This is a genomic window from Thermobacillus sp. ZCTH02-B1 (genome assembly GCF_002159085.1).
Classification (GTDB): domain Bacteria; phylum Bacillota; class Bacilli; order Paenibacillales; family Paenibacillaceae; genus Thermobacillus.
Genome location: NZ_LZRU01000046.1, coordinates 1 through 45,488, shown reverse-complemented (window position 1 = coordinate 45,488; position 45,488 = coordinate 1). Strand labels below are relative to the sequence as shown.

Below are 45,488 nucleotides of genomic sequence, written 5' to 3'. Positions count from 1 at the left end.
TTCGATTTTCCGCACCAGATGATCTTCCGGGACGAGTTCATCGAGCGACACGAGGGAAAGTTGGGTGCGTCCTTCATAGCCCGTTTTCCTGAGCAACAGCAATCACTCCAACGCAGAGAATCCTTGCCATTATTATAACATATTACCGCGGTGAATGGGTAAAGTTTTATTGTATAAAAAAGACTATCGACAGGGACTTTGTCGACAGTCTGAAACGGCCGACCCTTGCGGGTCGGTCGTTCTTCATATGGCCGCGGGCAGCGCAATCAGTGCAGCGATCCCCCCGGCAACGACCGACGAAAGACAATTGACCGCATCGTTCGTCATCCAGCGGCGCCCCTGGGCGTGAAGCGCCGGCTCGCCGCAATGGACGGTCCGTTCCGTCAGCTCACCGCACACCAGACAGCGGTACAGCCCCTGCTGCCAGGCGCCGAGCAGCGAGTCGGCCATCGCGCCGGCGAGTCCGCTCGCCGCGGCGAGGGCGACCAGCGCACCCGCCGGAAGGCCCGTGGCGGCGCCGCCGCCAAGCAGCGCGGCCGCGGCGCCGATGAGCGCCGCTCCCGCCAGCGCGGCGGCCGTGCCGAGCGGGGTCACCCCGCCGCTCGTTCCTGCCGGCACCGCGCGGCCGGTCAGCACGGAACGCGGCTCCGCCCGGCTGAGCGCGCCGATCTCCGTCGCCCACGTGTCCGCGTTCACGGACGCCATGACGCCGACGAAGGCGGCGGCGATCAGCGGTTCCGGACGGATCGCATAGGCCGCAAGAAGCGCCAGGCCGACGCCGCCGTTCGCCCACACCTGGCCGGCATCACGCCGGCCGGTCTTCGCGTAGCGCTTCTCCGCTTCCCTTTTGCTCCGGGCATGACGCTTCCAGCGGGACCAGAAGACGGAGGTCATGAAAAAAGCAAGCAGCAGGCCGTACCAGAAAGGCCCGCCGAGCGCGAAGTAGCCCCCGCCCATCGCCGCGGCGGACCAGGCGCCGGACGCGGTGAGCGCCCGTCCGCGCCACGCGATCCAGGCGATCAGCCCGGCGCCCGCAAGCCCCGCCGCCCACCGCAGCGGCAACGGGGCGTTCCATGCTTCCACCATCCGCAGTACTCCCTTTCGGAATCGCTCCCGCCGAACGGAGAAGATGCTGCCGCAAACGGCAGGAGTTGTGCGATTTGTGTCGAATTTTTTCATGCAAGTTCCATTTTTTTGCGGAAGACGAGGTTTGCCGCCTGCAAGGAGTGTCGCGGTTTGCCCGATGATCCGACCGAATTCGAACGGGAGCCCCGGCTGAAGGAGGCGCACACCCCCGGGCAGCTCCTTCGCATCATTTCCGATTATACCGCAAAGATCGCGAACGAACGCAATCTGCACCATGTGCTTGTCCTGATGGCGAACATGGGGCGGGAGATGATCCTGTCCGACCGCTGCACCGTCTGGCTGATCGACCACAAACGGGGCGAGCTGTTCACGATATTCGCCCACGGGGTCGTCGAGATCCGCGTCCCGATCTGCTCGGGATTCGTCGGCTATTCGATCGCGACCGGCCAGCCGCTGCTGATCGAGGACGCGTACAAGGACCCGCGCCACAACGCGGAGAACGACCGCAAGACGGGCTACCGGACGAAGTCCGTCATCACCGTGCCGTTCGTCGGCAGCGACGGCAACGTCATCGGCGCCTACCAGGCCATCAACAAGATGACGAAGGAAGGCGTCTTCACGCAGCGCGATCTCGAATATCTGTCGCTCGCCGCCTCCTATGCGGGCAAGTCGCTCGAATCGGTCATGCTGCACGAGGAGATCGTCGCCACGCAGAAGGAGATCATTTTCCGGATGGGAGAGGTCGGCGAGAGCCGGTCGAAGGAGACGGGCAACCACGTCAAGGTACGAGCACCACGAGAAGTGGGACGGCACCGGCTATCCGCGCGGCCTGAAGGGCGAGGAGATCCACCTGTACGGACGAATCACGGCGGTGGCCGACGTGTTCGACGCGCTCGGCAGCGACCGGGTCTACAAGAAGGCCTGGGAGCTCGACCGCATCCTCACCCTGTTCCGCGAGGAGCGCGGACGGCATTTCGATCCGCAGCTCGTGGATGTCTTCATGGAAGAGCTGCCGCGCATCCTCGAAGTGCGTGACCGTTACAGGGACGAACTGCAGGAATGAGAAAACAACGGCCGGACGGGCGCCGCAGGCGCCTGCCGGCCGTTGTCATTCCGCCGTCGGTGAATCCGTCTTCTCCGATTCCAATGTCCAGGGAATCCGTCGCCACGCGATTCCATCGCGTCAAGGGAATCCGTCTTCGGGCGCTTCCGCCGTCAAACGGCCGTCGCCCGGCTTCCGCCGTCATGCGGTGCGCGCCGGACGAATCCGCCGTCATCCGAACCACGCCAAACGGCGTCCTTCCCGCAGCTCTCCGTACCGGTCGGGCCGGTTCGTGCAGATGATGATGTCTTCGCCCATCGCGGCGATTTTCCGCATCGAGGCTTTCCGGTCCACCGTCCAGGCCATGACGGTGAGTCCGGCTCGGCGGAACGACGCCATCCGCTTCGCCGTCAGCCTCGTCCAGCCGATCGACAGGAACGTCGCGCCGATCCGCGCGAGCGCCTGCTCAAGCCCGGGCGGAGCGGCGTCGATGATGAGCCCCGTTCGGATCCCGCTCTCCGCCTCCTTCACGCGCCTGAGCGCGAGAGGATCGAACGACGTGATGACGGCGTCCCGGATCAGGCCGCGTCGCCGGAGCAGGCCGGCGACCGCGGCCTCCAGCCCGGGATAGCGGCCGCCGTACGTCTTCAGCTCGATGTTGAGCTTGCACCGGCCCGCAATCAGATCCAGCACCTGCTCCAGCGTCGGCACGGGCTCTCCGCGGAACTCCGGCGAGAACCAGCTTCCCGCGTCCATCGCCTGAAGCTCCTTCGCCGTGAAATCGGCCACGCGCCCCTTTCGGTCGGTGGTCCGGTCCACCGTGTCGTCGTGGATGACGACCGGCACACCGTCCTTCGAAAGCTGCACGTCCAGTTCGATCCATTCCACGAACGGAAAATCGAGCGCCCGCTTCATTGCGGCAAGCGTGTTCTCGGGCGCAAGACCGGAAGCCCCCCGGTGTGCGCAGCACGGATTGGCCATTCCCATCGTCGCCTGTTCTCCTTCCATATCGCTAGCCGCGCCGGCCGTACCGCTCAAGGCGTCCCGGCTTCTACGGCTTCTCCGGCTTCCTCCGTCTCCCCGCCGGAACGCACCGGAGCCGGACGAAGCCGGCCGTCTTCATCGATCGCGACGCCGAACGAGAGCTGCTCGAGGCGTTCGAACATCGCCCGCCGTTCTTCGCCTTCCAGCGGTTCCGGGCGCGCCGGCTCGACCGCCCGCATCGGCACGAACGCCAGCCCGCAGCTTCCGTCCTTCGGGCATACCGCGTTCAGCACGCCGGTGTCGCGCGTTTCCGTGTTCTTCGTCGGGTTGAACACGAAATTGCCGAGGCTGTAGGCAATCCACCCGCCATTATAATATTCGAAGCCCTGCAGCACGTGCGGATGCGAGCCGACGACAATATCCGCTCCGGCGTCGATGTATTCCCGGGCCAGCTTCTTCTCGATGTCGCGCGGCGTGTAGCTGAGCTCCTCGCCCCAGTGGGCGTATACGATGACAAGATCGTGCGCTTCCTTCGCCCGACTGATCGCCGCCACCGCCCGGCGCGAATCATACGTCTCCGCGACGCCGGGATGGTTCCGGTCCGCCTTCCAGGACACCTCCGGCACGACGCGGCTGAAGCTGAAGATCGCGATCGATCTTCCCTTCACTTCGAAAACGGCCGGCCTGAACGCCTCTTCGTCGTTTCTCCCGGCTCCCGCGTGCGCGATGCCCGCTTCGTTCAGATGATCGATCGTATCCAGCAGCCCTTCGACGCCCTGGTCGAGCGTATGGTTGTTCGCGAGCGCGACGAAGTCGAATCCCGCCTCGCGGAGCGAAGGCAGCAGGTCCGGGCTGCCCTTGAACACGTACTGCTTGTTCTCGGCCGGCGTGCCGCGCGTCGTAACCGGATGTTCAAGGTTGCCGACCGTAAGATCCGGTTCGGACAGATACGGTTTCGCCTTGGCGAACGGATAATCCAGACCTTCGCGGCGCATCAGCTTCTCGACGGATGACGCGAGCAGAAGATCGCCGACGAACGCGATCCGGATCGTCCCGTCGGCCCGTTCCGGAGCATTCCCTTCCGGCGGGGCGGGCTCGCCGCCCCCGCTGCCGGGCGGCCCGGCGGCCTCATCCTCCGCCGGATGACCGTCATCCGTGTATCCGTTCCCGCCGGAAGGCCGGACGCCATCACCGGGTTCCGGCGCCGTCTCTTCAAGGTTTGCCACCGCCGGACTCGGCGCGCCGGCGCCGCCTTCTCCGCCTCCGATCCGATCTCCCCGGGCAAGCCCGTACACCATGGCGGCAATGGCGATCAGCATGATGATGTTCAACGCCGCGAGCCGGCGCATCCGCCGCCTGCGCTTCCTCCGTTCCCGCGCGCGCGATTCTGTCCGCGATAGCACCATTCCGTGCGATTCCCCTCGGGCAAATATTTCCCATCCATTATAACAGGAAAAGGCGCCGGTGCGACGCGCAGCCGGAACATTTTCCGGACCGCCGCATCCGGCGCCGTTACCGACCGATCGCCGCGCTCAGGCTTATCGCCCGCGGTAAACCGTACGGCCCGCCACCACGGTTTCCCGGACCGAGACGATTCCGCTTTCCGGATCGAAATCGAACAGCGTCAGGTTCGCCGGATTGCCGGCAGCCAGCGCACCCAGGGCTTCGCGGCCGATCGCGCGGGCCGGGCGCAGCGTCACGGCCTGCACCGCCTCCGCCAGCGTCAAGTCCGTATGCCGCACGGCGATCCCGATTCCGGTATCCAGGAGCAACGCGGAACCGGCGAAAATTTCGGGGTTCTCCGCCATATGCAGCCGTCCTTCCGCCGTCAGCTCCACCATACCGCCGATCGGGCTTTCGTATCTCCCGGGAGGCATGCCCGCAAACCGGGTGCAATCGCTGATGAAAATGGCCTTGTCCCGTTTGGCCCGCAACATCGCCTTCAGCACCGACGGAGCGAGATGATGCCCGTCCGGAATGAACGTCGCCCACAGCCGGTCTTCGGCGAGCTGATCCCAGATATAATTGGGATGGCGCGGAAGCATGGTCTGGGAGCCGTTGCCCAGGTGGGTGGAGACGGTCGCTCCGGCCGCCACCGCCTGCCCGATCTGCTCGCCGCTTGCCGCCGTATGGCCGATGGCCGCGACGATCCCGTTTTCCGTAAGCTTGCGGATGAACGGCACCGCGCCGTCGCGTTCCGGCGCCAGCGTCACCATCGTGATCAGTCCGTCTGCGGCCTCCTGCAGCTTCATGAAATGCTCCCAGTCGGGATCGCGCATGTATTGCGCCGGATGCGCGCCCCGGCTGCCGGGAAGTTCGGACAAATACGGGCCTTCCAGATGGATGCCCACGATCGATTCATGGGCGTATTGCCCGGAGCGTACGTAGGCGGCGATCGCCTGAAGTCCGCGCCGCATCCGGTCGAAATCCCCCGTGATGATCGTCGGCAGGTACGCCGCGACGCCGTGCCGGTGAAGCGTCCGCGTCACCCCTTCCACCTCTTCATGGGTAACCGCATCGGCGTTCAGATCAAACCCGCCGCATCCGTTCACCTGCAGATCGAGCCAGCCCGGTGATATCCAGGGCAGGCCGGACACGTCTGCCCCTTCCGGCCTGCCGATGCCCTTGATGATTCCACCCTCTGCTTCAATGACGACCGCTTCTCCGGTATCCGTCAATCTCCCGATCCATCGCATTCAACAAGCCACCGCCTTCCGCAACGCGCCGTACTCCCGCGGCATCAGGCCCATCGGTACACCTTCGCCGCCGATTCCTTGTCCAGGAACAGCCGCCAGCTCCGGTGGGTTTTCAGAATGGTCGCCGGCACCTTCGGATCAACCGGATTCATGAACGTGTTGTAAACGGCATCCGCCTTGGACGCACGCGGCACGACGGATACGATTTGGCGGCAGCGCAGGATCTGCCGGACGGACATGGAGATGGCCCGCGGAGGCACGTCGTCCACTGACGGAAACCAGCCTTCCCTGACCTGCTGCCGCTTGCAGGCGTCATTGAGTGTCACGATCCGGTAAGGCTCTTCCGCCTCGAAGTCGGCGGGCGGATCGTTGAACGCGATATGGGCGTTCTCGCCGATTCCGATCAGCCCCACATCCACGGGCTTCTCGCGGATCGCCCCGTTCAGCAGGTTCAGCGTTCGCTCCAAATCACCCTCGCCGCTGATGAGCCAGGCCTTCCGCACCGGGACATGTTGCAGGAAACGCTCCTTCAGGTATTTGCGGAAGCTGGCCGGATGGGATTCCGGCAGACCGACGTATTCGTCCAGGTGAAACATCTCCACCTTGTCCCATTCAATATCCTGTTTCACGAAATGACTCAGAAACTCGAACTGCGAAGCGCCCGTCGACAGCACGATGCGCGCTTCCCCCTGCCGTTCGATCGCCTCCTGCAGGAGATTGCGGCATTCCCTCGCCGCCGCCAATCCGAGCTCGTCCGCCGTCTCGCAAATCGTCAGTTTCATGGCTGATCCTCTCCCGAGCTGAAGTGGTCGCATTCGTCGCAATAATTTTTTCTGTCAATTGGGAATATTTTTTCAGTAATCGATTTCTGTCAGCATGATTGTAGCATGTTCTTTCCCTTTTGACCACCATGAAACCGGCAAAAAAAACGGCAGCGGCCCGCTCACCGTCCGGAGGTTTCCGAATGCCCCCCGCGTGACACGACCGACTGCCGTTCGATCAGCTTCGGCTGCAGAATGATTTCGAACTGGTGGTTGTTTTCGTTGTTCATCATATTCAGCAACATCGTGCACGCCATTTTGCCCATTTCGTAATCGGGCTGCTTGATCGTCGTAAGCGGCGGATGGATCATCTGGCCGACGTCGATTCCGTCGAATCCCATCACGGAGATCTCTTCCGGCACCCGGATGTTCCGGCTCGACAACTCGTTGATCACGCCGATGGCCAGCATGTCGTTGCAGGTGAAAACCGCCGTGGCCTGAACCTTCGCGGCCAGCAGCTTGCGGGCCAAAGCCCGGCCGGTATCGAAATCGGACAGCGGATTGTGATCGTCGTCCGCGTTCGCCTCCACGAGGATCGGCTCCAGTCCGGCTTCCTTCATGGCCTCCTGATAACCCCGGAAAATGCTCCTCCGGCTGGGGCGGTCCATCCGAGCCGTCAAGTAGGCGATGCGGCGATGTCCTTTGTCGATCAGATGCCGGGTCGCCATTTGTCCACCCTTGACAAAGTCGAAATCGATCTTCGATATGCCTTCCGCATCCACCCTCTGATCGATCGCGATGACGTGGATGCCCATGTCGGCCAACTGTTTGAACATCCCGCCGTCGTTCGCAATGGACGCGATGATCAGACCCTTCACCTGCTTCTCCATCAGCATCCGGATGTATTCGCTTTCCAGCTCCGGATCATGCATGGAATTGCAGGTGATGACCGTGTATTTCCGCTGTCTGGCCGTTTGTTCGATTCCCAGAATGACCGAGGAATAGAAAGGGTTGACAATGGAGGGAACGACGACTCCGATCGTCGTGCTCGTGTTCTTCTTCAGCTGTTTCCCGAGCAGGTTCGGTACGTAGTTGGTTTCGGCGGCGATTTTGAGGATTTTTTCCCGAAGGCTTTGGCTGACCGGATAATCGCTGTTGCTCAGAACCCGCGATACGGTCGCGGCGGAGACATTGGCCATGCGCGCGATGTCGTGAATGGTGACCTTTTTCTTCATTCTTTTCAATCCCAGCCTCCTTCAGCAATCGATTACTCGTCCTGTTGCGAAAAAAAAAAGATTCCGTTTCTCCGAACATGCTTCATTCTCTCATCGGATATTACCATACCTGTTTTGCAGAAGGCAAGTTGCTCCCGGAAAAGGCAGCAATGATCATATTGACAAGCGGCAAGGAGGAATGATTATAATTGGCATATACAGTAATCGATTTCTGTCACATCAGACACAAGAGGGAGTGGAGGAAAATGGCCGGTTCCTCCGTCAATCCGGGCAAGCGACACGGCATCATTGCGCTGAATCGCAGAAGGCAATGGTACGGATTCCTGTTCGTCCTGCCCGCGTTTCTCTTTATTTTTGCTTTCATGCTGTATCCCGTCGTCTACTCGCTCTATATGAGCCTTCATCAATACAATTACGTGTTCGATCCGTCTCCCGTGTTTGCGGGGTTCGACAATTACGTGAAGGCTCTGAAAGACCCGACTTTCCGCAGGGCGCTCGAGAACACGATCGTATTCAGTTTCTTCTATTTCGTTCTCGTGATGGCGGTATCGCTGGTCATCGCGCTGATGCTCTTTCACGTCAGGCGATTCCAAAGTTTTTTCCGTACCGCCATCTTCATGCCGATCGTCGTTCCGGTATCGCTGTCGGCGCTTGTCTTTCTCTGGATTTTGCAGGAGAATTACGGCCTTCTCAACTACCTGCTGCGGGACGTGCTCGGATGGACCGCGCTCGCCAGACCGTGGTTGAACGAGGGGCCGACCGCAATGGCCAGCATCATCGGCGTCAGCCTGTGGGCGACCATCGGCTTTGAAACGATCCTGTTTTTGGGTGGAATGCAAGCGCTATCACGCGAAATGCTCGAGGCCGCGGTGGTGGACGGAGCGGACGGCATCAGGCGCATTTTCTACGTCATCCTGCCCAACCTGAAAGAAACCTATGTGATAACGGGCATCTGGGCCATCCTCCATGGCCTGAAGGTGTTCGTCGAACCGAACGTCATGACCAACGGAGGACCCGGAAACGCGACGCTGGTCGTGTACCAGGAAGTGTATTACAACGCTTTCAACCGGTTTGAAATGGGATACGCCTCGGCGGAGGCGTACATCCTCGCGATACTCGCGCTGGCGTTCTCGCTGCTCAACATGTACGTCAACCGGGCGAAGGACTAGGAGGCGGAGCGCGTGAAAAGCAAATGGATCGACGGCTTCATGTATACGGTATTGGGGTTCGCTTCGCTCTTTTTCATCACGCCGCTATTGTATGTGGTGCTCACTTCCTTCAAGACGGAAAACGAAATCTTCCGGGTTCCCCAATCGCTGTTGCCGGACGCGCTCTATACGGGCAATTACGAAGCCATATTCAAGGCAAGCAACAGTTTCCTCCGATACTTCGCCAACAGCACGATCATCACCGTCACGGGGGTGTTCATCGTGCTGGTGTTGAGCGCGCTGGCGGGATACGGCTTTGCCAGACTTCCGTTCAGGGGCAGCGGCGTGATGCTGGCCGCCATCCTGATGACGATCACGATCCCGCTGGCCGTGTTCCTCGTCCCGATCTATCTGATGGAGGACGCCTGGGGCATCCTGAACACCAATCTCGGTCTCATCCTGCCGAACGTGGCCGTCGTTCTGCCGTTTGCGATCTTCATCATGCGAGCCAATTACATCGGCATTCCGAAAGAGCTCGAAGAAGCGGCGCTCATCGACGGCTGCGGCATATTCCGGACCTGGTGGAACATCATGCTTCCGCTGGTCAAGAACGGCTCCGTCATCGTGATCATTCACGCCTTCTACAACATCTGGGGCGAATACACGCTGGCCAAGTCGCTTGCGACCAAGCCGGACGCCATGCCGCTGACGGTCGGACTGACGCTGTTCAAGGGTGAGGTTTGGGCTTTCGGCATGCTGTCTTCCGTCATCGTGCTCTCGATGCTGCCCCCGATCATCATCTTTCTGATTTTTCAGAAACAGTTGATCGAAGGCATCTCCCAGGGCGCGGTTAAGGGCTGACGCCTGCCGTTGTCCATACATAAACTTCACGCAGTCAAAGGGGAGGATGTAAAAGATGCAGAGAATCTGGAGAAAAGCGAGCCTCGTTCTTTTGACCTGCATGCTGGTGTTCCTTGCCGCGTGCGGGAGCAGCAACAGCAAATCCGAAAACAACGCGTCTACCGGATCCGCCAACACATCAACCGGATCCGGCGCAAGTCAGGAGAACGCCTCCGGATCGGGCGGCGGTCCGAACGCCGGTTCTTCCGGGGCAACGAAATTGACGGTAGCCGCCGAATCCTGGATGGTGGAAAAGCTGTTTGTCCAGCAAGCGGTGGACAAGTTCAACGCCGCGCATCCGGAATACACGGTCGAGCTGGTGCCGTACGCGGACCCGACGGTGCTGTCCTCGTTTGCCCTGCAATGGGCCAAGGGCGAAACGGATGCGGACGTCGTCATCATCGACGGTACTTCCAACGCGGTTCAGTTCATGGCCCGCGATCTGATCATCAATTTCAATGAAACGAACTTCTTCGAGGGCAAGACGGCAAAGGAAAACTTCGTCGGCAACGTGCTGAGTTTCGGGGCGTACAACGACTTCCAGTTCGCCATTCCGTTCGCGCTGGAAGCGTATGCATTCAACGCGAACAAGGCCATGTTCGCCGATGCCGGACTGACGGACGCGAACGGCAACATCATTCCCCCGGCCAACTGGGAAGAAGTGCTCGAATATGCGAGGAAGATGCATAAAGACGGCAAGACCGGCATGACGCTCCAATGGGGACCGAATGCCCTGTATACGATGATCGCCACCGAACAGGCCGCACGGGGCAGCTTCTACGACGACGAAGGCGTCCTGACCTTCGATACGCCGGAAATGCGGCAAATTCTCGAGATTTGGAAGAAGGGCAGGGACGAGGGGGTCTTCTCCATCGATACCTACACGAACAAGGATGCCGGACGCAACAACTACAAGGCCGGTCAGGTCGGCATCCTGTTCGAGAGCGGATCACGGGCTCCCGAGGCCGCTCCGACGATCGGCGCGGAAAACGCGACGGTGTTCGGCGCGCCCGGCATGGAGACGAACGGTTCCTTCGCTTTCTCCGCCGGCATCATCGTGCCGCGGGCCAGCAAGGCGCAGGACCTGGCCATCAAGTTCATCCAGGAAGCGCTGATGGATGAAGAAGTCCAGGCGAACGCCGCGTCCGTGTGGGGCAAACTGCCGGTGATCGCCGAATACTTCGACAAGATCGACGCGGAATGGAAGACGACGCTGTACAACATCATCGAGAAGTCCGTCACGTCGCCGTTCTACCGCGATTTCCCGGTCATTTACAAAGAAACGCCGGTGCTGCTGCAGTTCTACCTGAACGGCGAACTCTCGCTGGATGACTTCATCAAGCAAATGGAAGACATGATTGCGAACGCCGGGAAAGAAATTTCCTGAATCAAAGGAGCTCCCGTTGCGGGGCTTCCCGGCCGAAAACCGACTCCCGCGTGCGCCGGCGCCGCGGGAGTTTTTTCTTGTCACTTGCTGCGTTCCGCCGCATGGTTTTCCCTCTCCGCCGCCAAACGAATTCCCGGCAGCCTGCGGGTGGACAAAAAAGGCCGGCCGGAATCCCCGGCCGGCGTCCCGTCGTCAGGGCGCGATGTCCCGCCATTCGCGGATCGCGGCTTCCGCCGTCTCCCTTGCCTGCCGCACGCAGTCCGGCAGGCCGATGCCGTCGAACGCCGCGCCGGCCGCCCAGACGCCCGGCAGCGCTTCGGCGAGCCTTCGCCGGAAATCGCGCATCGCCTCGACGTGGCCGACCGGATATTGCGGCATGGAGCGATGGAGCCGCGTGATCTCCGTCATCTCCGGCGCGGCCGTCACGCCGATGAGCTCTTCGAGATCCCGCCGCACGAGCCGCACGAGCTGGTCGTCCGGCAGCGACACCGCATCCTCGTCGCCCGCGCGCCCGACGTAGCAGCGCAGCAGCACCTTGTCCGGCGGGCTCGTGTGGAGCCATTTCGACGACGTCCAGGTGCAGGCCGTGATCTGGCGGCCTTCCGCGCGCGGCACGAGGAAGCCGGAGCCGTGGAACTCGCGGCCGAAGGACGCCTTGTCGAACGCGAGTACGACGTTGGCGACGGACGCGTACCGGACGTTCCGCAGCATGCCGCAATCCACGTGATCGCCGAGCAGCTTCTCCGCTTCCCAGGCCGGCGCCGTCACGATGACCGCGTCGGCCGCCAACTCCTCCCCGTCTTCGAGGACGACCGCGTATCGGGCGCCGGAATCGCCCGCGCCGCCCTTCCGCAGCGCGACCGCCCGCCGGCCGAGCCGCCAATCGGCACCGGCCAGTTCCCGCTCCAGCGCTTCGACGATCGTCGCCAGCCCGCGGCGGAAGTTCAGGAACGGCGCGCCCCTGAACCGGGCGAGGATCGCGTCCGCCGGGGACGGGGCATGCGGCTCCGCCCCGGACCGCTCCGCGCCGTTCCCCGACGCGGCGGACCGCGCCTCCGCCTCCGCGCCCGCGCGCGCCGCCGGCGATCCGTCCGCTCCCGCCGCCGGACGGCGCCGCATCGCGCGGCGCATGCCGAGGATCAGGCTGCCGTGCCTGAGCTCCGCCTCGCGGAACTGCGGAAACGTCGCCATGAGACTCAGCCTGTCCAGGTCGCCCGCGTAGATGCCGGCGAGCAGCGGCTCGGCGATCCGCTCGACGACCTCCCGTCCGAGCCGGCGCGTGAGGAACGCGCCGATCGACTCGTCGCCGCCGCCCTTCCGCGCGGGCAGGACGAAATCGAGCCCGGCGCGCAGCTTCCCCAGGGGCGACAGCAGGCCGGTGCGGAGCATCGGCGCGATCTCGGTCGGAATGCCGAGCATCAGGCCGTCCGGCATCGGATGCAGCTTGCCGCGGAAGACGATGTACGACTTCTTCCCCGACGGATTGATCGGCACGAGTTCATCCTCGATGCCGAGATCGGCGGCGAGCTCGAGGATCGCCTTCTTGCGCGCGAGGAACGAGTCCGGTCCTTTCTCGATGACGAACCCGTCCTTCCGCAGCGTCTCGATCTTGCCGCCAAGCCGGTTCGACGCCTCGACGATGGTTACGCGCGCGGGGATCCCCGCGTCGCCGGCGAATTTCCGCAAATAGTAAGCGGCGGCGAGCCCGGTCATCCCGCCGCCGACCACGACGATCGGCTTTCCGGTTGCCGCCATGCCGTCAGCCCCGCTTTCCGTCGGCGAGGCCGGCGGCGGCCTCCGTCACCCGTTCGGCCAGCGCCCCGATGTAGAGCGGATCGTCGTTCAGCATGTCGATCCGCTCGAACCGGATGCCCCGCTCCGCCGCAAATTGTTTCGCTTCGATATCGAGATCGTACAGCACCTCGAGATGGTCGCTGACGAAACCGATCGGCGCCGACAGCACCGCCTTCACGCCTTCGCCCGCGAGGCGCTCCAGCGTCTCGAGGATGTCCGGGCCGAGCCACGGCTCGTTCGTCCGGCCGGCGCTCTGCCACGTGAACTCCCAATCCGTAACGCCCGCCGCCTCCGCCGCTGCGCGCGACGTCGCCATCAGCTGATCCACATAGGGGTCGCCCATGGACAGAATCCGCTCCGGCAGGCTGTGGGCGCTGAACAGCACCTTCACGCGCCGCTGTTCCTCCGGACCTCCGAACCGGGCGAGCGCCTCGCGCAGCCGGACCGCAATCGCCTCGATCAGCTTCGGATGGAGGTGATACGACTCGACGAACGCCATCCGGATGCCTTCGGCCTCGGCCGCTTTCCGCGCCCGATCGATGTAGGAGCCCACGCTCATGACCGAATAGTGCGGCGCGAGCACGATGCCGACCGCCTCGCGGATGCCGTCCGCCGCCATCGCCCTGACGCCGTCCTCGATGAACGGCTCCGCGTGCTTCAGCCCCTGGTAGATCCGGTACGCGCCGGGATGTTCCCGGTCGAGCCGCGCCTGCAGTCCCGCCGCCTGCCGGTCCGTATGCTCCCGGAGCGGGAAGACGCCGCCGATCGCCCGATACCGCTCGGTCAGCTCGGCCAGCTGCTCCGGCGTCGGCGGACGGCCCCGCCGGATATGGGTGTAATACGCTTCGATGTGATCCATCGACTTTGGCGTGCCGTACGACATGACCAGCACCCCGATCGGACGGTCCGTCATGCGCGCTTCTCCTCCTTCGCCGCGGGCACGGGCCCGAATTCCCGCAGACGGCGTTCCGAATAGCGATGGATGAATTCCGTAAGCGCCGCGATCTTGTCGAGGGACGCCTCCGGGAACAGGCCGTGGCCGAGATTGAACACGAAGCCCGGCTCCTCGATCCCCTGGTCGATGATCTCCGCCGCCTGCTCTTCGATGACCGCCATCGGCGCCGTGAGCACGGCCGGATCGAGATTGCCCTGCACGGCGTAGCCGCCGCCGAGCCGGCGACGCGCTTCGCGGATCGTCACGCGCCAGTCGAGGCCGATGACGTCCGCCTTCAAGCCCCTGAGCGAAGGGAGCAGCTCGCCGGAACTTACGCCCGGATAATAAATCTTCGGCATGTCGAGATCGGCCAGTCCGTCGAAGATCCGGCGGATGGCCGGCAGCACGTACCGCTCGAAATCGCGCGGCGACAGCGCCCCGACCCAGCTGTCGAAAAGCTGGAACGCCCGGCCGCCCGCGGCGAACTGCGCGCGGGCGTAGGCGATCACCATGTCGCCGAGCCTGTCCATCAGCTCGCGCCAAAGTCCGGGGTCCTCGTACATGAGCGCCTTCGTGCGGAGATACCGGCGCGACGGCCGCCCCTCGATCAGGTAGCTCGCGATCGTGAACGGCGCCCCCGCGAAGGTGATGAGCGGAACGTCAAGCTCCCGGGCGAGGATGCGGATCGTCTCGAGCACGTGCCCGAGATCGCCCTCGACGTCGATCGGCCGGAGCCGTTCGACGTCCCGCCTCGAACGGATCGGCTCGTCGACGACCGGCCCGACGTTCGGCACGATGTCGAATTGGACGCCGAGCGACATGACGGGATTCATGATGTCCGAATAAAGGATCGCCGCATCCACCCCGAGCTTCCGCACGGGCATCATCGTCACCTCGGCGGCGAGCTCGGGATTGCGGCAAATGTCGAGCAGCGAATATTTCTCCTTGATCTTCCGGTATTCCGGGTCGTAGCGCCCGGCCTGCCGCATGTACCAGACGGGCACGCGGTCCGTGCGTTCGCCGCGGCAGGCGCGCAGGAAGCGGTCATTGAAACGCATCGCCGCACTCCGTTCCGATGGCTTTTCTTCTCATTATGCCCTTTTCATCCCGGGACAACAACCGGACCGGCGGCGGCAACGATGACAATTCGATGACATTTGATCCGGTTCATCAGACCGGCTCCGCCGCCGGCGCCGCGGACGGCGAAGCGGGCTTCTTCCGCATCGAACGCCACTTCATGACAATCCAGAGCTGGGAGGCGATATAGATCGACGAGTAGATGCCGATCGCCGTGCCGAGCGTCATCGCGAGCGAGAACAGGCGGATCGACTCGCTGCCGAAGAGCAGCAGGAGCAGCGCCGCGACGAGCACCTGCAGCCCGGTGTTGACCGAGCGGACGAGCGTCTGCGACAGGCTCACGTTCACGAGCCGGCACAGATCGTCAAACGTGCGCAGTTTCGCGAACCGCATGTTCTCGCGGATCCGGTCGAAGATGACGATCGTGTCGTTGATCGAATAGCCGATGATCGTAAGGATCGCCGCGATGAACGGCAGGTTGACCTCAAGCCTGAGCAGCGAGAACACGGTGACGACGAAGAACGCGTCGTGCAGCAGCGCGATGATGCCGGCCAGCGCGAACCGCCATTCGAAGCGCAGCATGATGAGCGCGATGATGCCGACGCTCGCGCACAGAACCGCGATGATCGCCCGGATGCCGAGCTCCTGCGCGATGACCGGGTCGACCGTGTTCTCCTCCGCCGACACCTGGTCGCCGAACTTCTCGCGGAACGCGGCGAGCAGCCGGTTCGACTCGCCGGCCTCGGCATCCAGCACCCGGTCGAAGCGGATCGAGACGCGCTCGCCGCCCCCGCCGACGACGACCGACTCCGCCTCGAAGCCGGCCTCGCGGATCACCGCTTCGGCCTCCTCCTGCGTCACCGCCTTGCCGACGAAAACGTCCATGCTCGTGCCCGCCTTGAAGTCGACGCCGTAGTTGAGGCCGAAGACGAGCAGCGACACGATGCCGATGACCGTGAGCGCCCCCGAGATCGAGAAGAAGACGCGGCGGTGCTTGACGAAGTCGAAGATGCGGTAGTAATGCTCGTCGTCAAACGATCGTTTTTCGGAGAGCGGACGGATGTCCTTCTCCCTGACGTTGTAGTATCCCGGCTTCCTGAACACGTTGCTGCGCACGAGCAGATTCAGCATGAAGCGCGAGAACGCGACGTTCGTCACCATGCTGAACACGTTGCTCAGCATGAGCATGATCGCGAAGCCCTGAATGGCCCCGGTGCCGACGAAATAGAGCACGGCGCCGGCCAGCGTCGTCGTCGCGTTCGCGTCGATGATCGTCCGGAGCGAGTTGCGCGAGCCGGACTTGAGCGCCGCGATCAGCGACTTGCCGGAGCGCATCTCCTCGCGGATCCGCTCCGCCGTGATGATGTTCGCGTCGACGGCCATGCCGACCCCGAGCACGAACGCCGCGATGCCGGGCAGCGTCAGCGTCGCGTTCATCCAGTAATAAATGAGCAGAATGCCCCAGTTGTAAACGATGAGCGAGACGCTCGCGATGACGCCGGGAAGCCGGTAGACGATCATCATGAACAGCAGGATGAAGATCGTCGCGAGAATGCCGGCGTAGACGGTCTGCTCGAGCGACCGCTTGCCGAGCGTCGCGCCGACGGACTGCGTGTATTTCTCCGTCAGCTTGAGCGGCAGCGCACCGAGATTGATGATTTCGGCGAGCTCCCTCGCCTCCTGCAGCGAGTAGCTGCCGTGGATCTGCGCCTTGCCGTCGGTCATGACGGACTGGACGACCGGCGCGGAGATCAGATCATCGTCCAGATAAATCGCGAGCGGCTGGTGGAGCAGCCTCCGCGTGACGTCCTCCCATTTCTTCCGGTCCTTCACTTCGATCAGAATGATCGGCTCGTTGAACTCGTTGAAGGCGACCTTGGCGGCGCCTTCCTTGAAGTCGACGCCGCGCAGCTCGATCGTCCCGTCCGGCCCGCGGAACGTCAGCTCGGCCGGCTTCTTCATGATCTCGCGCACGGTCGCCTCGTCGGACACGCCGGCGATGCGCGCGCGGATCCGGTTCGAGCCCTCCGGCACGATCTCGGGTTCCGCCACGCCGTACTTGTCGGCACGCATCATCAGCGCCTTCGCCGTCTGGCGCAGCGCATCCTTCGTCACTTCGCCGCCTTCGACGAGCGGCTCCGCCTCGTACAGAATCTCGAACCCGCCCTGCAGGTCCAGGCCGAGCCTGAGACCCTTCAGCACGGTCGACGAGGTAAGGGCCACCGTCGTCAGGGAGATCAGGATGGTCAATATCAATCCGAGCAACCGGTTTTTGTTCGTCTTCATCAGTGCGATCGTGCCTCCGTCATTTCGCGTCAGAATCATGTTTCACGCCAACATGTCCTCTTCATGCGTCCGCTCCTAGCGTGCCGAACCGCCGTCCACGTAATTCGTCGCGAACTTGAGCGGCGCAAGCAGGACGAGCCGGAAATCGACGATTTCCGGCCAATCCGGCATCGCGTGCAGGCCGGACGAATCCGGCCGCAGCCCCGGGCGCCTTCCGCCGTCCGGGCGGAAAGCCGATGCGTCCGGTCCGTCCTGGACCGGCCCGCCGGACGGCTGCCGGGAGACCGGTCCGAGCCTGTCCCGCGGCGCATCCGTCCATACCTCCGCTCCGGGCTTGTCCGCTTGCGCTTCGTCCGGAGAAGGAAACGGCACGGGCACCGCGCACAGCAAAAACCCCGCCGCCAGCGAAACGATCATCCGCGCGCCGGCCACTCGCTTCGGTTCCATGCCGCTCCTCCCTCCCCTGATGGAACGTGTCATCCCGTTTAACTGTACCCGATATCGCGCATCGAATCAATCCGGGCGCGCATCCGTCCGGAGGGATGATTTACAAAAAAAGGCGTCGGCCGCCTTCTCAGCCGGATGCGCGGGACCGTCGCATGCCCCCGCCGCCGGAATCCGCCGAAAGCCGGCCGCCGCCCGGACCCGATCGAATTGTGGTATAGTAGAGATTGTGAAAGGCGGCGGGATCATGCCACGGTGGAAGATCAATGTCATCGTACTCTGGTGCGGACAGTTTCTCGCGCTGGCCGGCATGACGATGATCATGCCGTTTCTGTCGCTGTATCTCCAGTCCGACTTCGGCCTGACCGACGAACATGAGGTCGCCGCTTGGACCGGCGTCATCTTCGCGGGAAACTTCGTCACGGCGTTCCTGTTCCAGCCGATCTGGGGCCGGCTCGCGGACCGGCACGGCCGCAAGGTGATGCTGCTGCGTTCCGGCTTCGGAATGGCGACGGTCACGCTGCTCATGGGATTCGCGACGGACCCCTGGCAGCTGCTTGCGCTGCGGCTGCTGAACGGGACGATCTCGGGGTTCAACCCGGCGGCCGTTGCGCTCGTCTCGGCGACGACGCCGAGGGAAAAGATGGGGTTCGCGATGGGGGTCCTCCAGTCCGGCATGATCGCCGGCACGGTGCTGGGGCCGCTCATGGGCGGCGTGTTCGCGGACCGGTTCGGCTTCCGCCCGATTTTCTACATCACGGGCGGCCTCCTGTTCTGCGCGTCGCTGCTCGCGCTCTTCCTCGTGCGGGAGAACTTCGACCGCGAGAAGGCGGCGGCCGCGCCCCAGGCGTCGGTGCTGCAGGGCTGGCGGGAGCTGCGCCGCATCCGCCCGCTCATGGTGATGCTCGGCTGCACGTTCCTGATCCAGTTCTCGCAGATGAACTCGCAATCGCTCCTCCCGCTGTTCGTGCAGGAGCTGCACGGCACCGCGAACCTCGCGTTCTGGTCCGGCATGGTCGGCGCGGTGACCGGCATATCGAACATGCTGGCGGCGCCGCTGCTCGGCCGGCTGAGCGACCGGATCGGCGCCCACCGCGTGCTCGGCTTCTCGCTCGCCGGCGCCGGGCTCATGTTCATTCCGCAGGCGTTCGTGAAGGCGGTGTGGCAGCTCCTCGCGATCCGCTTCCTGCTCGGCGTCTTTCTGGGCGGGCTCGTGCCGAGCGTGAACGCGCTGATCCGCCGGCACGCGCCGGAAGGCATGGAGACCCGGGCCTACAGCTTCAACAGCAGCATCTTCGCCCTCGGCAACATGATCGGTCCGGTGTTCGGCGGGCTGACGAGCGGCCTGATCGGCATCGAGGGGCTGTTCCTGCTGTCGGCCGCCCTCTTCCTCCTCACGTCTGCGCTGGTCGCTCACACTTCCTTCACGAAGGCGACGGCGAGGCCGTCATAACCGGGCAGCAGCGTCGCGACGAGGCGCGGATCGCCGGTGAGCCGCTCGTTGAACGCCCGCACGGCGGCGACGGACGGCCCGGGCGTTCCGGGCTCCGCCACCCGGCCGCGCAGCAGCGTGTTGTCGGCGACGATGAGCGCGCCCGGCCGCGCGAGCCGGATCGACCATTCGAGATAGTCGGGATACCGGCCCTTGTCCGCGTCGATGAAAACAAAATCGAACCGCCGGCCTTCCCCTTCGAGCTTCCCGAGCGACTCCAGCGCGTCGCCGACCATGAACCGCACGCGATCGCCCAATCCCGCGGCTTCCACGTGGGAGCGGGCGATCGCCGCGTATTCGGGCTTCAGCTCGAGGGAGATCAGCGCGCCGCCCGGCGCAAGGCCCCGGGCGATGCAGATGGCGCTCACCCCGCCAAGCGCGCCGATCTCGAGCGCATCCCGCGCGCCCGCCGCCATGGCGAGGATCGTGAGCAGACGGCCGTATCCGGGCGCGACCGACACCTCCGGCATGTCCGCCTCCCTGATCCCCTCCATCGCGCGTTCCAGATCCGGATCGGTTCCGAGCAGCCGGCTCACGTATGCTTCGATATCGTTCATTCCGGGTATCCTCCCTTGCCTTCGGATCATCCTGCGCGTCTATTCTCCGTCCGTTCGCCCATACTGGATTGTATCGCTTGCCGGCCCGTTCCGGAAGCGAAATCGGATGCGCGAGGCGAAGGGCATGCGTCTGTTCGGGTTCGCGGGGGACAGCGCGCCGCTTCGGCCGTCCGCTTTTCTCCGGTGCGGTCTTGCGCTGTTCGTTTCCGCGATGATGGTCAAATTGGCTTTGTTCAACCGGTGGATCGGCGTCCGCTACATGGAATGGACCGTGGACGACGTCCTCGTCGCGGGCGGCACGCTCCTCCTGCTCGCCGGCTGGACGCTGATCGTTCCGGTCCGCGCCCGGCTTATGGCGCTCGCCGTGCTGAACGTGTCGCTCACGATGATCCTGTACGCCGATCTGCTGTATTTTCGCTATTTCCGGGACTTGATCTCCGTGCCGGCGCTGCTTCAGGCGGGACAGGTCGGCGCGCTCGGCGGCAGCATCGCGGCGCTGACCGAGCCGAAGGACCTGCTGCTCTTTGCCGACTGGCCGCTCGCCCTGCTCGCGCCGCTGCTTGCGGGCAGACACGGGCGCGGCGGCCGCACGGGCTCGGGATTCGGCATCCGGGCCGCGATCTGCGCCGGGCTGTACGCCGCCGGCTTCCTGATGGCCGCGCTGCCGGTCCGCGGAGCGAAGACCGGCTGGGCTGCCGGGCTGTTCGGCGCCGACTGGTGGAACGTCTCGATCTACAACGTGGTCGGGCTGTTCGGATTTCACGCCTATGACGTTTACCGCTACATGAAGCAGGAGTTCGCCGGCAAACCGCTCGCCGCGGAAGCGGAGGCGGAGGCGGCCGCCTGGTTCGCGCACCGCGGAACGGAGCGGGAAGCGATGGCCCGGGACGGCCTGTTCGGGCGGTATGCGGGCAGCAACGTCATCGTGATCCAGGCGGAAGCATTGCAGTTCTTCGTCATCGGCCGGGAATGGAACGGGCAGCCGATCACGCCGAGGCTGAACGAACTGCTCCGGGAAAGCGTCTACTTCGACCGGTTCTTCCACCAGACGGCGCAGGGCCGGACGTCGGACGCCGAATTCGCGGCGCTCTGCTCGCAGCATCCGCTTGCCGCGGGCTCCGTCTTCGTCCGCCACACCGACCATGACTTCGACTGCCTGCCCGGCATCCTGAAGGAAGCCGGGTACGGGACGGCCGCGTTCCACGCCTACGACGGCGGATTCTGGAACCGGAACGTCATGTACGCGCGGATCGGGTTCGACCGCTTCTTCAGCAGGCAGGATTTCGTCATGGACGAACCGGTCGGCTGGTCGCTCGGCGACCGGTCGTTCCTGCGGCAATCCCTGAACCGGTTCGACGGGCTCAGCCGGCCGTTCTTCGCGTTTCTCGTTACGCTGTCCGGACACCACCCCTACGATCTGCCCGCTTCCGCCACCCTGTTCGACGCCGGCGGGCTGGAGGGCACGCTGTTCGGAAACTATCTGGCCGCCGTCCATTACGTCGACGCGGCGATCGGCGAATTCGTCGACCGGCTGAAGGCGGAACGGCTCTGGGAGCGTTCGATCGTCGTCATTTACGGGGATCACGACCTTTCCATTACGGACCGGGAACTGTGGGAGCGGTTCCTGGGCAGGCCGCTTGAGGAGCATGAACGGCATCTTCTGCTGCGCTCGGTGCCGCTCATCGTCCGCCTCCCGGACGGCGCGTTCGCGGGCGAAGTCCGTTCCGTTCCGGCCGGTCAGATCGACATCGCGCCGACGATTCTCCACCTGCTCGGCATCGGCACGGGCGGGCGGATCATGGCCGGATTGCCGCTCATCACCGGACCGGAAGGCGGTCCCGCGGCGGATCGCGCCAATCGGCCCGTGCCCGACCCGGAGACGGCGGGGCGGGTCATCGCCTTCCGCAACGGCTCGTGTACGGACGGCCGCCTCTACTACGCCGCGCGGCCGCCGGAAGAAGGCGGCGGTGTCTGCTTCGATCTCGAGACCGGGCGGCCGACGGACGGAGCCCGCTGCGCGGAAGCCCGGCGCGCGGCCGAAGCGGAAATCGCCGCCTCCGCGCGCGTGGTGGAACACGGCCTCGTCGGCCAATGGCGCGGCGCGGAAACGGACGGCAAAAAGGCGAAGATCGCCGGCAGGGCCGGCTGATCTTCGCCCGGTCGATCAGGATTTTCGGATGTATTGAGCGGCTTTCGCCAGCGCTTCGTCCTCGGTCGGCGCGGTGACGTATCTGCCGTTGACGCAGATGAACGCCTTCCGGGAGCAGGGACCGCAGTAATTCCGGCACCCGATCCGGATCTCGGCGTCGGGCGCCAGCTTCTTCAGCTTCGGGACCAGCGTCTTCACCCGGATGAACCGGCATTTGTCGCAGATGCGGATATCGTTGGCCATGGTCCGGCGCTCCGCTTCCGTCCCGGCCTGTTCAGGGATTACCGCAGCGGCTCCCGGACGGAAGCGCGATCCCGAAACTTCCCCGCGGCGGGAGGAAACCGTCGATCCCGACGCCGCCGGAGAACGGCCCGTTCCTGTCCTGCATGACGCCCATGGTGCGGGAAATGCCGACCTTCATCCGCGATCCTTCCCTTCTTGCCGCGCATGCGCCCGCGTCAGGATGACGGCGGACGCCGGCCGCCCGGCCGCGCTTCATCTTATTGTAATGAACCGGCCGGTGAAGTTCAACCGGAAGAATCAGCGGATGCACGGGACCTGCCAGAGGATCGGCACGCCGGCGGTCTGTTCCCGCAGCCATTGCCGGGCAATCGCCTGGAACAGTCCGGGATCGCCGCTGCAATAAAACTGATGGGCCGGCGTCTCCGGTTCGCCGGACAGCCGGTCCGACTCCTGCAGCATCGCGCCGATGTCGCGCGCCGTCTCCTCCGCCGAGTTGATCAGCGCGATGTCCGGTCCCATCGCGGCCGAAATGGCGTCCGCGAGGAACGGATAGTGCGTGCAGCCGAGGATCAGGGTGTCGATCGGCGCGCGGCGCAGCGGTTCCAGCGTCTCGGCGACGATCCGGTACGTCTCGGGCGACCGGAACTCGCCCTTCTCCACGATCGGCACGAACATCGGACACGCCAGGCTCACCACCTCGATCCGGGGAGAGAGCCGTTTGAGCGCCCGCTCGTAGGCGCCGCTCCGGATCGTGCCCTCCGTGCCGATCACGCCGACCGTCCCCGTCACCGTGCGCCTGACGGCCGCCCGCGCGCCGGGCTGGATCACGCCGACGACGGGCACCTTCACGAGCGGCCGGACCGCCTCCAGCGCGTACGCGGTCGCCGTGTTGCAGGCCACGACGATCAGTTTCGGGTCGAAGCGGGCCAGGAAATCGACGATTTCCCGCGTGAAGCGGATGACTTCCTCCGCGGGCCGGGGTCCGTAGGGCGCGCGCCCCGTATCCCCGAAATAGACGATTCGTTCGCGCGGGAGCTGACGCATCACCTCTTTGACGACCGTCAGCCCGCCCACACCGGAATCCAGTATCGCAATCGGTTGTCGCACAAATACACCGCTTTCTTCGTCTTCATTCCGCCGGGTGCCGTCAACCATACACTATGACGGGGCGGAAGGAAACGTACCTGCGTCGGAGCGGATTTGACTCGGCGCGGGCGCGGCGGAAGCCGGACGATAGCGGGCGGATGCGGCGTTGCCGGCCGCAGGGGCCCCGGTGCGCCGGGGGCATATGGACAAATGTCCGGCGCTCCGCTATCATCGGGTAGCAGCAAACATCGCATCGGGGTGTCGACGGCCATGCTTACGGACCATACCCGCTTCCTGCTGGGCATCAATCCCGCTCCCGGTTCCGGCGAACTGTCCGTCATTTTCTGCGGAGAGGGCGATCCTGTCGGGGGGCACAAGATCGGCCCGGCGGTGCACGATTACTACCTGATCCACACGGTCATTTCCGGCTGCGGCCTGTTCGTCGCCGGCGGACAGACGTTTGAATGCAGAGCGGGGGATACATTCGTCATCTTCCCCGGCGAACTGTTCAGCTACGAAGCGGACAGGCACGACCCGTGGCGCTATGCCTGGGTCGCGTTCACCGGAACGGCCGCATACGGGCTGCTGACGCGAAACGGCGTGACGGCGGACCGGCCCGTCATCCGCGGCGCCGCCCGCAGGGCGCTTCCGCTGCTGCGCCGGATCCGCGCGGTGCTCGAGCGGGCCGAATCGCCGCAGCTCGCGGATCTGGAAAGCGCCGGCTATCTCCGCGTGCTGCTGGCCGCCTACGGAAGGGCCGCCGCTCCGCGGGACGAGCGGGAGAACCTTCCGGTCATGGAGCGGCAGATCGCGCAGGCCGTCCGCCTGTTGTCGACGAATTACGCGCAGCCGATTTCGATCGACCGGCTGTCGCGCTCGTTCGGCTATCACCGCACCCATTTCTCCACGATGTTCAAGCGGGCCGTCGGCCTGTCGCCGAAGCAGTATCTGCTGAAGATTCGGATGGAGCGCGCGGCGTCGCTGCTCATGACGGACCTGCCCGTCGAGCAGGTCGCGTCCTCGGTCGGCTTCGGCGATCCGCTCTATTTCTCGAAGCAGTTCCGCAGATGGAGCGGGATGTCGCCGACCGATTACCGCAACCGGAAGCGCCGCGAGGACGCGGGGAAGGCCTGATTCCGTAGAGGCCGGACCCCGGCGGCGTGCGGTCTCCTTCCCCGTCCGGTCCGTCCCGTAAGTCCGGACCGCCGATTCAGGCCGGTTCAGCACGCAGGGGTCGGCGCCTCCCCGCTGCGCCGGTCGGAACCGCTCCGGTCACACCGCCTGCTCGCCGGCCGCTCCGTCCGGTTCCGCGGCGCCTTCGGCGTTCGCCTCTTCCGCGCCCTCCCGCTTCTTCCGGCGCCAGACGGCCGCGGCGTCGATGAGATCCGCCGCGAATTTGCCCGCCCGTTCGCCCGCTTCGCCGGCCGCCTTCACCGTCTTCCGCGCGCCTTCGGCGATGTCCCGGCGCAGCGCCCTGCCTTCCTTCGGCGCGAAGAGCAGCGCCGTGACCGCCCCGACCACCGCGCCGGCGGCCGAGCCGATCAGAAAGCCCTTGATCTCGCGTTTCGTTGCCATACGCATATCGCTCCTTTCATTCCGGATCGCGCATTTCGCCCGTTGCGCGGCCGGAGTCGGACGCTTCGGCCCGCTTCGCCTGCCACCATTTCCAGACGGACCAGCCGAGCTCGGCCCAGTCGAGCGTCTCGGCGATCCGCGCCCGGCTGTTCAGGATCGCCCGCTCGACATGGACGGCCGCCGCGCTGTCGACCGCGTCCGCGATCCGGCTCACCGTCGATGCGGACCGGCGGACGGCTTCTTCCCATCGCTGTGCCGCCTCCAGCATCCGGTCGAGCCGTTCCACCGGCCGTTCCGCCTGCCGGGCCAGCCGCTCCGCCTCCGCCGCGAATCCGCGGATCTCGCGCAGCAGCGGCACGGCCTCGGCCTCGATGCTGCGGACCGCCTGTTCGAAGCGGCCGATCCGCTTCCGAACATCGCGCAGGACGGCGAGCAGCGCGATCGTCAGGACGACGAGCGACGCCGCGGCGACGGCCGCGCTCCACTCCGCCATATCCGCCCCTCCCTTCGGCCGCGTTCTGGACGAATGCCCAATTCGTATAGCCATTATAGTCGGCGGGCGCTTGTCCTGACACAGCGGGACGGGTGTCCGGCGGGGATTTTGCGGCGGGCTGATCGTGCCTGGTTCCGGATTTGCGTTGGCTCATTACGGTTGAATTTGTAATGTGGAGCAGGAGCTACCTGTCTCGCGAGCAAAATGAAAACGGCGAGAGAGCGTCTCCCGCCGTTCGGTCATGATCGGGCAGAAATGCGGTATGTGCACTTGTTCCCGCCCTTCGCGAGGCATTCGATCCGTTCGACGTCCGTCTCCAGCAGATCGCGGAACAGCGCGAGTTCGCATTCGCAGGCCTGTTCGTAGCGCTCCGCGATCCGGGCGATCGGACAGTTGTACTCGTGAAGCAGGTATTCCCGGCCGGAAGCGGACTCGACCTCGACCATGTAACCGCCGTCGTTCTGGATCGCCGCCAGTTCGCTGACCCGCTCGGACAGCGTCTTGCCTGCCATCCGGCCGGCATGGCGGTTGTACAGCATGTTCCGGCGCGCTTCGAACATCCGCTCCGCCGCGCCTTCGCCTCCCGCCTCCCGATCCAGCAGCTCCAGGATATCGAGCGCGAGCAGGTGGTAATTCTTCGGGAAGAACTGCTCCGCCTCCTCCGTCAGTTCATAGACGTAGGCGGGACGGCCCATCGGCTGCCTCACCGGCCTCGACACCGCATAGCCGTCGCGCTCCAGCGCCGTCAGGTGGCGCCTGACGGCCATTTCGGTCAGGCCGAGCTCGCGCGCGAGTTCGCCGGCGGTCGCCGATCCCCGGATTTTCAGCAGCTTCAGCACCGTCTGCCGGGTCGGACCGTCGTGCCGCCCGATCGGCCGGACATCGCCGGACAGCCGCTCCCTGCTGCTTCTAGCCGTCAATGCGCCCACCTCCGGGTCCCCGAATCATCTCCTTGAATATTGATATTGTACCTTACGGCATGTGATTCGTAAATCGACAAAAAACGCCGGTCGCTGGACCGGCGGTCGATGGCATCCGACACGGGATATGGCGGCGTTCACCGATAAGCCGCGCGATGGCTCGCTGATACCGGTGTCCGGTTCTTTCCCCACCGTCGACCACACGCTGCCGCGCGGCGCTTACCCGAGCTCCCGCTCGAGATACGATTCGACATCCCGCCGGAACGCGCGCAGCACGTCCGGCAGCCGGGGCGTCAGCGGATGGAGCGCGGCGCGGTCCCACCGCCAGTAATCCTGCACGAGCGGCTTGCGCAGCCGGACCAGCTCGGCCAGCGGCGCCTTGCGCTCGGCCGGAAACACCCCTTCCTCGCCGATGATTTCGACGATGTCTTCATAGCTGCTCGCATCGCGCATGAGAAAACCGTCGATCAGATAGCTGCCGACGTCCGTCACGATCTCGCCGGCCAGATGCAGCGCCCGCTCCTGCGCGAGCCCCTGCAGGAGGGTGCCCTGCCAGTCGGCCGCCAGCGATTCGAGCGCATCGGCGACGTCGGACAGCGCGCTCAGGCGCAGGTCAATCTGTTCGCGGTTGACGTAGTACACCCGACCGTTCCTCCGTTACTGCGAATTGCGCTTGCGCGCCTTGCGTTTCAACCAGACCGTCATGACAACGCAGCTGACGATGATGATGAGCAGATAGGTCATCATTTCATAAACGTCGCTCATGCCGCCGCACCCGCTCCTTCCGGTCGGATTCGCTGTCCATTGGTTCGGACTTGCATTCCAATCAGGACTCGTAATCGACGCAAACGCTCGTCTCGCCGACTTCGTTCATGTACTTGACGATCTCCTGATGCACGGGGTGAATCTGGTATGCGCCCAGCGCTTCCAGCGATTCGAACTTCGCGGTGAGCGCGATGTCATACGACCGGCCGGAGCGCAGCACGTCGACGCCGACCTCCAGCGACAGGAGCTCGTCGATCTTCCCTTCCATGCTGCGCAGCACCTCCGCCGTGCGCGCGATGTTCTCCGGGCTGCGGTCCTTCAGACGGAACAAGACGACATGGGTGATCACCCCGACATTCCTCCCCGGAAATGCATGGCCTTGCGCTTACGGTCACATAATATACCACGATCACCATTCCGGGCAACCGCCCCGGCCGAAGGAGGGTGCATGCCCGATGCGATATCCCGTCACGATCGTCATGACGCTGATCGCGCTGGCGCTCTGCCTGTACAATTACACGGGATACGATCCGCACAACCTCTTCTTCTTCATGTTCAGTCCGCCGGCGTGGGTGGCCGACCTCATCGTCGACATCCACGAGACGAGCGTCCTGCTCCTGTACGCGCTGACGCTGCTCACCTACGCGCTGATCGGCTGGATCGCGGACCGGCTGATCCGCCGCGGACGGAACCGAAAGCGCGCACCGGCCTGACCTGCCCGCAACGCCGCACGCAAAAAGGAGCCCGCCTTTCCCGCGGACTCCTTCGTCATGCCGGGCTCGCCGCCAGTCACGCCGCTTCCACGATCAGCTTCGCCTTCATGTCGGCATGGCCGATGCCGCACGCGACCGAGCAGGCGATCTCGTATTCGCCGGGCTGGTCGAACACGACGTCCTGCTGCAGCTTGTCGCCTTCCAGCCTGATGCCGAGTTCCTTGATCTCGATGCCGTGAATGCCGCTCACGTTCTTCAGCACGAGACGGACGCTCTCGCCCTGCTTCACGCGGTATTCGGTCTGGTCAAACGTGAAGTCGTTGTAAGCCTCGATTTTGAGCAGCGTCATGCCCTCCGGCAGACCTTCCGACTCATCGACCGGCTTCTCCGGAAGCTCGAACGCGAGCAGATACAATCCGAACACGCATGCCGCGATGAAGACGCCGAACATGATCCATTTGTGCATTGCCACGTGCTCCCCTTCGTGCGGTAAAATGTCCACCCCTTATATTAACCAACCCGATGGAAACTTCTCAACCACCAACTGCGGGAAGACACAAAGTTTTCGGCCATGTGTGACAAAACGTTGAACATTCATTCCGGGGCGGCGTACCGCTTGAGCAGCCTCTCCGCCTCCGCCCGCACGAAACTCCACGGCATCGTGAACCGGTGGTGGTAGCCCCGGCAGACCCAGGCCGCCGTAAGCCCCTCCGCCTCCTTCCGCTCCTCGTACACCTTGATGCCGGACGAACGGAACAGCCGGCGCAGCGCGGCCAGCTCGAGCAGCGCCCGGTCCTGCAGCCCGCGCAGGACCGATTCGTAGAAGCGCGGCAGCTTCAGCTTCGACGAGCCGACGACGCGGATGTCGTGATCGAGGATGCGGACGGCGATGCCGAGCAGCACGTACCGCTTGACGGCCTCCAGTTCGTCGTCGCCCGGCAGGGGAGGCCGGGGCGGCTGCGGGCCCGTCTGTCCGGGGGCGGCCCCGGGATGCCCGGAACGATCCGCCGGTTGCCCGGACGCCTCCGCCCGCCGCCCGGTCCCGTCCCGCGGCCGGCCGGATGCCATGCCCGGCGGCGCGTTCCGGCCCGTGGGGTCGCCCGTCCAGGCTCCCGGCCAGGCGGGCTCGTCCTCCGGCTGCGCGGATTCGCCCTCCGATGGCGCGATGCCGGCCGGCGTCCGTCCGTCCGCCGCCGGCACCGCGGCGACCGGCATGGACGCCGTTCCGTCGCCTCCCGTCCGTGCGCTGATCTCCGCGGCCATATGGATCCCTCCATGATGCGAACATGTGTTCTTATTATAGCCGGTGATCGGCGCGGGGGTCAAGGGGCGCGGACGGAGCGCCCGGCCGGGCCCCGGCGGCTCCCGTCACTGCCGGTCGGGCGGCTGCCGGTCGCGCAGCACCGCGATCAGCGATTTCAGCTTGTCGGGAAACGGCACGCCGAGTTCGCCGCAATTTTCCGCGATCGAGATCAGCTCGTTGACCAGGTAGAAATAGATGGCACCGCTCATGACCGCCGATCCGCTGCCGAGCAGCACGTCGATCCGGTGGGCAAGCAGAATGACGAGCAGCATGACCCCCTTCATCGCGAGTCCGCGGAAGCCGATCGCGCTGGACAGCCCCTGCTTCTGCTTCACCGCCGCCGCCACGCCGGTCACGTAATCGACCCCGATCGCGACGACGAGCGCCGTGAGCGCCTCGGACCAGCCGCCGTACGCGAACGAAAGGATGGAGCCGAGCACCGCTCCCGCAGACGACAGGACCAGTCCGGGTGTGACGTGAAGCGCCATTTCGATCCCACCCCTCCGGCCTCAACGCCAAATCGAGACTTTCCGCGCGGCGCCGTCCCAGGCGACGCGGGCGCCGAGCGATTCGGCCAGCCGGCGGACCGGCACGAAGCCCGAACCATCGACCAACTTCGTCGGATACGGCTCGCCGTTGATGAGCACCTCGCCGGTCTTCCAGCCGACGATGGCGCCGAGCGCTTCGCCGATCAACCGTGCCGGTCCCCACGTGACCCCCGCGATCACGAAGCCGTCCGCGATCCGGTCGCCGTTCAGCTCGATCACGACCGGCGTTCCGTGCATGATCCGGTCCCCTTCCGGCCCGTCCGCCTCCGGCACGGTGCCGCTTGCCGGCGCTCCGTCCGCTTCCCGGTCATACCGCCGCAGGTCGTGGGCGTTCAGGATGTCGATCAGCTTGTCCGCGTAGTGCGGGTCCGTCGCGTAACCGCTGGCCTGCAGCGCCCGCGCCTGACGCTCCGGCGTGTCGGCGGCGCGGACCGGCGCATAGCGCGGAAGCTGCAGGAGCAGGTCCTGGTCCTTGTAGCAGTCGTAGACGCTGTCATAAGCCCGAAAGTCGGCCGCCTCGACGACGCTCCGGCCGTCGCGCACCTCCCATGTGTTGCGGTTGACGGTTTTGCCCCGCCAGTGCGCGTTCGGCTTGCCGCTGCCGACCTTGATGCCGCACACATTGTTCCAGGACGGGATCACTCCTCCGGTCTCGAGCAGGCTCTGCGCCAGCCGGACCGATACGAAAAGCGGCGAACCTTCGCGCCGGACGCGGATCGCGATCGGCGCCAGCGTCCGGAAAAACTGCTCGCGCGTCATGCCGTTCGCCTCCTCCCCCGAAAAAACGGATACCTGTCCTGCCGACAGCATATGCGCGCGGTGCGGAGAAGGTACGGGCCTTGACCATCTCCTTTCGCTCAACAGGGGCACCCGTGCCGTCCATCCCATCCAAAACCCCGGCAGGGAGAGCGTGTTTGGGGGGCGAGGAGGGGGACCGCGCGGCCTTGACCTGCGCAAAAGCCGCCTGATATACTGGAATCGACAATCTGAAGGCAATGCTACCCCAAAGGGTACAACCTCGGCTGGTTCGGGCTCGGGGTTGTACTTTTTTTGTCGGGACCATTGACCACGGAGGACACAATCTGGACGCCATACGGGAGGAATCGGGACCATGCTGCTCGAAGCGATCGAACACCGGCCCAAGGGGAATTGGGCCAGCGCCATCGGCCCCGGCACGGTGGAACTGAGGATCAGGACGAAGCGGGACGATGTGCGGGACGTGAGCGTGCTCGCCGGCGACAAATACGCGTGGGATCGGACGTCCGTCCTGCTTCCGATGCGCAAATTCGCCTCCGACGCGCTGTTCGACTACTGGCGGGCGCCCGTGACGCCGCCTTACCGACGGCTGTGCTACGCGTTCCGGATCGTCGACGGCGAAAGCGAAATGTGGCTCACCGAGCGCGGCTTCTCGCCGGACAAACCCGCCGGCCCGCAGCATCTGTTCGAATATCCGTACATCAACCCGTGCGATATCTTCGAACCGCCGGCATGGGTGAAGGACGCGGTGTTCTACCAGATTTTCCCCGAACGGTTCGCGAACGGCGATCCGTCCAACGATCCGGAAGGCGTGGAGCCCTGGGGCGGCGAACCGACGCCGTCGAATTTCTTCGGCGGCGATCTGCAGGGCGTGATCGACCATCTCGACTACCTTGCGGAGCTCGGCGTCACCGCCATCTATTTCACGCCGGTGTTCGAGGCGCCTTCGAACCACAAATACGACACGCGCGACTACCTGAAGGTCGACCCGCATTTCGGCACGAACGAGAAGCTGAAGGAGCTCGTCGACGCCTGCCACGCCCGCGGCATCCGCGTCCTGCTCGACGCCGTGTTCAACCACGCCGGCCGCACCTTCCCGCCGTTCCAGGATTGCCTGGAGAAGGGAGAAAAATCGCGGTACGCGGACTGGTTCCACGTGCGGGAATGGCCGCTCAGCGTGAAGGACGGCATCCCGACCTTCGAGACGTTCGCGTTTACGGACCACATGCCGAAGTTCAATACGGAAAATCCGGAAGTGCAGGAATATCTGCTCGGCGTCGCCCGCTACTGGATCGAGGAGGCCGGCATCGACGGCTGGCGGCTCGACGTCGCGAACGAAGTCGACCACAAGTTCTGGCGCAAGTTCCGCGACACCGTGAAATCGGTCAAGCCCGACGCCTACATCCTCGGCGAGATCTGGCACGACGCGCTGCCCTGGCTGCAGGGCGACCAGTTCGACGCGGTGATGAACTACCCGTTCACCACGGCCGTGCTCGACTTCTTCGTCGAGCGGACGCTCGACGCGAAGGGGTTCGCCGACCGGCTCGGCCGGTTGCTCGCCTCCTATCCGACGAGGGCGACGGAGGTCGCCTTCAATCTGCTGGGCAGCCACGACACGCCGCGCCTGCTCACCCGGTGCGGCGGGAACACGGCGCTCATGAAGCTCGCCGCCCTCGTGCAGTTCACGTTCGTCGGCGTGCCCTGCATCTACTACGGCGACGAGATCGGACTGACGGGCGGCCACGACCCCGGCTGCCGGAAATGCATGGAATGGGACCCGGCGCGCCAGAACCGGGACCTGCTCGGGTTCTACCGCTGGCTGATCGCGCTGCGCCGCGGCGCCGAAGCGCTGCGCACCGGCGAGTTCCGCGTACTGCGCGCCGAACCCGGCGATCGGGTGTTCGCCTATGCGCGCGTTGCCGGAGAAGAGCAATACGCGATCGTCGTGAACAACCAGGACCGGCCCGCGTCGGCGCAGATTCCGCTCGGCGAAGGCAAGTGGACGGACGTCCGCACGCGGGAGGCGCTGGACGTGCCCGGCGGCCTGGCCGACGTCGATCTCGAGCCGTTCGGCTTCCGGGTCTGGTACAAGACGGCCGGTTGACGTCCGGCCGTCCGTCGGATGCGTTGATGCCGTCCGGCCGCCGGCTCTCCCGCGGCCGCGCCCTTTTCCGCCCGTCCGGGTGATCCGCCGGCAGGCGAGCCGTGCCCGGACGAGGGTTCCGTCATCCGGTCGGCCGTTCGCGCCGGCATCGCCCGCCGCAAGCAGGAAAGCCTCCCGGCCCCGTGGCCGGGAGGCTTGTCTTTGCCCGGATCGCGTCACCGTTCCGGATCGAGGATGAGCTTCACGCCCTCCGTTCGGAGCCGATCCATCCGGTTCGCCCAGTCCAGGAACCGCTCGAACACCTCGTCCGAAAACCCGAACACGCGCTTCACTTCCCCGATGATCCGCCGCTCGTGCTCGCCCATGTTGCCGTCCGCCAGCACCAGCAGCATCAGCTCCGCGAGGAACACGCGCTTGACAGGCTCATCCTGAATCCCCCTGAGCCAGCTTTCGATATCGGCCGGAGCGTCGCAAGACGTCTCCGGTTCCTCCAAAAGTCCGAGTTCGTCCATGAAGGCGTGCAGATAGCTGCGTTCGTTGCTTGCGACGAAGCCGTCCGCGCCTGCCAGATGGCGCGCCAGCTTCATGAAGGCGATTTTGTGCTCCGGTTTCTGCAGCAGATGAAGGTACAACGTTCCCAGCTCCTTGGAAGAAAAACGTTTCCTTTTCCGGATTCGACGCCGGATGCCGGAACTCCTTCCGGTCCTCGCCCGGAACGACCCGCGCCCTGAACCGCCCCGCGCCCCGACCGGACGGCACAGGCTCGATCCGTCCCGACCGGCCCGCACAACTCCGGTTCGCGCCCGGAAACGGTTCGCGCCCGCTCCGCGCGCCGTCCGGACCGCGGACGGCGGACATGGCGCGGCCGCCTACAGAATGCCGGCCAGGCTGCCGCCGCGCGCGAACAGCCGGTCGATCCGCTTCTCCACCGCCGGATCGGGTTCGAGCGGCGGCGCGTGATGGGGTTTCGACCGCGCGTCGATGATTACGTTGTCGCAGCCCCAATGCTTCCAGGCGTATCCGGCGTTGACGCCGTAGATGTCGTGCGACGGATTGCTGCGGGTGAACGTCACCCACAGGAAGTTGCGCAGCGATGCGGCGGCGAATCCGCTGTCGTCGACGATCACGATGAGCGGACACTCGTCCAGCGGCCCGCGCGCGGCCAGCGCGTCCGTCAGCCCGCGCATTTGCCGCTCCGCCTTCCCGTAGCCGGTGAACGCCGGCCCTTCCAACACGACGACGCCCGGCATGGCGAGCCGCGCGCCGCCGAATTCCCCGAGCTCCCGCAGCGCCGCCGGCACTTCCGTGCACAGGCTCCGCCGCTTCGGGCCGCATGCCGCGAAGACGACCTTGCTGCCCTCGTGCAGCCCGGTGCCGGAATAGTCGAGGGTGTCGATCGTCGTGTTCGTCTGAAAATGGATGTCCCGCCTGAGATCGATCCGCTCGAGCACCCAGCCGAAAAATGCCTCGATCCGCCGCGTGCTGAGCGGCCGGTCCTCCTCGGCGGCGATGAACAGATATTTCGCCAGGCTGAGCTGCCCCGTGCCGAGGATCCGGTTCGCGATCGTGAGCAGTTCCATCGGCCGGCGCAGCTCCGCATACGGCGTGTACCGCTCGCTGCCGATCGCGAGCAGCAGCGGATGCACGCCCGCCGCGTCGACGGCGTGCACCTCCTTCACGCCGGGAATCTCCTGCCTGACGGCCTCGCCGGTCAGCTCATGGACCAGCTCTCCGAAGACGGTGTCCTCCTGCGGCGGTCGGCCGACGACCGTGAACGGCCAGATCGCGTTCCGCTTCGCGTACACCCTGCGCACGTGCATGACGGGAAAGGGATGCACGAGGCTGTAATAGCCGAGATGGTCGCCGAACGGCCCTTCCGGCTTCGTCTCGCCGGGACGGATCTCGCCCGTGATCACGAAATCGGCGTCCGCGCTGATGAAGTGACCGTCCGCGTCGTAACCGTACCGGAACCGGCGGCCGGCAAGCAACCCGGCGAAGAGCAGCTCGCTGAGCCCCTCGGGCAGCGGCATGACGGCCGCCAGCGTGTGGGCGGGCGGACCGCCGACGAAAATGCTCACCTTGAGCGGTTCGCCCCTGCGCGCCGCCTTGTGCTGGTGAATGCCGATGCCGCGGTGAATTTGATAGTGCAGGCCGATCTCGCGGCCCGGAACATACTCGTTGCCGTCGAGCTGCACGCGGTACATGCCGAGGTTTGCGTGCATCGGTCCGGGCTTGTCCGGATCCTCCGTATACACCTGCGGCAGCGTGATGAACGCCCCGCCGTCCTTCGGCCAGAACTTGAGGTGCGGCAGATCGGCCACCGCGATCTCTTCGAACGCGGAGGCCGCATGGCGCACGCGCCTCGGCAGCGCGTTCAGCGCCGCCAGAGCGGCGCCGGCGTGCCGCAGCGGCTCCCGGAGCGCCCGCACCGGATCGTTCCGCAACGCGATCACGCGCTGCGCCGCTTCCCATGTGCGGCGGAAAATGAACCGGCTCCGCTCGCGCGTGCCGAACAGGTTCGACACGGCGCGGTAGCGCGTCCCCTTCACGTTCTCGAACAGCAGCGCCGGTCCGCCGGCCTCGTGCACGCGCAGATGGATCGCGGCCATCTCCAGTTCGGGATCCACTTCCTCGCGGACCCGGACCAGATGGCCGTGCCGTTCCAGATCCAGCAGGCAGGCTTCCAATGAGCGGTACATCGGCCAGCTCCTTTCTCCTGTTGTCATTGCCGACGGATGATCGTGACCCGCAAGCGTCCGAAAGCAGAAAAAGGCCGATCCGCGGGACCAGCCTTTTTCTCCCCCTCGAAATGCGATCAGCCGTTGTGCAGCAATTCGTTGAACTTCTTGATCTGCTGCCGGTCGCCCGCGACGACGACCGTCATGTCGGCCTCCAGCCGGTCGTCCGGCCCGGGGTTGATCTTCTGCCTGCCCTTCTCCACGAAGGCCAGGATCGTCGCTCCGGTCCGCTGGCGAACCTGCAGCTCGGCGATCGTCTTGCCGACGCTCGGACTGTGGGGCTCCACCTTGGCCCATTCGATGACAAGTTCGTCCAGCGACACCTGGGGCATCTCGAGCTGCTTCGGCTTGTACTGCATGCCCCCGATGATGGACGCGACCTGTCTCGCTTCCTCGTCGTCGAGCGTCACCTGCGAGATCGTCTCTTCCGGATCGTCGTCCTCGAAATGGTAAAGCTCCCTTCTGCCATCGTCATGGATGACGATGACCAGTCTATCCCCCGAATTGGCGTCGATCTGAAATTTCTTGCCGATGCCAGGCAAGTCCGACTCGTGAATGATAGCCATTCCTCACTGCATCCTCCGTTCGATTATTCGGTACCCCTGTGCTTGAGAGGCTCTTTCGCCTTGCTCCAGCCGAAGATGCGGTTCAGCACCGCGTAGATATGTTTGGACTCCTTCGCAAGGAGCGGTCCGGCAATCGCCAGGATGAGGACATACATCGCGGAGAACGGCTGAATCATGGAGGCCAGCCCGGCCGCAGCCGCCAGGTTCGCCACGATGATCGTGAACTCGCCCCGCGCCACGACGGTCAGCCCGATGTTCATCGACGCCTTGTGCGACAGACCGGCCCTGCGGCCCGCGATCATGCCCGCCGCGATGTTGGCGATGAGCGTGATGACGACCGCGCCCACGGCGTACCCGACGGCTCCGCCGAGGGAGGTCGGGTCGATGCCGAGACCGAAGCTGAAGAAGAAGACGGCGCCGAAGAAGTCGCGGAACGGCACGACCAGGTGCTCGATGCGCTTGCTGTGTTCGGTCTCCGAGAGCGCCAGGCCGAGCAGCAGCGCGCCGATCGCCTCCGCCACATGCAGCTTCTCCGAAAAACCGGCGACGAAGAACAGGATGGCGAAGATGACGATGATGAAAATCTCGTTCGACGTAATGTTGAGCAGCCTGTTCAATATCGTTCTGCCCCGGTTGCCGATGAGGAAGAACAGCAGCATGTAGCCGACCGAAATGCCGACGGACGTCAGAACGCCCAGTACCGTCGTCCCGCCCCCGAGCAGCAGGCCGGACATGATGGACAGGAAGACGGCCAGGAACAGGTCGTCGAACAGGACCATGCCGAGAATGAGCTCCGTCTCCGAGTTACCCGTCCGGCGAAGGTCCACGAGCGTCTTCGCGACGATCGCCGTCGACGACACGGACATCATCCCCGCGATCATCAGCGCTTCATAGATCGGGAATCCGGCGATGAGACCGAATCCGAGGCCGAGCACAAAATTTAAAATAACATAAACGGAACCTCCGAACACGATCTTTCTTCCCGATCGGACCAGCTTCGATACGGAGAATTCCAGCCCTACATAGAAGAGCAGGAACAGCACGCCGATTTTGCCCAGGAACGAGATGACTTCCTGGCTCCCGACGAAGGTCAGATCGATGAAGCCGAGCTCCGGAGCGTGCGGCCCGACCAGCATCCCGAGCACGATCAGGAAAGGGATGATGGACATCCGCAGTTTGCCGGCGATGAGCGAGAACAATGCGATGAGCAGAAGCGCGGTACCGACCTCAAAGATGATATGGTCCATTGAGCGGCTATCTCCCTCCCTTGACGGTCGTGATGCCTGTGACCATTATAACGGAATTGTCGGGTGATATCCATTTTCGTGTACCGCCAACCTCAAGTCCGAAAAAAAAGCCCGCCCGGGCGGTCAGGCCGCCGGGGCAGGAGAGGGCAAGACGGTGGTGCTGCGGTCATCAGAACTCGGGGAACGAATCGGATGCGTAGGCGAACAGTTCGTACTCTCCGCCGATCTCATAGACGACATACAGATATTGCACCCGGCCGTTCAGCTCGAAGACGAACATGCCGTGGTCAACCCTGGTTCCGCGGTCGATGATCTCACGGACTGTCGCATGTACGGGCTCGTCGGCGAGCAGGTAGTAGGCATTCGGGTTGAATTCGTGACCCGCGTCAAATACGAAGACGCATCTGCCCGTGTCGGGATTGCTCCCGTCATACACCAGATGCAAATAACTGCTCAGATACCCTGTCGTGAGTTCGTAAACCTGCACGTCCGAGAGCCGGCCCGACGAATCGGCGGCCACCACGAACAGTTCATACTCCCGGCCGAAATCCAGATCCATCAGGGTGAAAGACGCCTTGTCGGCAGAAACGGCGACACTGTCGCCCTGCCGTTTCGCGAGCGCCCGGTTCATGACCTCGGATGCCGGATACACATCCGGTGACGCGTCTTTTCTTTCATAGTAGTAATAAACCTGCGTCGCATCGTCCGTCTCGATCGTCACATGGGCGAAATTGCTCCCGACGGTATAGACTTCGTCGGTCACCGTCGGATTGCCGGGCGGCATGAACACGATCGGCACGGGGAAGAAGTCCTCCCCCTGCTTTACCGCCAGGGTTGCCGTTGCGCTTGGCGAACCCGGGCGGGCTCTCACCGTGATGGTCACGATCGCATCCTCCCGGACGAACAGGCTCGCATTTGCCCGCAGGACGATGTTGCCGGAGCCGTCCATCTCAAGCGGAGAGACGACGACCAGGCGCAGGTTCCCGGAAACGGCGACCAGTTCGCGCATGAGCCAATCCACGTCCTTGATCAGACCGCCGTACTGATCGTACACGCGGACGATCAGCTCCGCGGACCGGCCGGGCTCCAGCGGCTCGGCCGGAACGCCGTCGATTTCGATCGCCGAGACGACCCGGCTTTCACCGACCTGATAGGTTTTGGTCTCGAGCAGCCCGGAATTTGCATGCAGGATGGCAAGATCGACGCTGTCGCCCGGTTTGGCTTTTTCCAGCAGATGCACCAGAACAGCCGACCGTTCCGGTATCCGTTCGATCGACGCGTTGGTCGCGGCGAAGCGGATTTCCATGTCCTTCGCGTCCATCGCCTCGCCGAACTGGTTCAGGACGAAGAACGGCACCTCGACATGGTCGTTGTACGGCAGCGTATCCGGTCCGCCCCATTCGAGCCCGGACACCCGCTCCGCCTCCGTCGTGAACCCGTACGCGGCCTGATTCGGATCAATCGAGTCCGAACCCGAAATGGAGACCTCGTAAGGCCCGCCGTCCAGCGGTTCTGCAAGTTGCAAGACGACCCGGTAGCCGTACTCGCTCCATTCGAGCGACTCGATGCCGACGGGCGTTCGATCGGAGCCGCGGACGACCGCGATCTCCATGTCCGACGGATCGGGCGGGGCGTTCAGGCGAACCTCGACCCGCTTTCCGCCGATCTGTTTCGCGGTTGTAATGCCGAATCCGTTTTGCCCGACATGTTGCTCATTCATGCCATAAGCTGCCTCGACAAGCGAATCGCGATCGGCGGCAACTTTGTAATTGTTCCTCGGCCCGATCAGCCCGTTCTCGAGCGCCGCCGCCACATACTGTTTCGCCCAGTCGCTCACTTCGCCTTCGACAGAAACATCCTCATATGTCGACAGGTTCAGCGCCCTCACCGTCACGGCGACCAAATGCTCGATCGTCGCATCGCCGTAAGGATCGAACTTGCAGCCGCCGACGCCATTCATCAGCTTGGCCTTTGTGACAGCCTCAATGTAGGGGGCATACACGTCGGCCGGGTCCACATCCGTGTACCCGCATGCCCCTCCTTCGCCTGCATTCTCTCCGCTTGAAGAGTCCGTCGACAATCCTTCCAGCATGGCGAGCAACTTCGCCAATTGTGCCCGGGACACCGAACCGTCTTCCGCGTTGCCATCCGGAAAGCCTTCGAAATATCCGGCCTCAACCAACTCGGCGAATTTTTGCTGAGTCGATTTTTCAGAACCATCCGCGGACGCCGCCTGCGCGAATGCGGCAAAGAGCAGAAGGAGCAGCGGCAAACATTTCATCCGTCCGTACATGTTCTTTTTCACCTCCTTTACGCCCTTCAAAGGGCAATTAATCATTATTTCGGCAAGAAACGAAAGCGCTTTCTGATTCCCCGGACCTATTTTTCAAATAAAATTATCTAAAAAATTACCTTTATTTTTCCATTAAGGATAATGGTGTCTAATTTTCGACCAAAACAGCGGAATCGGTTATCATTCCGGCGCCGAAGAAAACAAAAATGCCTGCCGCGCATGTCACGGCAGGCCGGACATCCGTTTTTTCGCCGTTCTACAGTTCCCTGACAAATCCGCCGCAGGACTCGCGGAATATGAACGGTGTCTCGAACACGACCGATTTCGGATTCGCGCAAGGATCCTGGATCAGGCCCATCACAAGCCGGATGCAGGCCGCGGCCATCTCTTCCACGGGCAGCTTCACCGTCGTGAGGGGCGGAACGCTGTATCGCTCGGCTTCATGGTCGCCGTAGGTGACAATCTCCAGGTCCTCCGGTATGCGGATGGCCGCTTGATGGAACACGGGCAGGGCACCGACCGCCATGATGCCGATCGGAAAGAAGATGGCGGTCGGCCTCTCGCCTCCCCCTTCCACGATCCGGCGGGCGGCGCTGTTGCCGCCTTCCATCGACATCGGGGCGACCTGGATGTGGCGGTCTTCCAGTTCGAGGCCGTATCGCGCGCACGATTCGACGAATCCCCGGAAGCGATGATTGTTCCTCGCGTTCACCAGATGTTCCGGAGCGATCACGCCGACTTTCCTGTGGCCGCGGTTGGCGAACAGCTCCGCGACCTTGCGGCCGGTCTCGTAGGTATCGACATAGACGCAGCTGTAGACGCTGCTTTCCCGATTGAACAGCACGGCGGGCACGCTGAATTTGTTGTTTTCGAGCCAGCGCTGTTCCTCGGCGGATACGCCCGTGATGATCGCGCCGTGATAAATGCCCCGGTCGCACATCTCCTTGATTTTGTCGACATTGCCGCGCTTGTAGGGCTGAATGGTCATTTCGAACTCGCATTCCTGCTCGAGGATCGGATTTTGCGCCCCCGTGAAGAAGCGTCCGAGCAGTTCCGGCGCGAGATCGGACGGCCAGAAGGTGGCGATGGACGGCAGGTTCCGGAGGTCCGGCTGCCTGAGCCGCCTTGCGGAAATATTGGGCAGATAGCCGAGGCCCTGCGCGACCTCGAGCACCCGCTGCTGCGTCTTTTTCGAGATCCGCATTTCATCGCCGCGGCCGTTCAGCACGAGCGACACGGTGCCGACCGACAGCTTCGTCCGCCTGGCAATTTCCCTGATCGTGGACATTCCCATACTTCCCGTTCCATTTGTGTTACCCCTTTTATAAGAAATGGCGGGAAAGATGTCAAGAACGCCGGAATCCGGAATGCCGGAATGACGGCTTTCCCGGTTGGTCAGGGTTTCGCGAGACGGATCACGTTCCACGACAGTTTCCTGGTCAGCGCCGACACCTTCCCGGCATCCATCCGGGTTCCGGGATTCGCCCGGGGAATGATCGCGTCCGGCATGTCGTGACGGTTCCCTTTGTTCAGATCGTCCGTGTACATTTCCAGATGCTCGACAAGCCGGTATCCTTCGAATCCTCTCGCGTCCAGTTCGACCAGGATGTCATGCTCGGCCGAACGATTGATGAGAAAGACGACGGCTTCGCCCCTGTCTTCGTGGTGAACGGCGGCCGCCTCGATCGCCTGCACGTTCTCGTAGGCGTGGCATTGGACCGATCCGGACAGGGCGAACTGCTCCGTGTTGAAGGTCGGACCGTCGACCACGGGCAGAATCGACATGCCGCCCCGGGCCAGCCGGTTCATTTGATGGAAGGGATAATAGGCCGCGTTCTTCCAGACGTGCCGGCCGTCGAAGGCGATCGCGTTCCGGAGCCCGCCGGTCATGCAGGCGATCTTGATCCGGTCCGCATGGCGCAGGAACGTGAGCAACGCCGACGCCATCGCGAGGGCGGTCAGCATCTGATGGTCATGGAACCGCCGCGTGCTTTCGGCATCTTCCCCGTCCAGCCAATCCAACGGATTTTTGAACACATTCTCGCGCGGCGCGAACTGGAAGTAGCTCTTCGTGACGTCGTGCCATCCCCTTCGGCCGAACGGCACCTCGACCGGCTTGCCGAAACGGGCGCCGTATTCGTCGAAGGAAATGTACATTTTCTTGGGCGTGCGGATCTTGGTTTGGATATAGTCGCAGATGGCAAGGGTCGTCCGGATGTAATCTTCCAGCACGGAGGAGAAGTTGAGCAGGTTCGCGATGTCGCCTTCCGGCACGACATGGTAATGGTGCAGCGACACGTAATCGACCGACTCGTAGCATTGCTCGAGCGCCGCCATCTCCCATTCGGGAAAATGTTTGTGGTGATCCGACGTGCCCGCGAACACCGTCTCCGCCTTGTTGTCGATCCATTTGATCACCTTGGAAATCTCGTGGGTGCGGATGCCGAAGCCGACGGGATCCTTCTCCCAGGAGCCGATCTGCCAATGGCCGTCCATCTCGTTGCCGAGATACCAGGTCCGGATCGGATACGGATCGGGATGGCCGTGTTTCCGCCTGAGATCCGACCAGTACGTGCCGCCGGGATGGACCGAGTACTCGACGAGCTGCGCGGCGCTCTTGATGCCTTCCGTTCCGAGGTTGATCGTGTACATCGGTTCCGTACCCGCGCGGCGGGCCCATTCCAGATACTCGTCATGGCCGATGATGTTCGGCTCGAGCTTGAACCAGGCCAGATCGAGCTGCACCCGGCGCTGCTCCAGCGGCCCGATGGACGCTTTCCAGTCCCACCCCGACACGAAGTTGCCGCCGGGAAGGCGAATCGCGGGAAGATCAAACTCCCTTACGGCATCGATGATGTCCCGGCGGAACCCCATGTCATCGGCGGTCGGATGATTGGGGTTGTAGATGCCGCCGTACACCCAGTTCCCGATCGGTTCCAGAAACGCGCCGAACAACCGCTTGTCCACGATGCCGATTTTGTACGACGGGTGAACGGTGACGCTGGCCTTTTTGATCATGGGATACCTCCGTTCCGTTGGCTGCATGATCGTTTTAGCATGAATCAGGATAGCGCTTTCTCAAATGGCTGTCAATCGTTGGATTGACGGGAAAACCGGAATCCCTTGCGGCGGCTCGGATGCCGTTCCGCCCGGCAGGCGGGCTTGAACCCGCATCGGATGGCCGGGCGCTTTTTTTTTGAATTCAAATTTCGCGGCAGGTTGTTTGTTTCGGATCTCGCCACACTTTTATCTGACAAGAACAAAGACGAAGCGGCCGCCACCGGAGCAGACGTGCTTCATCTTTGTTCTTGCATGGGACGAGAAAGTCTGAAACTTGGGGGGAAAGTTTCAGACGCCCCCATCGTACCCGGCATGTTGCCTGTCAACAAAACCAAATGATCAAGGGGGATGTTCCACAATGTCCTGTTCGCAAACCGATCTTACCGCGACAACGATAACGAATGCTCCTACGCCTACCAGCATTTCCGGCGCTTCCCGAAGCGGGACCAGTCGCAGGCTGTTTGTGAGCGACAACCCCGAGGAACTCAAAGACAGCAGAATCTTCACCAACAACATGGCCACGCTGTGGCATGATACGGCGTGGGGGCTCACCAGGGTTTCCTATCGGGTATACATCTGGCACTATAACAACCTGGGCACAAAGGCAAGAATCGCCGTAACGGTCGGCAACGCTTCGACGACAAGCAAATTGAAAATTGAAAATGTGCGCTGGCAATTGTCATCGGAAATTCCGAACAACCGGGATTTTCTCACCGGCTCCGGGCTGTGCCTCGCCAAGGCGCAGCTTGGCGGAACCCTCGATTCCACGACACCCGTTGACAGCGTCGTTGAATCCAACAGACTCGGGATCGTCAAAGAATTCGAGATCAGCAACGGCTATGTGAGGGGTGCCGTACTGGAGTTCGATATTGCAAGCTCCGACAATTCGGAGATGCTGTACAAGGTTCGTACGGTGGCCGCCAACTCTTCGACGGCCAACTTCAGGAACCATCAAGGCGCGCCGGTAACTTCCGACGGAACGCATCCCAGAGGTTCATGGAGCTTTTCAGACCTTGTCGGCAACAAGATCACCTTCAACCTCGGGAGCGGCAGACAGAGCGTCAATATTTCGAATGGATCGACCGATAACCTGTTTACGGCCGGCAGTTCCTACGACTCGGCCAATGCGCTGGACAACAAAGGTCACTATGGGGCCAATTATACGGTCAATGTCGACCTGAATAACAATACCGACTCGGATAAAACAGCAATCCTTTATCTCAATGCAAGGGGAGGAACCTATATCGGCGCGGTGAGGGTGAATAACGGAACCACCTATGGTGTCCCGAAGATATCGCAATTAACCGGCGCAGTCAAAATTCATCAGGTGCTTGTCCCGAAGCGATCGACCGTCCCCGTCAAAGTGGAGCTGGCCCACGGCGGCGGCGGGGCCATGCCTGTCGCGCTGCTGTGCGAAGTCGTCTGAACACCGGAAGGCCATGGAACCCATCCATGGCCTTCCTCCCGTCGTGTCATTCGTCATTTGTAATAATGCTGATTGTCGACCGTAAGTCCCGGGAAAACCGTATATTCGGTCAGTTCCCGCTCGTTGGATATCTGAATCGATGCGATTTTTCCCTGATAAATATTCGGTCCGGAGAAGGTAAAGTCCCAATCTTCCATTTTCAGAACATCCCGGTCCCCTTTGAATACGACCTGAACGCGCATTCTCCAGACGGAATCGACATAGGCCAGATCGCGAAACCGAAAATCGACGATTCTTCCGGTTACGCCGCCGTTGTATACGAATTCGCGATCGGATGTGAAATCTTCGGACAGCAAGGACTGCATCTTTTCCAGGTCCTGCTCGTCGTAAGCGATGAAAAATGCCAACGCCTTGTTCCTCGCCGAGACCCACTCGGGTCGGCTGATATCCATCTCGCTTTTCCATATGTCCGGGTTGACGATAACCGCTTGATTCTTCGCATCCCACCGGACATCCTGGTGAAGTTCCTTCGCGATTGTGCTGATCGGCACCAGAACCCGGCCGTTCACGATTCTGGGCGGCACATCCGCCGCGATCGTATTCCCGTTGATGATCAGCTTGATGTTTCCCGCGGCGATCACCGCCCCGGCAACCGCCACAACCGTGAGCACGCCCAGCAGAAAGCTTGCCGCCAGCTTTTTCTTCATCGTGTCATCCTCCCTTGTTCATCTTGCCTTTTTCTTTCGGTTGTCCGAATAACTTTATTCGTCCATTTCAAGTAGCTATTTCCTATTGGTTAGACGATGCGTCTGACGAAAAGTTGCATTTGGTCCGCCAACTTACCCGCAAACGATCCAGGTTGTCCATGAAACCTCATGAATCATTGACGAAGAATACTTCACATCATTAACCATCACATCGTTTTGGTCTTCCCGTTTGTCTATTAATTGAAATTTATTCACATCTTGTAAGTTGGTTGTTTTTGCCGGCTTCCGAAACACTGTAAATTACAGGAATATCAGATAAAAGGAGGAGATGTGCATGAATCGGGTTGCCGCGATTTATGACAACTCCAAAGGCAAGGCGCAAAAGAGGGCAAAGAAGAAGTCGGGTTCTCTCTCAACCGATTTTATGGTCGAGCGTTTCTTTTCATATCCCCAAAACGAACATCTTCTCCGTTCGTACCTTGACAATCCGTCACCGGAAGGTTGGAAGAAGCTGGAGGAAGCCTTTGTCAATTTCTGTTTTGAAGTGCCTGTCGTTGTTCTGTGATATTGTCAGGGTGTAACTGATCCGAGAAAATGTCAGTATGGGTAAGGAGCAGATCACCTTGACGAAGAGCGAACTGAAACGCGCTATGGTTCTTGAAAAATGGATCGATGGCCATCTCGCGGAACAGGATGTCGCGCGCATTCTTGGCATCAGTATTCGGCAAGCGTATCGGCTTAAGGCCAAATATCGCCTCGGAGGTGCACAAGCCATCGCTCATGGGAATCGGGGCCGTAAGCCCGCTCATACCTTGGCCGATTCGCTTAATCAACGCGTTATGCTCCTGTATCAGGAGCGCTACTTCGGAAGCAATGCCACCCACTTTGCCGAGCTGTTGGCCGAACACGAAAACATCCATTTAAGCGTCTCTTCGGTCCGCCGCATTCTGCTGGAAGGCGGGTTGCGTCCCGC

General features: G+C 63.2%; 43 protein-coding genes and 1 pseudogene. 13 read left to right on the top strand and 31 right to left on the bottom strand.

Annotated elements, in window-relative coordinates; all coding sequences use genetic code 11:
- Positions 1–243: 243 nt before the first annotated feature.
- On the bottom strand, positions 244–1,086 hold the full coding sequence (locus tag A9Z00_RS15745; RefSeq protein WP_296979407.1) for a DUF92 domain-containing protein: 843 nt from the start codon (positions 1,084–1,086) through the stop codon (positions 244–246).
- 288 nt (positions 1,087–1,374) lie between these two features.
- Here A9Z00_RS15745 and A9Z00_RS15740 point away from each other — a divergent pair.
- Together A9Z00_RS15740 and A9Z00_RS15735 are read left to right on the top strand one after the other, a co-directional pair.
- Positions 1,375–1,701, top strand: a pseudogene (locus tag A9Z00_RS15740) (GAF domain-containing protein); the annotation flags it as partial.
- A gap of 43 nt (positions 1,702–1,744) precedes the next feature.
- Complete coding sequence (locus tag A9Z00_RS15735) at positions 1,745–2,149, top strand: HD-GYP domain-containing protein (RefSeq protein WP_296979413.1); 405 nt, start codon at positions 1,745–1,747, stop codon at positions 2,147–2,149.
- 210 nt (positions 2,150–2,359) lie between these two features.
- On the opposite strand, the gene A9Z00_RS15730 is transcribed toward A9Z00_RS15735, so the two are convergent.
- From A9Z00_RS15730 to A9Z00_RS15710, 5 genes are all read right to left on the bottom strand, one after another.
- Positions 2,360–3,109 carry a glycerophosphodiester phosphodiesterase gene (locus A9Z00_RS15730; RefSeq protein ID WP_296979411.1) on the bottom strand — a complete coding sequence of 250 codons (750 nt, stop codon included), beginning with the start codon at positions 3,107–3,109 and terminating at the stop codon, positions 2,360–2,362.
- A 53-nt stretch (positions 3,110–3,162) separates the two neighbouring features.
- A complete protein-coding gene (locus A9Z00_RS15725) occupies positions 3,163–4,461 on the bottom strand; it encodes a CapA family protein (RefSeq protein ID WP_296979405.1) in 1,299 nt (432 codons plus the stop codon).
- A 189-nt stretch (positions 4,462–4,650) separates the two neighbouring features.
- Positions 4,651–5,808, bottom strand: a complete 1,158-nt coding sequence (gene nagA / locus A9Z00_RS15720; protein WP_296979403.1) for an N-acetylglucosamine-6-phosphate deacetylase — start codon at positions 5,806–5,808, stop codon at positions 4,651–4,653.
- Between the two features lie 44 nt (positions 5,809–5,852).
- Positions 5,853–6,590 (bottom strand): glucosamine-6-phosphate deaminase, encoded by a 738-nt coding sequence (locus A9Z00_RS15715; protein WP_296979401.1) that lies wholly within the window; start codon positions 6,588–6,590, stop codon positions 5,853–5,855.
- A gap of 161 nt (positions 6,591–6,751) precedes the next feature.
- The gene (locus tag A9Z00_RS15710) at positions 6,752–7,804 is read right to left on the bottom strand and encodes a LacI family DNA-binding transcriptional regulator (protein WP_296979409.1); all 1,053 of its coding nucleotides are present in this window, start codon (positions 7,802–7,804) and stop codon (positions 6,752–6,754) included.
- Between the two features lie 245 nt (positions 7,805–8,049).
- Here A9Z00_RS15710 and A9Z00_RS15705 point away from each other — a divergent pair, with 245 nt between their 5' ends.
- The 3 genes from A9Z00_RS15705 to A9Z00_RS15695 all read left to right on the top strand — a co-directional run bounded on the left by A9Z00_RS15705 (position 8,050) and on the right by A9Z00_RS15695 (position 11,239).
- Positions 8,050–8,973 (top strand): carbohydrate ABC transporter permease, encoded by a 924-nt coding sequence (locus tag A9Z00_RS15705; protein ID WP_296979399.1) that lies wholly within the window; start codon positions 8,050–8,052, stop codon positions 8,971–8,973.
- Positions 8,974–8,985: 12 nt separating this feature from the next.
- Positions 8,986–9,813, top strand: a complete 828-nt coding sequence (locus tag A9Z00_RS15700) for a carbohydrate ABC transporter permease (RefSeq protein ID WP_296979397.1) — start codon at positions 8,986–8,988, stop codon at positions 9,811–9,813.
- A gap of 259 nt (positions 9,814–10,072) precedes the next feature.
- Positions 10,073–11,239, top strand: a complete 1,167-nt coding sequence (locus A9Z00_RS15695; protein WP_296979395.1) for an ABC transporter substrate-binding protein — start codon at positions 10,073–10,075, stop codon at positions 11,237–11,239.
- A 192-nt stretch (positions 11,240–11,431) separates the two neighbouring features.
- Here the strand turns inward: A9Z00_RS15695 and hemG are convergent, their stop codons facing one another.
- The 5 genes from hemG to A9Z00_RS15670 form a co-directional block, all read right to left on the bottom strand.
- The gene (gene hemG / locus A9Z00_RS15690) at positions 11,432–12,994 is read right to left on the bottom strand and encodes a protoporphyrinogen oxidase (RefSeq protein ID WP_296979393.1); all 1,563 of its coding nucleotides are present in this window, start codon (positions 12,992–12,994) and stop codon (positions 11,432–11,434) included.
- Positions 12,995–12,998: 4 nt separating this feature from the next.
- A complete protein-coding gene (hemH, locus tag A9Z00_RS15685) occupies positions 12,999–13,946 on the bottom strand; it encodes a ferrochelatase (protein WP_296979391.1) in 948 nt (315 codons plus the stop codon).
- Entirely contained in the window at positions 13,943–15,025 is a 1,083-nt protein-coding gene (gene hemE, locus A9Z00_RS15680; protein WP_296979389.1) for a uroporphyrinogen decarboxylase, read from the bottom strand. The genes hemH and hemE overlap by 4 nt, the downstream gene beginning before the upstream one ends.
- 112 nt (positions 15,026–15,137) lie before the next feature.
- A complete protein-coding gene (gene secD, locus A9Z00_RS15675; protein WP_296979388.1) occupies positions 15,138–17,330 on the bottom strand; it encodes a protein translocase subunit SecD in 2,193 nt (730 codons plus the stop codon).
- Between the two features lie 75 nt (positions 17,331–17,405).
- Positions 17,406–17,777 (bottom strand): hypothetical protein, encoded by a 372-nt coding sequence (locus A9Z00_RS15670; RefSeq protein WP_296979386.1) that lies wholly within the window; start codon positions 17,775–17,777, stop codon positions 17,406–17,408.
- Between the two features lie 244 nt (positions 17,778–18,021).
- On the opposite strand from A9Z00_RS15670, the gene A9Z00_RS15665 reads away from it, so the two are divergent.
- The gene (locus A9Z00_RS15665; RefSeq protein WP_296979385.1) at positions 18,022–19,227 is read left to right on the top strand and encodes an MFS transporter; all 1,206 of its coding nucleotides are present in this window, start codon (positions 18,022–18,024) and stop codon (positions 19,225–19,227) included.
- Here the strand turns inward: A9Z00_RS15665 and A9Z00_RS15660 are convergent.
- Positions 19,188–19,823 carry an O-methyltransferase gene (locus A9Z00_RS15660; protein WP_296979383.1) on the bottom strand — a complete coding sequence of 212 codons (636 nt, stop codon included), beginning with the start codon at positions 19,821–19,823 and terminating at the stop codon, positions 19,188–19,190. The two genes, A9Z00_RS15665 and A9Z00_RS15660, sit on opposite strands and share 40 nt — an antisense overlap.
- A gap of 106 nt (positions 19,824–19,929) precedes the next feature.
- Here A9Z00_RS15660 and A9Z00_RS15655 point away from each other — a divergent pair, with 106 nt between their 5' ends.
- Positions 19,930–21,972 carry an LTA synthase family protein gene (locus A9Z00_RS15655; RefSeq protein WP_296979381.1) on the top strand — a complete coding sequence of 681 codons (2,043 nt, stop codon included), beginning with the start codon at positions 19,930–19,932 and terminating at the stop codon, positions 21,970–21,972.
- A gap of 15 nt (positions 21,973–21,987) precedes the next feature.
- On the opposite strand, the gene A9Z00_RS15650 is transcribed toward A9Z00_RS15655, so the two are convergent.
- Positions 21,988–22,215 (bottom strand): YuzB family protein, encoded by a 228-nt coding sequence (locus tag A9Z00_RS15650; RefSeq protein WP_296979379.1) that lies wholly within the window; start codon positions 22,213–22,215, stop codon positions 21,988–21,990.
- A gap of 297 nt (positions 22,216–22,512) precedes the next feature.
- Entirely contained in the window at positions 22,513–23,322 is an 810-nt protein-coding gene (gene racE / locus A9Z00_RS15645) for a glutamate racemase (RefSeq protein ID WP_296979378.1), read from the bottom strand.
- A 249-nt stretch (positions 23,323–23,571) separates the two neighbouring features.
- Between racE and A9Z00_RS15640 the strand changes: the two genes are divergently transcribed.
- Positions 23,572–24,435, top strand: a complete 864-nt coding sequence (locus A9Z00_RS15640) for an AraC family transcriptional regulator (protein ID WP_296979377.1) — start codon at positions 23,572–23,574, stop codon at positions 24,433–24,435.
- A 138-nt stretch (positions 24,436–24,573) separates the two neighbouring features.
- Here A9Z00_RS15640 and A9Z00_RS15635 read toward each other — a convergent pair whose 3' ends face one another.
- From A9Z00_RS15635 to A9Z00_RS15615, 5 genes are all read right to left on the bottom strand, one after another.
- Positions 24,574–24,876 (bottom strand): YtxH domain-containing protein, encoded by a 303-nt coding sequence (locus A9Z00_RS15635; RefSeq protein WP_296979375.1) that lies wholly within the window; start codon positions 24,874–24,876, stop codon positions 24,574–24,576.
- A gap of 16 nt (positions 24,877–24,892) precedes the next feature.
- Complete coding sequence (locus A9Z00_RS15630; protein ID WP_296979373.1) at positions 24,893–25,369, bottom strand: DUF948 domain-containing protein; 477 nt, start codon at positions 25,367–25,369, stop codon at positions 24,893–24,895.
- A gap of 239 nt (positions 25,370–25,608) precedes the next feature.
- On the bottom strand, positions 25,609–26,289 hold the full coding sequence (locus A9Z00_RS15625; protein ID WP_296979371.1) for a helix-turn-helix transcriptional regulator: 681 nt from the start codon (positions 26,287–26,289) through the stop codon (positions 25,609–25,611).
- Positions 26,290–26,508: 219 nt separating this feature from the next.
- On the bottom strand, positions 26,509–26,931 hold the full coding sequence (locus A9Z00_RS15620) for a DUF86 domain-containing protein (RefSeq protein ID WP_296979369.1): 423 nt from the start codon (positions 26,929–26,931) through the stop codon (positions 26,509–26,511).
- A gap of 184 nt (positions 26,932–27,115) precedes the next feature.
- Positions 27,116–27,403 (bottom strand): Dabb family protein, encoded by a 288-nt coding sequence (locus A9Z00_RS15615; RefSeq protein ID WP_296979366.1) that lies wholly within the window; start codon positions 27,401–27,403, stop codon positions 27,116–27,118.
- A gap of 106 nt (positions 27,404–27,509) precedes the next feature.
- Between A9Z00_RS15615 and A9Z00_RS15610 the strand changes: the two genes are divergently transcribed.
- Positions 27,510–27,767: a hypothetical protein gene (locus A9Z00_RS15610; RefSeq protein ID WP_296979364.1), complete on the top strand. Its 258-nt coding sequence runs from the start codon at positions 27,510–27,512 to the stop codon at positions 27,765–27,767.
- A 76-nt stretch (positions 27,768–27,843) separates the two neighbouring features.
- On the opposite strand, the gene A9Z00_RS15605 is transcribed toward A9Z00_RS15610, so the two are convergent.
- The 4 genes from A9Z00_RS15605 to A9Z00_RS15590 form a co-directional block, all read right to left on the bottom strand.
- Positions 27,844–28,233 (bottom strand): cupredoxin domain-containing protein, encoded by a 390-nt coding sequence (locus A9Z00_RS15605; RefSeq protein ID WP_296979362.1) that lies wholly within the window; start codon positions 28,231–28,233, stop codon positions 27,844–27,846.
- 128 nt (positions 28,234–28,361) lie between these two features.
- Positions 28,362–29,030: a YhjD family protein gene (locus A9Z00_RS15600; protein ID WP_296979360.1), complete on the bottom strand. Its 669-nt coding sequence runs from the start codon at positions 29,028–29,030 to the stop codon at positions 28,362–28,364.
- Between the two features lie 105 nt (positions 29,031–29,135).
- Entirely contained in the window at positions 29,136–29,558 is a 423-nt protein-coding gene (locus tag A9Z00_RS15595) for a phage holin family protein (protein ID WP_296979358.1), read from the bottom strand.
- A gap of 21 nt (positions 29,559–29,579) precedes the next feature.
- A complete protein-coding gene (locus tag A9Z00_RS15590; RefSeq protein WP_296979356.1) occupies positions 29,580–30,377 on the bottom strand; it encodes a glucosaminidase domain-containing protein in 798 nt (265 codons plus the stop codon).
- Positions 30,378–30,729: 352 nt separating this feature from the next.
- Between A9Z00_RS15590 and A9Z00_RS15585 the strand changes: the two genes are divergently transcribed.
- Entirely contained in the window at positions 30,730–32,478 is a 1,749-nt protein-coding gene (locus tag A9Z00_RS15585) for an alpha-glycosidase (protein WP_296979355.1), read from the top strand.
- 215 nt (positions 32,479–32,693) lie between these two features.
- On the opposite strand, the gene A9Z00_RS15580 is transcribed toward A9Z00_RS15585, so the two are convergent.
- The 7 genes from A9Z00_RS15580 to A9Z00_RS15550 all read right to left on the bottom strand — a co-directional run bounded on the left by A9Z00_RS15580 (position 32,694) and on the right by A9Z00_RS15550 (position 42,340).
- Positions 32,694–33,110 carry a tellurite resistance TerB family protein gene (locus A9Z00_RS15580; RefSeq protein WP_296979352.1) on the bottom strand — a complete coding sequence of 139 codons (417 nt, stop codon included), beginning with the start codon at positions 33,108–33,110 and terminating at the stop codon, positions 32,694–32,696.
- A 237-nt stretch (positions 33,111–33,347) separates the two neighbouring features.
- Entirely contained in the window at positions 33,348–35,177 is a 1,830-nt protein-coding gene (locus A9Z00_RS15575; protein WP_296979350.1) for a UbiD family decarboxylase, read from the bottom strand.
- A 116-nt stretch (positions 35,178–35,293) separates the two neighbouring features.
- On the bottom strand, positions 35,294–35,782 hold the full coding sequence (locus A9Z00_RS15570; RefSeq protein WP_296979348.1) for a cation:proton antiporter regulatory subunit: 489 nt from the start codon (positions 35,780–35,782) through the stop codon (positions 35,294–35,296).
- A 23-nt stretch (positions 35,783–35,805) separates the two neighbouring features.
- Complete coding sequence (locus A9Z00_RS15565; protein WP_296979347.1) at positions 35,806–37,029, bottom strand: cation:proton antiporter; 1,224 nt, start codon at positions 37,027–37,029, stop codon at positions 35,806–35,808.
- Between the two features lie 169 nt (positions 37,030–37,198).
- A complete protein-coding gene (locus A9Z00_RS15560; protein ID WP_483316333.1) occupies positions 37,199–38,989 on the bottom strand; it encodes a hypothetical protein in 1,791 nt (596 codons plus the stop codon).
- Between the two features lie 589 nt (positions 38,990–39,578).
- Positions 39,579–40,610 (bottom strand): LacI family DNA-binding transcriptional regulator, encoded by a 1,032-nt coding sequence (locus A9Z00_RS15555; RefSeq protein ID WP_296979344.1) that lies wholly within the window; start codon positions 40,608–40,610, stop codon positions 39,579–39,581.
- A 107-nt stretch (positions 40,611–40,717) separates the two neighbouring features.
- A complete protein-coding gene (locus A9Z00_RS15550; protein ID WP_296979342.1) occupies positions 40,718–42,340 on the bottom strand; it encodes an alpha-L-arabinofuranosidase C-terminal domain-containing protein in 1,623 nt (540 codons plus the stop codon).
- A gap of 505 nt (positions 42,341–42,845) precedes the next feature.
- Here A9Z00_RS15550 and A9Z00_RS15545 point away from each other — a divergent pair.
- Positions 42,846–43,808, top strand: a complete 963-nt coding sequence (locus tag A9Z00_RS15545; RefSeq protein WP_296979340.1) for a hypothetical protein — start codon at positions 42,846–42,848, stop codon at positions 43,806–43,808.
- A 53-nt stretch (positions 43,809–43,861) separates the two neighbouring features.
- Here the strand turns inward: A9Z00_RS15545 and A9Z00_RS15540 are convergent, their stop codons facing one another.
- The gene (locus A9Z00_RS15540; protein WP_296979338.1) at positions 43,862–44,515 is read right to left on the bottom strand and encodes a stalk domain-containing protein; all 654 of its coding nucleotides are present in this window, start codon (positions 44,513–44,515) and stop codon (positions 43,862–43,864) included.
- Between the two features lie 334 nt (positions 44,516–44,849).
- On the opposite strand from A9Z00_RS15540, the gene A9Z00_RS15535 reads away from it, so the two are divergent.
- Positions 44,850–45,080, top strand: coding sequence for a hypothetical protein (locus A9Z00_RS15535; protein WP_296979335.1), 231 nt, complete (start codon positions 44,850–44,852; stop codon positions 45,078–45,080).
- A gap of 58 nt (positions 45,081–45,138) precedes the next feature.
- Positions 45,139–45,488 (top strand): helix-turn-helix domain-containing protein (locus A9Z00_RS15530; protein ID WP_296979333.1); only part of this gene is annotated, 350 nt, incomplete at its 3' end.

Excerpts from the sequence above, each read along its gene's own strand:
- A9Z00_RS15745 (WP_296979407.1), bottom strand. The coding sequence starts at position 1,086 with ATGGTGGAAGCATGGAACGCCCCGTTGCCGCTGCGGTGGGCGGCGGGG.
- A9Z00_RS15735 (WP_296979413.1), top strand. The coding sequence starts at position 1,745 with ATGCGGGCAAGTCGCTCGAATCGGTCATGCTGCACGAGGAGATCGTCG.
- A9Z00_RS15730 (WP_296979411.1), bottom strand. The coding sequence starts at position 3,109 with ATGGCCAATCCGTGCTGCGCACACCGGGGGGCTTCCGGTCTTGCGCCC.
- A9Z00_RS15725 (WP_296979405.1), bottom strand. The coding sequence starts at position 4,461 with ATGCGCCGGCTCGCGGCGTTGAACATCATCATGCTGATCGCCATTGCC.
- nagA (WP_296979403.1), bottom strand. The coding sequence starts at position 5,808 with ATGCGATGGATCGGGAGATTGACGGATACCGGAGAAGCGGTCGTCATT.
- A9Z00_RS15715 (WP_296979401.1), bottom strand. The coding sequence starts at position 6,590 with ATGAAACTGACGATTTGCGAGACGGCGGACGAGCTCGGATTGGCGGCG.
- A9Z00_RS15710 (WP_296979409.1), bottom strand. The coding sequence starts at position 7,804 with ATGAAGAAAAAGGTCACCATTCACGACATCGCGCGCATGGCCAATGTC.
- A9Z00_RS15705 (WP_296979399.1), top strand. The coding sequence starts at position 8,050 with ATGGCCGGTTCCTCCGTCAATCCGGGCAAGCGACACGGCATCATTGCG.
- hemG (WP_296979393.1), bottom strand. The coding sequence starts at position 12,994 with ATGGCGGCAACCGGAAAGCCGATCGTCGTGGTCGGCGGCGGGATGACC.
- hemH (WP_296979391.1), bottom strand. The coding sequence starts at position 13,946 with ATGACGGACCGTCCGATCGGGGTGCTGGTCATGTCGTACGGCACGCCA.
- hemE (WP_296979389.1), bottom strand. The coding sequence starts at position 15,025 with ATGCGTTTCAATGACCGCTTCCTGCGCGCCTGCCGCGGCGAACGCACG.
- secD (WP_296979388.1), bottom strand. The coding sequence starts at position 17,330 with ATGAAGACGAACAAAAACCGGTTGCTCGGATTGATATTGACCATCCTG.
- A9Z00_RS15670 (WP_296979386.1), bottom strand. The coding sequence starts at position 17,777 with ATGGAACCGAAGCGAGTGGCCGGCGCGCGGATGATCGTTTCGCTGGCG.
- A9Z00_RS15665 (WP_296979385.1), top strand. The coding sequence starts at position 18,022 with ATGCCACGGTGGAAGATCAATGTCATCGTACTCTGGTGCGGACAGTTT.
- A9Z00_RS15660 (WP_296979383.1), bottom strand. The coding sequence starts at position 19,823 with ATGAACGATATCGAAGCATACGTGAGCCGGCTGCTCGGAACCGATCCG.
- A9Z00_RS15655 (WP_296979381.1), top strand. The coding sequence starts at position 19,930 with ATGCGCGAGGCGAAGGGCATGCGTCTGTTCGGGTTCGCGGGGGACAGC.
- A9Z00_RS15650 (WP_296979379.1), bottom strand. The coding sequence starts at position 22,215 with ATGGCCAACGATATCCGCATCTGCGACAAATGCCGGTTCATCCGGGTG.
- A9Z00_RS15640 (WP_296979377.1), top strand. The coding sequence starts at position 23,572 with ATGCTTACGGACCATACCCGCTTCCTGCTGGGCATCAATCCCGCTCCC.
- A9Z00_RS15635 (WP_296979375.1), bottom strand. The coding sequence starts at position 24,876 with ATGGCAACGAAACGCGAGATCAAGGGCTTTCTGATCGGCTCGGCCGCC.
- A9Z00_RS15630 (WP_296979373.1), bottom strand. The coding sequence starts at position 25,369 with ATGGCGGAGTGGAGCGCGGCCGTCGCCGCGGCGTCGCTCGTCGTCCTG.
- A9Z00_RS15610 (WP_296979364.1), top strand. The coding sequence starts at position 27,510 with ATGCGATATCCCGTCACGATCGTCATGACGCTGATCGCGCTGGCGCTC.
- A9Z00_RS15605 (WP_296979362.1), bottom strand. The coding sequence starts at position 28,233 with ATGCACAAATGGATCATGTTCGGCGTCTTCATCGCGGCATGCGTGTTC.
- A9Z00_RS15600 (WP_296979360.1), bottom strand. The coding sequence starts at position 29,030 with ATGGCCGCGGAGATCAGCGCACGGACGGGAGGCGACGGAACGGCGTCC.
- A9Z00_RS15595 (WP_296979358.1), bottom strand. The coding sequence starts at position 29,558 with ATGGCGCTTCACGTCACACCCGGACTGGTCCTGTCGTCTGCGGGAGCG.
- A9Z00_RS15590 (WP_296979356.1), bottom strand. The coding sequence starts at position 30,377 with ATGACGCGCGAGCAGTTTTTCCGGACGCTGGCGCCGATCGCGATCCGC.
- A9Z00_RS15585 (WP_296979355.1), top strand. The coding sequence starts at position 30,730 with ATGCTGCTCGAAGCGATCGAACACCGGCCCAAGGGGAATTGGGCCAGC.
- A9Z00_RS15575 (WP_296979350.1), bottom strand. The coding sequence starts at position 35,177 with ATGTACCGCTCATTGGAAGCCTGCCTGCTGGATCTGGAACGGCACGGC.
- A9Z00_RS15570 (WP_296979348.1), bottom strand. The coding sequence starts at position 35,782 with ATGGCTATCATTCACGAGTCGGACTTGCCTGGCATCGGCAAGAAATTT.
- A9Z00_RS15565 (WP_296979347.1), bottom strand. The coding sequence starts at position 37,029 with ATGGACCATATCATCTTTGAGGTCGGTACCGCGCTTCTGCTCATCGCA.
- A9Z00_RS15560 (WP_483316333.1), bottom strand. The coding sequence starts at position 38,989 with ATGAATGGCGTCGGCGGCTGCAAGTTCGATCCTTACGGCGATGCGACG.
- A9Z00_RS15555 (WP_296979344.1), bottom strand. The coding sequence starts at position 40,610 with ATGTCCACGATCAGGGAAATTGCCAGGCGGACGAAGCTGTCGGTCGGC.
- A9Z00_RS15550 (WP_296979342.1), bottom strand. The coding sequence starts at position 42,340 with ATGATCAAAAAGGCCAGCGTCACCGTTCACCCGTCGTACAAAATCGGC.
- A9Z00_RS15540 (WP_296979338.1), bottom strand. The coding sequence starts at position 44,515 with ATGAAGAAAAAGCTGGCGGCAAGCTTTCTGCTGGGCGTGCTCACGGTT.
- A9Z00_RS15535 (WP_296979335.1), top strand. The coding sequence starts at position 44,850 with ATGAATCGGGTTGCCGCGATTTATGACAACTCCAAAGGCAAGGCGCAA.